The organism is Chitinophaga sp. MM2321, assembly GCF_964033635.1.
Lineage (GTDB): Bacteria > Bacteroidota > Bacteroidia > Chitinophagales > Chitinophagaceae > Chitinophaga.
Genome location: NZ_OZ035533.1, coordinates 4,094,668 through 4,152,338, shown reverse-complemented (window position 1 = coordinate 4,152,338; position 57,671 = coordinate 4,094,668). Strand labels below are relative to the sequence as shown.

Genomic DNA, 57,671 nt, shown 5'->3' with positions numbered 1-57,671 from the left:
CCCGCAGGTGCTGTTGTGATGGAATGGGATGATACGAAGATAGCGGTGCCGGTTAAGTAACATTAATATTTAGGGATTTATTGATTTACGAATTTAGGGATTTGAAATGCAGCGAAGATTTCAAATCCCTAAATTCGTAAATCAATAAATCCCTACATACTTTAACAACGCTATCGTGTAGAAATGAACTCCCTGATGCTGGCGTATACTTTCTCCAGCTGTGCGTCTGTGATACAGTAGGGTGGCAAAATATACAAGGTGTTGCCCAGTGGTCGCAGCATGATCCGTTTCTCCTTAAAAAAATGATGCAGCTGATCCCCCAGCTTGTTCGTATACCCATCTACGTTATCCGTTATAATTTCAAAGGCTAAGACAGTTCCCAGCAGCCTCGGGTTCTTGATGATCGTTGCTTGTTGCAGCTCCGGCAGGAACTGCTGATGACGTGTGTGTATGCGTGTCCGTTGTTGTGCGCAGGCGGGATCGGTGAAGAGGTCCATACTGGCCAGGGCAACGCTGCAGGCGAGAGGATTGGCTGTAAAAGAGTGGCCATGGAACAGGGTTTTGAGTTTGTCGGTAGACAGGAAGGCTTCGTAGATCTGATGGGTGCAGGTAGTGATGCCCAGCGCCATACTGCCGCCCGTAAGACCTTTAGAGAGGCATATCATATCCGGTTGGGTGCTGACATATTCCATCGCAAAATTCTTCCCTGTTCTGCCAAAGCCTGTCATCACTTCATCTGCAATCAGCAGGATATTTTCCGATACACAATATTGCAACAGTTCATCAAATGCCGTGGCATCATACATCACCATGCCGCCGGCGCCTTGCAGCAGGGGCTCAAAAATAAAGGCCGCTATCTGTGCTGGCTGTTGCGCCGCTATATCTGCTATAATTTGTGAGATATTTTCCGGGGAAGGCAGATCGAGGAAATGCACTTCAAACAGGAAGTCATCGAATACACGGGTGAAAACACTTCTGCCGCTCACGCTCATCGCACCGAAGGTATCGCCGTGATAAGCGTTTTTAAAGGCCAGTATTTTGCGTTTGGGCTGCCCTTTGTTATCCCAGTACTGTAAGGCCATTTTTAGCGCCACCTCTACGGCTGTAGAGCCATTGTCGGAATAAAAAACGCGGCGTTGCTGTGTGGGCAGGATTTCCAGCAGCCGTTCTGCGAGGTTTACTGCCGGCGGATGCGTATAGCCGGCAAAGATGCAATGCTGTAGTTGCAGCGCCTGCGCAGCCAGCTGCTGCGCAATATGTGGATGTGCATGCCCGTGAATATTTACCCACCAGCTGGAGGTGGCATCTATATATTCCTGACCGTCTTCATCATATAAACAAGCGCCTTCACCACGCACAATGGCGATAGGTGCAGGAGCAGTCTGCATCTGTGTATACGGATGCCAGATCACGCTGAGGTCCCTGGAAGAGAGGGAGGTGTTTTTTAGCATGCAGCAAATGTAATCCGTAATTTTTTTACTTCTTCATTCCACCGTTTTTAAACAGTGAATATGCCGTCTGGTAGGTGGCAATACTGCGTTGCAGCAAGGCGCTGTCCATCGGAACAGGGTGTTGTTCATTCTTTAGCTGGTTCCACGAAAAGCACTGTGCCTTTTGCTGGGGGCTGAGAATGAGTAGCTTGCCGGGTTCGAGATAGGCCAGTTTCTGATAGGTGCTCACCAGGGTACGGGGCTGATAGGTGGAGTCCAGCACATTTTTGCCAAAGAAGTTACTGTCGTACGACCAATGCAATAGCCCCAGCAATGTGGGGTAGATGTCTATCTGTGAGCACATGACAGGGATTTCCTGTGCAGTAGCGCCGGGAACATTATAGAAGATGCAGGGGATGTGGTATTTGCTGACTTCTATTTCATTTTTACCGGCGCTGCTGGCGCAATGGTCTGCTACGAAAATAATAACGGTATTGCTGAACCAGGGTTTGTTGCGGATCTTTTGCAACAGCTGGCCGATGGCGTAGTCGGTATATTTTACGGCGCCTTCACGGCTGGTACCGGAAGGGATATCTATTTTGCCGCCGGGATAGGTATATGGGCGGTGATTGGAGGTGGTCATGATGAAATCGTAAAAAGGCTTGCCGGCCGCATACTTTTCATCTGCACTTTTGATGGCCGCATCATAGATGTCTTCGTCACAAACACCCCAGGCATTCTCGAAACGAACGGCGCTGTCGGGGATATTGGTACGAATGCCCGCGATACGGTCGTTTACCAGGCGGTGACGCAGGCGATCGGTAATATCGTAGCCATTGTTGCCGAAGAACATGTTCATATTATCGAAATAGCCATCGCCGCCATAGAAGAAAGTGGGCTGGTAGCCTTCTTTCCGGAATATAGTGGCTGCGGAGAAGAGGTTTTCATTCCCTTTCCGCCGTACAATGCTCTGACCGGGTGTAGGCGGAACCGCCAGGGTGAGGGCTTCCATACCTCTTACGGTGCGTGTGCCGGTGGCGTACATGTTGGTAAACAGGATACCTTCTTTGGCGATACTGTCCAGTACCGGTGTGATGTGTTCTGTATTGCCGAAGCGCGTCATGAAGTCGGCGCTGAAGCTTTCAATGGTCACCATGATCACGTTGGGCATAACCGGTGTAGCCGTATCCGTTATATGCCGGTAAATGCTGTTATCATTTTCCAGGTACTTTGCATCCGGCGACTGTAGCAATCCGCGCACCTGTGTAAAGGCGGTTGGTTCATCTTCCAGCAAATAATATTTATCGTATGCCAGTTCATTATTCAGGTAAGCGGAAACAAAAGCATAGATACCGGCTTTGGATAGTTCCTGCTGATAGCGGTTCTTGCTTTTATCTGCCCAGGCATTATTTATAAAAAAGATATGAACAAGTGTTGCCGCCAGCAAGCCGCCAAAAATAAGGAGCCGCTTGCCAAAAGGCGTGCGGGACTGGAAGCTGCGGCGGAAAGTACCCCGCCGGATAAGTAGCCAGGTGAGGAAAGCGGTAGCCAGCAATACGCCGCCAATCAGCAATGGCAGGGGATACGACTGGTTGATATTACTGATCACCTCGTAGGTATAGATGAGGTAATCTACCGCGATGAAGTCGAAACGCCCTGCATATTCTCCCCAGAAAGTAAATTCTGCAAAGAAGGAAAAGATGACAAGCATGGTTGCCAGGAAATAACCGGTATAGGTAAAGGCGCGGTTCACCATCGTGTTATTCAGCCGTTGTGGCAGGAGCAACAGGTAGAGCGCATAAGCGATCGTAAAGAAAAGTGCGACGCCGGTATCAAATACCAACCCTTTTGCAAAAATGGAAAGAATGCCGGTCATGGTGAGGCCGGATTGCGGGTAAGACCATATCAGCAAAGCCGATCTTACAAGAAAGGATAGGACGAGGAATAAGAATATAAAGCCGAACAGTACGGCATACCGGTTTTTAGCTGATTTCATCGGGCATAAAGAGTTGAGGCCGCAAAGGTAGATAGATATTTATGATTTACGAATTTATGGATTTTGAGATTTTCGGATTTAATAACTGACGGTGAACGTATGATGCCCCTGGTCATACTTGTAGTGGATAGATAACTGGTAAGAATCGGCTATTTTTTTGACGATGGCCAGGCCCAGGCCATTGGAGCCGGAGTATCCCGGGTTGTGTTTTTTAAAACGCTGAAAGAGACTGCCCGCAGGTATTTCAGGGAGCTGGCTGCTGTTAGTGATACTAAAAAAAGTACCGGATAAACTGATCTGGATCTGACCTTCGACCGTATTATATTTGATGGCATTGCCCAACAGGTTGCTCACGAGAATGTCTGCCAGTGCGGGATGTAGCGGCCATGGGGCGGGTGCTGTCATGGTTGTTTCAATGGTGAGCTGTTTTTCTTTAGCCAGTTCTTCAAATAGTAGCAGGTATTTTTCTACTACGGCCACGAGGTCGGGTTGCCCGGTAACGGGGTATTGCTGGTTTTCGATCTTGGCCAGCAGCAGCAGGTTATGATTGAGGCGTGACAGGCGCTGGAGCTCATCATAACTCTGCAGGATATTTTTCATTTGTTCTTCTGTCAATGTTTCATCCTGCAACAGTAGTTCCAGTTTACTCTGAACAATAGCCAGCGGCGTCTGCATTTCATGGGCGGCATCTTCTGTCAGCTCTTTCATATTGGTATAGTCCTGGTGGATGCGGGCGGCCATGTGGTTGAGTGCTGTGTGCAGCTGGTTGAATTCGTGGGTAGGGGTAGGTTTGAGTGATAATACCTCCATTTTATTCAGCTGTAGCTGTTTGATTTTTTCCAGAGAAAGATAGAACGGCTTCCATATTTTTTTACTGATAAACCAGTTGGAAAGTAAAGCAAAAAGTAATAATCCGCCGAAGGCGAAAAGCATTACATGTACTATATTTTTTACAAGATCATCTTTTTCTATCAGCGATTTCCGTAATACCAGTTGATAGTTTTTATCATGGAAGCTGATCACCTGTGAAAGCTCGCGGAAAGGGGCTTTCATATCTTCTGTTTCCTGGTACAGGTTGACACCCCGGAGCTGATGCTTTTGCTGCAAGGGTTGGTCTGTGGGTGACAGTTGAAATTCCTGTGTGTTGATGCTTAATATGGGGTTATTAACGCTGGCAGTGTCGAGGTAGCGGAGCCAGTGCAATTTGTCGTTTACAAGCTCCTCATCTGTTTCGTGTTTAATTTCTTTATTGAATTTATAGAAGAGGTAAAATGCGCCGATGGTGAACACCGGCAGCATGATCAGTAAGAAATAGAGGGTGGTTTTGGTGAGTAATTTCATGATGATAATTTTATCCAAACCGGTATCCTGTTCCGTATACTGTTTTGATATAATCTTCGCCGCCTGCTTCAATGAGTTTTTTGCGGAGATTTTTAATGTGTGTATAAATGAAATCGTATGATCCGGCCTGGTCGTAGGCATCTCCCCAGAGGTGGCCTGCCAGCGCGGCTTTGGTAACCACCCGGTGCTGATTGGCAATAAAGTACAGCAGCAACTGGTATTCCTTACCGGTTAGCGTAACAGACTTATCATGTACCAGCACTGTCTTCGACGCCGGCATAACCGTAATTTCGAAGAAGGTGATAGTGGTATCGCCATCAAAGTTTTTGCGCCGGAGAATAGCGTTGATCCGGGCATTTAGTTCAGAGAGATGGAAAGGTTTGGTGAGATAATCATCTGCGCCCAGCTCCAATCCGTAAAGTTTATCTTCCAGTGAATCTTTGGCGGAGATAATAATGATACCGGCTTTGGATTTGAGTATTTTCAGTTCTTTCACCACATCCAATCCGCTTCCCATGGGCAGGCCGATGTCTGCTACAATACAGTCATACCCGAAGTCGTTGACTTTATCTATGGCCTGGTTAAAATCGGCGGCTGTTTCACAGATAAGTCCCTGGTGTTCGAGATATTCCCGGATACTAGCCCGCAGCGCGGGTTCATCTTCTATGATCAGCACTTTCATTGGTTAAAAGTAGGGATAAATACTAAAGAAAATCTGTAGCTGATGTAAACATGCTTTACGGGCTGTTCTTCCTTTACCGGAAAGGGAAAACCAAAGTCATCTTTTTATCGTTTATAGAAGTGTAGTATTTCTTTTTTACCTGATGCGCTCAGGATATGATTACAGGTATAATATAACAGCGATAGGCCCCCCAGGACATAATTTACGGTAGATCTCTACAGCAATTGCCGGGCAGGAATGGATAAGGAACAGGGGCGATAAATTTTCTACATGAATAAAGAAACACAGGAACTATTCCAATTGATGGACCAGGTGCCCAATGCGCGACGGGTTGCCATAAAATACCGGCGGTTGATCCGCAAAGGTAAACTGGATCCCTCGCAAAATGTGGAGGACGGTGGGGCCGGGTGGCTTGAAATGGAAGATCACATCAATCGCGCAGATTGCGTCAAAACATATAGCTACTGGACATTAGGGATTATACTGACCATCGTGCTGATTGCTTTGGGTGTGCTGTTTTTTATAGCAACAGCCGCTAAATAACCCCCGGGTTAACACCCAGGGGTATGATACGTCGTTGGGTATCTTATTAACGTACCGGCTTCGTTGCATTCAAATTGCTTTCACCATGAAACCATTTAGCTGCCTGCCCGGTAAGCCATAGATAATAATCGGAGTCCAGCTCATTTTCAATACCCACAAATTTATGGTCGCCATTTACCGGAAGATTGGCTTCTTTCGCACATTTATAAATGGCCGTTCCTTCATCAATTTCATCGAACATTGCTACGTACAATGTTTGTGCGCCCGCCTGTTTTGCACCGGCCACCTGTTTCCATAAGAAGTCACCTTTGAGCCGTGGGATAGCGTTGTAGTCTGCTTTTCCATCTTGCAGATTTCCCCAGCTGAAACCAGGAAATACCAGCGGTACATAATCCACTTTATTACTCTTGCACCACTGTATATCGGCAGCCAGTCCGATGGCTACATTGTTGTAGCTATCCATGTTATAACGGCCCACTGCCCAGGGCATAATGATATCCGATTTTTTGACGAGGGTATGCAGGAGGGTGGAGTTCTCCGTATCATTGTTGAGGGTACGCCAGTAATAAGGCACGCCCAGCATAACAGATACACGGTTGTTAGCGCCTTTCAGTTTTCCCACCAGCTTGTCCACATCTGCAATGGTATATTTCCTGTTGTCGTTGAAACCAACGCCCCATATGGATAACAGCGGTTTACCGTTATGCCTTACATAAGTTGGATGTTGCTTGTTATCAAAGAGAGAGAACAACGATTGCAGTTCATTCCAGTCCTGTTCCAGGTAGGCTACATCATCACTGCTACAGCCGCTGAGGTCATACATGATACAGATAGCGCGGTTGTATTTTTTTGCCGCCTTCAATGCATTTTCCAGCACTTTATTAAAATGTCTTTTGCCGGAAGGGTTGGTGTTTTTTATTTCACCAACAAACCGTTGCATGAATACACCATCAATACCATAATCTTTCATCCATTTAAAGTGAAGGTCTACGGTTTCTTCATCGTAGGGACTATAGAGAAAAGCATCCGAACCATCCGCAAATTTGAAGGGTGATTTATATTGCTTTGTATATTCGGTCATGTCGGGCCAGAAATCCACCGCGGCGCATCCGGGAAAGAAACCACCACAGCGGCCGTTCCGGTAATGATACCAGCCACGTTGCGAGTCATCGCCGTCGGCAGCAAACCAGCCCTGGTAGCCAGCCATAACGAGTTTGTTATAAGAAGTGTACTGGCAACCGGTTTCATCATACACGGTGTCTTTTACGGCCACCGGCGGCCCCGGCGGCGGTGCATCTGTACCCGTTTTTTTACTGGAACAACATACACTGATGAAGAAAAAGGATAATAACAGTGACAGGCTTATCTGCTTCATGGAAATGATTTTTGTTTAAAGAAGGATAAACGTTGATGATGGAATATTCTCCGCCATCAACGTTTATCCGTTTGGGTTATATATCCAATACCACTGCTTTTGCATAATTCGGTTTGGCTTCTCCTACATCAATAAGGGCGCCTACGCGGAAGTAGTATTTGTTGCCCGGTTTGAGGGAGGAAGTGTGTGATGGCAGATCTATTTCCAGTGTGTATACCTGGTTGGGATCTGACACGGCGTTGAGCTGCTGTTCTGTTGCTTCCTGCCGCATGGGTTCACCAACACGGGAGTCCTGGTGGGCGTATAAACCTATTTTTTTGACGTTGTTAGGAACGTTTTGTTCCAGCTTGAAAGTGGCCACCACTTTGGCCCCGTTCCTGGTGATGCTCACATCTTTCAGGCGGATGTAGGGCGTTACGGTAAAGTCGAGCTTTGTTTGTCCTTTGATGTCCACATCCTGCGGCGTGGTAGCAATGAAATTGCCCCTCACCGGATTGACGGTGTACGTGTTGGCAAAAAGGAGGCTGTTATCGTAAGTACCATCCGTTTTAACGGTGAGGTATTGCGGTGTCACAGGATCGTAGCCATGTTCAATGATCTCGATAGTGGTGCCACGGATGATATCCTGTTCTACGAGTTCATTGGTTTTGACATCGACAAAATTACCGCTTAATCCGGCGGTAGGCCCGTCGTAATTATCTTTTTTGCAGGAAGTCATTGCCAGTGCTGCTGCAAAGAGTATATAGCTGAATTTATTTTTCATCACTAACATTTTTAATGGGTTCAATACTGTGGATTTTGTACCAGGCCGTTCGCACCGATGCCGGGGATAGGGCGGTAGTAAGCTTTTGGTTCAAATGTTTTAGGATTGGAATTGGGCACATTTACGCGTACGAAAATATATTTTTTGGCGGGCAGTGCTCTCAGGTCCTGTAGCGGCATTAAGGAATGCAGCATCCTGTTGTTAAAGGCAGTATGATATTCCCTTCTGCGGATGAGGTCCCAGAAACGTTTGTTTTCGAAGGCCAGTTCCACTCTTCTTTCGCGTTGTACATTGGCTGCTGTTAAAGGAATGTCGGTGGTATGTCCTGCGCGTCTGCGGATATCGTTCAGGGCTTTGGCAGCAGCCGCTGCGTTGCCTTTACCGCTTTCCACTACAGCTTCTGCGTAGTTCAGCAATACTTCCGCATAGCGGAATTCTATAAAGTCGGTGGTACTCTGGTTCCATCCTGCAACAACCGGTGCGTTCTGATTCATGAATTTTTTAAAGGAGAAGCCGGTGCGGGTGTTGTTGCCGCCGTAGGTATCGAAGCCGGAGTATTGGGTGGTGCTGGGGGCGCCGTATGTGTAATAGGTGGTGCCGCTGATGGTGATTTCATCCTTCACGCGGATCACTGCCTGTCCATCCGGTTTTACATATCCCGCCTGTATGATGATGGGAATATTTTTCCAGTTGGTGGATGGTAATACGGTTGTACCCCATAGTCGCGCATCTTTACCTTTGAAGATATCGTTGGGTGAATCGAAGCGGATATAATCTTTCGTAGGGCTGTAACCGTTATAGTCAGTTACGTTGCCATCTACGGTGGTCACGATAGGCGCACTGTATCCTGGATTATCATACCTTTCATAGGCATCTGCAAAGTCCAGTGTGGGATTCATCCTGCCTGGATGCGGCCAGCCATTGGCCACCTGGGCGGGCTGATACCAGATATCGTAGTTGTGGCCCTGGTAATTGCCGGGTAAGGTAAAGCCTTTGATCATGATGGCTTCTTCCTTTGCAATATTCGGGTCCTGGAAAAGCTGCCGGTAATTTTCTGCTGCTTCTTCCGGGTTGGCGGGATTTGGTTTGTACAGCGAGTAACCACCCTGAGTGATCAGTGCCTCGGAAGCCGCGATAGAGAGCTGATAGTAGCCATCTGCTGCGGAAGGATCCAGACCCACCAGTTTCTGTGTTACCGCATCACCTGATAAGGGAGCAGCAGGGCCGAATTTGGCAATAGAAGCTGCGTGTAGTGCTGCACGTGATTTCAGGGCGTAAGCGGTCCATTTGGAAGCACGGCGGCCTTTGTCGGCCCCCAGGTTACTGATAGCAATATCACAGAGTTCCATCACATAGTCCCATGTTTCTTTTTCAGTGCTCCTGGGTACTTTCAGTGATTCTACATCACTGCTGTATTTCTGGGTGCCTTTGATCAGCGATACACCGCCATATCTTTTTGCCAGCCCGAAATAGGCGAATGCTTTGATGAAAGCACTTTCACCGGTGAGGGCATTTTTTTCTTCCTCCGAAATCTGTAACGTGGGGATCACATCTGTTAACAGGTTAACATCCCTGATCAGTTTATAACCGGCTTCCCACCACCTGAAATCGTTATCACCTATAAAGTCGCCGAATTCAGTGTGCACCGCTTCGTCGGTTTGCATGGCTGGTGCAAAACCACCGTTGTTGGGGTCCTGCCCGTTATAGTTGAAACCATTGTCATTGGGACCGGTCCTGAAGAATGCAAAATCTTCTACCGGCAGCTGGTAATACAGGTTTGCCATGTATAATTTGGTGCCTTCGGGATCGCCAAAGAGATCTTCCGCCCTGATCTTATCGGTAGGCTTCAGGTCCAGCACCCTGTTACAGCCGAAGAGCATCATGCCTGTAACAAGAAATAGTATACTGCATTTATATAGCTTCATAACTGTGTCTTTTTAGAAGTTAAGGTTCACACCAAAATTGTATGTCTTTGTAAGCGGATAGTTAAACCCTGCATTGAACAAGCCTTCCAGCCTTTCCGGATCAAATGGTTTAACAAACGAATTGGCAACGGTGAAAACATTGTAGGCATTGGCAAATACCCTTATCTTCTGTATGCCTGCCGCTTTATACAATTTCGGGTTGAAGGTGTAGCCCAGTTCTACGCTTTTTAACCGCACATAGGAAGCATCTTTTCTCCATACGGAGCTTTCTGCATACATCTTTCCAACATCACCATTGAACCGGGAAGCGGGCCATTTGCCTGCAATCCATTCACTTGCCGGATCGTAAGGATCTTCCTTGTGCCATCTGTCGAAGAAGTAAGCGGGTGTATTGCCCCTGAATGCCAGTACCTCCGCATATACTTCGCTGAAGCGCACGGTGTACATAGCGGAGCCCTGGAACAGCATGTTGAGGTCGAATCCTTTATAGGCAGCGTTTAAAGTAAGACCATAATACATGTGGGGATTTTTGGAAGATGGATTCTGATTGTCGTTGGTACCTACGCCACCGGTGAAGATAGGCAGCAGGTCCCGGTCGTCGATCACGCCATCGTTATTCACATCCTTGTATTTAAAATCACCTGGTAGTTCGCGGATATTGGCCTGATCACCATTCTGAATCGGGTAGTTGGCTATTTCATCTGCGTTCTGGAACTGGCCTAAGTAAGTATATCCCCATACCACATCATTGTAGCGGTTGGCCGATCCATTGCGCCATTTATCATAGCTGTTGGTGAAGGGGCCTCTTTCTACGTAGCGGTTCATGGTACGTGAGTAGTTGAAGTTAGCGGAGACGCCGTATTGGAAGTCGTGTTTACGGTTGTTGTAGGAGATGGTAAAGTCAAATCCCTGTACCCGGTCGCTGTTCAGGTTTTCTTCCGGCAGCGTGCCCCCGAAAGTATTTGGCAGCGATACGTTGCGTCTTGCCAGCAAACCGCTTCTGTCTCTGCGGTATACATCGAATTCAAGATTGAATTGATTGTTCCACAGGCCGACATCTATACCGATGTCTGTTACTTTTGATGTAAACCAGGTAAGTTGTTCGTTTACTATGGCGGGTGAAGCGGCGCCGTTGATGAGGGTACCGTTTTCAAATTCATAGCTGCCACCTCCACTGGTAGAGTATCCCGCAATGTATTGAAAGGGATTACCGGCATCTTCACCTACCAGCCCGTAAGATGCGCGCAGCTTGAGGTTGGAGATCGCTTTTACTTTTTGTTTGATGAAATTCTCTTCTGAAATTCTCCATCCGCCGGAAACAACCGGGAAGAAGCCCCATCTTTTATTGGGGTTATAGCGGTAAGAACCATCCTGTCTGAATGCAAATTCCACCAGGTATTTGCTGTTGTAGTCGTAGTTAAACCTGCCTACATAAGAGAGACTGGCGGTTTGTTGTTCGCTGCCGTCGTTTTCCTGTTTGGCTTTACCGGCTGCATTGATCTGGTCACTGGTGTAGAAGTCATAATACCTTTTGAGGAAAGCGTTGCGGTTCCAGTATTGTTGTTGTTCTACTACCAATACGCCGCCTACATTATGTTTCCCTGCAATCTGCCTGTTATAGTTCACTTGTCCCTGCAGGGTAACGCGGTTATTGTTACCATAGTTGTTGGTAATAGCGGCAGCGCCTTTTCTTTGCGGTTGCTTGATGTACTGGTCATCTACATAAGTATACAGGTTATATCCTTTGGACACATTTTTTGCGGAATAGCTGTTCATATCATACGATCCCATGGCGCGGAGGGAAAGCCCCGGTACGGCAGGTATGGTATAAGTCAGTGCAATAGCTGACTGGAAGTTGCGGTTGATACTTTCATCATATCCGGTAATGCTTTTATCGGACAGTGTCAGCGGGTTTTGATTGGAAGGCGTTACCACGGCAGGATACAACGGGTTGTTGTTGGCATACGGTTTTTCAGTAGGCAACGTAACACGTGTTCCTTTGAAGATGTTGAAGAAGTTTTCGCCGGGCTGATCTCTTTTATCATATCTGCCGGCGAGGAATACTTCTGCTTTCAGATTTTTAGAAAGTTCTGTGGTGAGATTTGAGCGAATGTTGTATTTGCGGAAGCCCATGTCGCCTGATTTAAGCAGACCGGCTTCTGATACATAGCCCAGGCTTACAAAGTATTGTGTTTTTTCTGTACCACCGGAAGCAGACAGGTTATGCTGCTGCTGCATGGCCGATTTTTTCATGGCTTCATCGTACCAGTCGGTACTTTCATAACCGGGCACGCCATCGATATATTTCTGCATTTCTTCCCTGGTGAGAAAGGGACTACCGCCGCCCAGTACAGCCGCGTCGTTGCGCATCTGTATCCATTGTGCTGCGTTGGCCATTTGAGGTACGTCTGTTGGTTTCATAAAACCGACTACGCCGTTGTAGCTGAACGCAGTTTTACCGGCGGTGCCTTTCTTGGTCGTGACGATGATAACGCCATTGGCTGCACGAAGACCGTAAATAGCCGCCGATGCATCTTTCAGGAATGATACGCTTTCGATATCATCTGCATTCAGTCGCTGGAATTCTGAGGAACCGTCGCGGGCAATACCATCAATAACGAAGAGGGGGGTACCGAAGCCGCGGATGTTGATCATGTTGTCGAAAGTACCGGGTTCACCGCCCAGCTGGCGGATCTGCAAGCCGGCCACCTTGCCTTGCAGTTTTTGTGCGAGGCTGACGTTGGTGGTGGTCTGGATCTCTTTAGCGGTAATGTTTGTTACGGCGCCGGTAAGGGTTTCTTTTCTTTTGGTACCATAACCTACTACTACCACACTGCCCAGCAGTTCTTCGTTGGCAGTCATTTTTACGTTGATCGTTGTTCTGCCGTTAATAGGTTCCGTGGCGTCTTTCATGCCAACGAAAGAAAAAGAGATTTCAGTAGCACCGGCTGGTGCATTGAAGGTGTATACACCCTGGGCGTTGGTGGTTACACCTGCTCTTTTACCGGTGTTGTCATGCACGAATACGCTTACACCATAGAGCGGGGAACCATCTTTCGCGTCTGTTACTCTCCCGCTGATCGTTTTCTGTTGGGCATTAACGAAGAGAGGGAAGACGCAGGCCAGCATCAGTAGCCGAAAGATCTTCTTCATAAAATGTGGATCATTCATACGTGAAAAATTGACTTTGGTTAATAAAAAAATAGGTCCGGATAATGTGGAATATGGTTGCAAGAAAGGAGAGGGGTACTAATAAAACGGCTAACGAATGCATTAACGGCGAAATTAATTCGCATTAATTTTACAATTGACTGATTATCAAATGTTTTATAATGACCGCTATTCGTGGATAGAAAGATAAAAATGTCTATTTTGTGGAGTATATAGTTTTGTAGTCAACCATGGGGAAGTATTTATTCTGTATATTTTTTATTCTTTTTACCAGCTATAATAGTTTTTGTCAATCACACGGTTTACGGTTTTCCAGTCATGAGGTAGTGCCCGAAAAGAGGACTTCTCTCAATCTCACCCCTACTGAACCCGTTTGCCTGCATGATGGCACAGAGATCTCTTTTGACCTGATCTTTACCCCTCATCTCGAAACCTATTTCGGGTATATTATGCGGTTGATCACCACAGATCATCAGAATATTGACCTGGTATACAACCAGCGGTCGGGTTATTTCAATTTTGTTATCGGGGAAACATTTTCGGGTGTTTTTAAAGTAGATACCACTAAATTATTCGGAGAATGGAATCAGTTCAGGATCAAATTTGATGAAGGACAGCACGAGGTCAGCTTTTATCTCAATAACCAGTTCATCTGTAAAGGGAAAGCAAAGATCAGCAAAGGCACCTGCTGCAAGATCTATTTCGGCACCAACAGTTATGAAGGATTCCAGACGCTGGATATTCCCCCCATGAGCATCCGTGATATCCGCATCAAAGCCGGCGGCAAGCTGCAATATTATTATCCGTTGTCTGAAAGCCAGGGAACGGAGAGCCAGGATCAGATCGGGAAGAGAACCGCCAAAGTAAAGAACCCGGTGTGGATCAAGCCGCGGCATCAGAACTGGGAGCATGTACGGTCGCTCTCTATTGCAGGGACGCCCAGCGTGGCTTTCGACAAAAGCAGGGAGATATTATATATTACTGCGGCTGATTCATTGTATGCGTTGTCATTTAGTGATTTGCAGTTGAAAGGCACCGCTTTATCGAAGGGGCATCACATCCTGCCGGCAGGCAATCAATCTGTTTATGATGGCGGCGCCCATCAGCTCCGCAACTTTTATATTGATGAACAAAAAGTAAGTACCTATGATGCCGCTGCGCGTAAATGGGATGTAAATTTTTCATCTGTAGAGCTGACAGAATGGTGGCATGCCAATAAGTTCATCTCTCCGGCAGATTCATCTTTATATATATTCGGCGGATATGGACAACTGCGTTATAAGGACACCGTGCAACGGTACCATTTTCCTACGGGAAAGTGGGAGATCGTTACCACCACCGGCGATAAATTTATGCCGCGTTATATGGCAGCATTGGGTACCAACGCGGCGGCTGATACGGCTTACATCATAGGTGGTTACGGCAGCAGCACCGGCAACCAGGCCATCAACCCGAGATTCAGTTATGAGTTGCTGGCGTTTAGTGTGAAAGACAAATCATTCAAACATATTTATCATTTGCAGGAGCCTGTGCGGCAGTTTTGTTTTGCCAACAGCCTGATTACGGTGCCGGGGACGGATGATTTTTATGCGTTGATTTATCCGACAGATAAATTTAATTCTGCGTTGCAGCTGATCAAAGGATCGCTGCATTCGCCGGTATATCAGCTTACGGGGGATTCTATTCCCTATTCCTTCCACGACATCAAATCCTTTGCAGATCTGTATTATTGTCCGGTCAGCAGAAAGCTGGTGGCGACCACACAGTTTTGTTCAAAGGATAGCATTACAAGTTTGCAGGTATATACCATCGACTTTCCTCCAAATGAGCTGGTACTTACCGCTGTGGCAGTGCCATACAACGGACGGTTCTGGGGGTATCTGCTCCTGGCAGTGTGCCTTGTCGGAGTGGTGATATTGGTAGTCAGGTATCGCCGTAGGCCCGTTTCCGTAGTACCCGTGGAAGTGGCGGCAGCAACCGTGGAGCATGACCTTCCGTATGACCTGGAAGATCACCGGGAGCTGTCTGCGATATTCCTTTTCGGCCCTTTTGAAGTATTTGATAAAGACGGAAATGATATCACAAAATTGTTTACACCCTTATTAAAAGAGTTGTTCCTGGTATTGCTTATCTTTTCATTGAAAGATGGTAAGGGAATCCCGTCCGAACAATTATATGAAATATTATGGGGAGATAAATCCCTGAAAGACGCGCGTAATAATTTTTCAGTAAACGTAGTAAAACTGAAAGCTATTTTACAGAAGGTGGGTGATGTACATATCGGCAGGGAATCCGGCAGGTGGAAACTGGAGGTATTGCATGATACGATCCGCATAGATTACCAGCAATACCTGGCATTGACGCCGGATACAGATAAGGCAGCGGTTACCGCGTTGCTCAGTATTATCAGGCGTGGCGCGTTCCTGGGCACTGTACAGTATGAGTGGCTGGACGATATCAAATCTGATATAGCCGGTCCCGTTATAGACCAGTTGCTGAAGTATATGTCGGCTGCCGATCTGGGTCGTGATCCGGAGTTTATTATCCGGCTGGCCAACTGTATTTTCTTTTTCGATAAATTGAATGAAGAAGCCCTGATGTATAAAAGCAGGTGCCTGATCCTGTTGCGTAAACACGGACTGGCCAAAGATGCCTACCTTAAATTTGCGAAAGAATATAAGGAAAGCTACGGACAGGATTTTGAACGCAGCTTCCAGGAGATGACCTGATTTTTATTTGTGGGTGATGACATTACCTGCAGCATCCATTTCCAGGAAAGGGTTATAAGCAATCTCCCACAGGTTATCTTCCACGTCGGCAATATAGCCGGTGTAGCCACCCCAGAAAACTTTTTCGGCGGGCTTTACTATTTTCACACCATTCGCTTTGAAAGCAGCGAAGAGATCATCCACTTCTTTTTCGGAGCGGAGATTATAGGCTAATGTGAATCCTTTATAGGAATGCTCCTCATGTTTTACCCCTGCATCTTTCGCCAGTTCTACACTGGAGAAGAGGCCCAGGATAAAGCCATTGAGTTTGAAAAATACGATCGCTTCTTCCTCTTTCAGGGGTGTCCAGCCAAATTTTTCTACATAAAATGTTTTCATCTGTTGGAGGTTCCGTACACCCAGTGTAAGGAAGGAGAGTCTTTGATCGGGTGTTTGCATATGTGTGTGTTTGAGACGACAAAGATAAGCAACCATACGACTGATTACTTTAATCAATAACGTTTGTGGTCAAGTAAGGAATGCTTTTTGACGTAAGAAAGGAAATCTTATGCAAAATGGAAAATATAAACGTAAGAAAGGCGGTGCCAGCCGATTTAGAGATCCTGTTGGGGTTTGAGCAAGGTGTCATTGAAGCAGAAAGACCGTTTGATACCACCTTGAAAGAGGGGCTTATTCATTATTATGACATTGCTGCGATGATGACAGCCGATCATGTGGAGCTGGTGGTAGCAGAGACCGGATCGGAAATTATCGGATCGGGATATGCGCGGATTGAGGCCGCAAAGCCTTATGTGAAGCATGCAACGTATGCCTACCTGGGGTTTATGTATGTAAGGCCGGATTACCGGGGAAAGGGGGTAAATGGAAAGATTGTAGCGGCATTAAAGGAGTGGTCTTACCTGCAGGGGATCACCGAAATGCGGTTGGATGTCTATAGCGATAATGAAACGGCCCTGCGGGCATACCGGAAGATGGGGTTTGTGCCCAACCTGGTGGAGATGAAGATGGATTTAAATGATGATCCTTCTTTCCTGGTGTAGGTTTTCCTGGCAATATTGGCCGTTATTGCATTTGACAGCTGTCTGGAAATCGGTTGCGGAACAGGAAAGAATACGGAGTGGCTTATCGGGAGGACAAAGCAGGTGGCAGCAAGCAGAATATTTTGAGGAAGATAATAAGCGGATATTCCGGGGATACTGACTGTTTTGCTGAAGAAGCCCTAGCAGCGTGCATTTTGCGTAAGAAAAAGCTCTTTCCCCCGGAGGCAGTTCATCTCACAAATGTAATTTTATACTGAATAACTTTTGAATAACACATCTGAAGCATTTTAATCTGTTAACTCCCCTTGTTTTTTTTAAATTCGCACCTTCTGATCATTCAGAATGACCAAAACAGTTACATCCGGTATGAAACAGGTGTGCAATAGCAGCACATCATTTATAACAAACCTCAGCAATATATCATGCTAAACCTAAGTGAAGATTTCGAGATCGTATCCGCGGAGCAAGCCCATATGACAATCAGGAAATTGGATAAAGATGCGCTTCAGGGAAAACAGTTTGACTACATTATCTCGCAGGAGAAAAAAGTGAAAATGGATAAACGGATCGTCATTATGAAAACTACCATCGACATCCGGCCAAAAGGGATTAATTTCTCGCTGGCTTCATCTGGTGACTATATCATTTACAAGTTAACCAACTTCGACAAAGTGATCACCACTATCCGGCCCAAATGTCATCAGATTGAGCGTAAAATCAGTATCGCTATCGGCAGGAATGCCATCTCCATTTGCGCCGGGCAACTGGCAAGAAATTTATCAGATTTTGATCTTCTCTTTATTATTAAACCGCTATTTGAAGAGAATCCTAATGTTATCTATGAACGGGAATCTGTTTCCGGCTGGAAAAAGCCCGACCTGTAATTAGATAGGAAGATGAATATTGATGAGACACTGCGGATTTTACCGCTATGCCCCGGGTTACCAATATGCGGTCCCTCCGGGACCGGCGTTTTGTTGCCCATAGCGAAGCATTCATTTCATGATTGCATGCTGCCTTTAGTAACACATTACTTTTTGTTGGGATGAGCTGATGGTTTATATTTGATATAGACAAATCCGCTGGCTTTCATTTCTGTTATGCAATCATTATACACTCCGTTCATATAGCCCGCGCAGGTCCCGCTTGAAATGAGGGCGGGTAGTCTTTGGATTTTCATCTTCTTCATCTTTATAAAAAATGTTATGGAAGCAAAAGAAATTAAGCTGATCCCGTATCTTAATTTTAATGGTAATTGTGAAGAGGCATTAAACTTTTACAGCGGTATTTTAAATGGTACGGTAGAAATACAATCACGTTATGATAACCCGGCCATGCATGCACCGGATGAATATAAGGACAAGATCCTGCATGGCAGATTGCATTTTCCCGGTGGCGTTATTTATGCCAGTGATGTACTTCCCGGTAAGGAGGCGCACAAAAGCAGCGGTGATGTAGCTCTTTCTCTCGACTTCCCGGATACAAAAACAGCAGAGCGGGCTTTCCATATGCTGGCTGCACATGGACAGGTGCATATTCCATTTAAGAAACAGTTCTGGGGTGACTGGCATGGCAACCTGACGGATCATTTTGGTATCCGTTGGATGTTGAATTGCACCGGTGCGTGAGCGCAGACTATTTCACACCATTTTCCGGATTCCAGGACCCTTGTTGTTTGCGGATATACAGCATCTGCCCGATGTGATAGGCATTGTGTGCAGAGATGTGTGCAATAATTGTATACCAGGGAGCTAAAGTTTGTTCGTCGGATTGTTCAATTACTTTTTCCAATTCCGTTAATACGGTATCTATTTTTTTTACGGTCGCATCCCAGCTTGCCTGGTCCACTGCTGAAAACGTTTCATTATTGTCACCGCTGAAAGGTTGTTCCGGCTTCCCGTTAAATTTATCCAACTGCCGCTGATTCCAGAAAATCAGGTGTTGTACCAGTTGCCCGATAGAGTGATTACCGCTACTGTCTTTCCAGTTGGCTTGTGCAGGTGTGAGTCCTTCCACTGCAATGTTTACGGGTACAAACCAGTCTTTTACATTGTGGGTGCTTTTTAATTGCGCCAGTAAGATCGATTTTAAAGTGGGGGTAGGAGTGGCGCTGTCCTGGCCGTATGTGTGGGTGGTAAATAAGATGAAGAGTGCAAAAAGTATCTTTTTCATAATATTTTTATTAAAAAAAATGAAAAGAGATGAATATAGCAGTCTATCGATTTAATAACAGGGCTAGCGGTTTTTTTGTTTGTAAGCGAGCAGTCTTAAAGCATTTAATACTACCACGAGTGTAGAACCTTCATGTGCTACAACAGCGGGACCAATAGAAGCAAGTCCTGTAATGGTTAAGGGGATGAGCAACGCCACCATGCCGAGGCTGATCCAGAGGTTCTGTTTAATAATGCGTCTGGCCTCCCTGCTTAATCCGATGGCAAAGGGGAGGAGTTGGAGTTTGTCGCCCATCAGTGCGATGTCGGCGGTTTCCAGGGCTACATCGGAGCCGGCGGCTCCCATGGCGATGCCAACAGTGCTGTTGGCCATTGCGGGGGCATCGTTTACACCATCACCCACCATGGCAACTTTGTGTTCCTCTTTTCCTAATTTTCTGATGGCGGCTACTTTTTCTTCCGGTAGCAGGCTGCCCCAGGCTTCGCTCATCCCAATTTCTTTTGCCACTGCGTCAGCTACCTGCTGGTTGTCTCCTGTCAGCATGATCATGCGGCGGATACCCAGTTCCTTCAGTGCTGTCAGCGCCGCTTTGGCTTCTTCGCGGGGTGTATCCATTACGGCTATGATACCGGCATATTTGTTTCCGGCTCTTATGATCATGGTGGTATTGCCGCCGGCTTCCAGTTCCCGGACTTTTGTGGTTAGTGCAGGTGGAGGAGGGGTATCACCCAGGGATTCGAATAAAACGAGGTTGCCAACGTATATGGATTCCTGTTGGAGGGTGGCTTTAATTCCTTTGCCCAGTACTGCCTCCAGGTTTTCAGCTGCGGGGATATCCACATTTCCCAGTCGTTGTTTGCCATCCCGCACAATTGCTTTAGCCAGCGGGTGATCGCTGAGGGCTTCTACGGCTACGGCCATTTTCAGCAGATCGTTTTCACTGACGTCGTTCATGGGTACTACATGTGTCAGCCTGGGTTTCCCTTCTGTGAGAGTACCGGTTTTATCAAAGGCGATGGCGGTGAGCATGCCCAGGTCTTCCAGGGGGCGGCCACCTTTTATCAGTACACCCATTTTTGCAGCACAGGCTACGCCACTCAGTACGGCGCTGGGTGTAGAAATGGCCAGCGCACAAGGACTGGCGGCTACCAGTACTGCCATAGCGCGGTAAAAGCTTTTGCTGAATGGTTCGTCAATTACCAGGAATGCACCACATAATAATATAACGAGTATGAGTACGGCAGGAACAAAGTACCGCTGAAACCTGTCGGTAAATTGTTGGGTCGGTGACTTTTGTGTTTGTGCTTCGTTGACCATTTTCACCAGTCGTGATATGGTGGAGTCGCTGGCTATGCGGCTCACCATTACTTCGAGAGAGCCGTTGCCATTGATGGAGCCGGAGAACACTTTGTATTTTGCTTCCAGCTGATCGGCTTTTTTCAGGTCTATATCGGGGTTTTCTACGGGCTGCTTGTCAACCGGTACGCTCTCTCCTGTGATGGGCGCCTGGTTTACGCTGCTGTTTCCCTGTATTACAATACCGTCTGCAGCGATTTTTGTGTTGGGTCTGACAACAATAAGATCACCTGCTTTCAGCTGTTCTATTTTAACTTCAACCGTTGCGCCGTCGCGTTTTAGCAAGGCTGTTTTGGGGGCGAGGTCGGCCAGTGCGGATATTGATTTCCGGGCTTTTTCCATGGCATAGTGTTCCAGTGCATGTCCCAGGCTGAAGAGGAAGAGCAGCAAGGCGCCTTCCTGCCACTTGCCGAGGATACCTGCGCCGATAGCGGCTACCAGCATGAGGAAGTCGATTTCAAACCCGCCTTTTGCGATGGTTTGCAGGGCTTCTCTGGCGGTGAAAAATCCACCAAAACAACAGGCAGCGATGGAGAAGGATGTTGGTATCCAGGAGGAAATGCCGGTAATAAAAGATAGTCCGAAACCGATGCCCAGTAAGGAACCACAGATCAGGCTGAAATACAATTCTGTATTCTTTCCGAAGATCATCATTTGCGTGTGTGCGTGTCCGTGGGATTCCGTTGAATGATGATCATGCTCCCCATGGGTGTGTGCGTGGGTAGCGTTGTTGGATACAGGTGCTACTGTTGGAGTTACTTCCAGGTCTACACTATCTTTCATCGGGTCTTATTTTAATAAATGCCGGATATAGTTGTTAACAGCATTTTCAGTCAGGGCTATGATTTGTAAATTAAAGAATCTTCATTACCTGCCCACATCTATTTTTACACCAGTGTTGCAAATTTTTTGTGCCATCCCTCCTAATTATTTACCATTTAAAAAAATATTTTAAGAATGTAGCGCGTTTTATTAAAAAAAATTTATTTTGTGCTATTAGCGTGACTATGGAGAAGTTGCTTTACCGCATACAATTTCTTGATGACCAACTGGCTTTTAAAGCATTTTATCAGCAACAGGTATTCCGGTTATATCAGTTTGCCTTTACCTTTCTAAAGCATAGGCAGCAGGCTGAAGAGATCGTGAATGACGTATTTGTGAAGCTTTGGCAAAAGCGGCATATGCTGGATAAAGTGGCTAATATAAAAGTGTACCTGTACGTGGCCGTAAAGAATGCGGCGCTCAATCAGTTGCGCACTGCCACCGTTTTTTGTGAAACTGATCTTGATAACTTGCATGTCCAGCATTTTCAATTATCGCCCAATACAGCAGACCTTTTGTTGACACATGAGCTGGAATCGGCCATTGCCAAAGCTGTTCAGCAGCTTCCACCTAAATGTAAACTGATATTTAAATTGGTAAAACAGGATGGTCTTTCTTATAAAGAGGTAGCCAATATCCTGGGGATCTCTCCTAAAACGGTAGATGCACAGTTAACCATTGCGCTTAAAAAGCTGGCGCAACTGCTGGAACCTTTCCTGCAACACGCTACTGCCTGAGTTCTTAAATTTTTTTTCTATCTCTTTAGGGAATCGTGTCAAATTCTGTGTCCTTAGAGGCAGGTACTATCATTTATTAGATGAAATCAGAAAGAATTGTGGAACTGATAGCGCGGAAAACAGGACAGGCAGCGAGTGCGGAGGAATTAGCCGAGCTGGAAATGCTGCTTACTGAAAATCCGGAATATCGTTTCATGGAAGAAGTTTTCAATTCCATTGAAAGCAGCCCGCAGTTGACGTCTTTACGGCCAACAGAACAGGAGATCATGAATAGTGGCTGGCAACAGCTGGAACTCCGGCTGCATACAATACAGGAAGCACCGGTGAACAAAAAAAAATATTTGTGGGCTGCTGCTGTGGCATTACTGTTGGCAACTGCCGGCGGAACATGGTTATGGCGCAGCGGCGGAACAAAGCCGATGGTTGCCGCTGCAACGCATTCCATCCATTCGCCACTGGGGCATACCATTCATACTGTATTGCCCGATGGCACAAAAGTATGGCTCAATGCCGGCAGCAGACTGACATACAGCGACCGCTTCAGTGATAGCGCGCGGGATGTAACGGTAACGGGGGAAGTATTTTTTGATGTGGTAAAGGATGACACAAAACCCTTTGTCGTACACACCAACGATCTGTCTATACAGGTATTGGGCACTTCCTTTAACGTAAAAGCATATGGTGATGACAGAAAAGCTGAAGTTACCGTGATAGGCGGAAAAGTGCAGGTGGTGATGAGTAAAAGCCCCGAAAAGAAAGTAGTGTTGCTGCCACATGAGAAGTTGGTGCTGTCGCTGGAAAAAGTAAATATCACCCAACCCACGACCGCCATACAACATGCCACTTTCCAGGTGCAGGGGTTGACAGACAGCAAGGATTCCAGCCTGGTAGTGGAAACAGCCTGGCGGGATCAGAAACTGGCTTTTATGAATGAAACATTTATTGAAGTAGCGAAGAAGATGGAAAGACTATATGATGTAAAGATTCACTTTGAAGACGAAGCACTGCAACAGGAAGTACTGAGTGGTGTATTTGAAAAGGAAGATATTGATAAGGCGCTGCAATTGCTGCAAATGACCACAGGCTTCCATTACAGCATGACAGCAACAGATATTTATCTGTCAAAATAACTTAATAGCATACATTTTATCAACACAAAAAAAATTACCTGTAATGAAAATACTGTTATTCACTTGTATCACCTGACTAATCATAAAGATGGGATAAGCACCATCTGCTAAAAAAAAGGGAAGAGCTATACTCTTCCCAAAAAGGCTTATGCGTTCAAACGGGGGTAAGCAGCCTGAGAAACTTCACTTACACCCTTCTTACAAACCTTTCTAAAACAAATCTATGAAAAAAAGAAGATTTGGAGGTGCTTCCTATACGCTCCGCCAGACGTTCAAACTACTGCTCATTATGAAGTTATGTTTTGTTGTGGTGTTGTCATCTTGTCTGCATGCTTCAGCAACGGCCTTTTCACAGGAAAAATTCACCCTTTCCTTTGTGAAAACGGACGCAGATAAGATCTTTGAAAAGATCCAGAAGGAGAGTGACTACCGCTTCTTTTACAATTATACTTATATCAGGAAACTGGGTAAGATAGATTTGAAGGTAAAAGATGCGCCGTTGGTAGAAGTGATGAACCGGGTGTTGGATAGCACATTGTCGTACCGGATCGTAGACAACAACCTGGTAGTGATCTCTCCCAAAGGCGAAACACAGGTAGCTGACAAAGTAAGCGGCCGCGTGGTAGATGCCAACGGAACCCCGCTGATCGGTGTATCCGTAAAAGTAAAAGGCGGTAGCCAGGGATCCGTAACGGACGCCAGTGGTAACTTCTCGGTACAGGCGCCCGCAGGTGCAGTACTGGTATTTACCTATATGGGTTTCCAATCACAGGAAGCAACTGCCAATGGTAAAGATCCCCTGCACATTACTTTGCAGGAATCTACCAGTGGCCTGAATGAAGTGGTGGTGATTGGTTATGGTACACAGAAGAAAAAAGATATTACCGGCGCTATCAGCTCCGTGAGTGGTAAAGACCTGCGTAATGTGCCTGTGCGTAATGCGGCAGAAGCATTGCAGGGAAAAGCAAGTGGCGTGATGGTGGCGCAAAGCAGCGGTAGCCCCGGATCTTCTCCGGTAGTGCGTATCCGTGGTATCGGTTCTATCAGTGGTAGCAACTCTCCCCTGTATATTGTGGATGGTTTGCCGCAAACAGATATCGGCTGGCTCAATCCCAATGATATTGATGCGATGGACATCCTGAAAGATGCTTCTACCGCAGCGATCTATGGTTCAAGGGCTTCCAACGGCGTAGTGATCATCACTACCCGCAAAGGCAGCAAAACGGATCAGAAAATGCACGTTACCTTTGATAGTTATACAGGCGTACAATCTGCCTGGAAACGTCCGCACATGCTCAATGCAGAAGAGTTTATCCAGTATAAACTGAGAGCAGCCAGTGCTGCGGGTACTGCGGCTCCAACAAGCCTGGATACACCGGAAAAAGTAGCACAGGTGATGAAGTTTGTACAGGATAATTCGGGTCCTAATGGAACCGACTGGTGGAATGAGATCATGCAGCAGAACGCGCCTATGCAGAGTTATAATGTAGGGGTGAGCGGCGCCAGTAAAAACATGACCTATGCTTCCAGTGTAGGATACATGAATCAGAAAGGTATTGTGAAAGGATCAGACTACGAGCGCGTTTCCTGGCGTACCAATGTGGGCGCGGATCTGAGCCCGCGTGTGAAACTGTCTACCAACCTGGGCGTTATTTATGAAAGCCGTCGTAATGTAGATGAGAACAATCCTTTTACCGGTACTATTTTCAGTGCAATGGCCGCTGATCCTATTACACCGGTATACCGTAATAATCTCAAAAGTCTGCCGGGCTTTTTCGGCAGTATCATGGATAATTATGAGTCCGACAATCCTTTCTCGCAGTATGCTGGTATTCTTTATACCAACAAACTCAATCCGGTAGCACAGATAAACAGGATGCAACAGAGTGTATGGGAAGGCATTGCTATCAAAGGTGGCGCCAGCCTGGATGTGAAGATCATTGATCCGCTTACCTTCCGTAGTAACTTCGGACTGGATCTGGGTCGTGGCATCTCTAAAGGCTTTTCTCCTGCCTACAACCTGAATCCATTTGATTACAGTACTTATAATACCGCCAGTAACAATTCTTCCTGGAGCAATTATTTTGTATGGGAGAATACGCTGACGTTTGATAAAACTTACGGAAAGCACCATGTAACTGGTTTGGCCGGTGTTTCAGCAGAGCTGACCAAGGGCTTAAACTATGGCGCCTCCAAACAGGGTATTGTGAACAATGATGAGGACATGCGTATTATCGATGCGGCCACTTTGAATCCTGGTGCATCCGGTTACACGTATTCCAGTGCGATGCAATCCTTCTTCGGACGTATCAACTACGTATATGCTGACCGTTATATCCTGGCTGCGAATATTCGCCGCGATGGTACTTCCGCTTTCGGAGACGGCCAACGTTGGGGTACTTTCCCTTCCGTATCCGGCGCATGGCGCTTTACCGAGGAAAACTTTTTACGCGATGCAGGTCTGGACTGGCTGAGCAGCGGTAAACTCCGTGCGAGCTATGGTTCTATTGGTAACCAGTACGTAGGTGGCGGCAGTGGCTTGTATTTATCTACTTATGGAAATACCTATCAACGGTATGTTTTTGGCAGTACCAGTACCGGATTCCTCGGTGCTGAACGCAAAACCATGGCCAACCCTTCTTTGCAGTGGGAAACATCCAAACAAGTGGATCTGGCAATAGATCTGCAATTGTTTGATAATAAACTCGATGTCACTGTTGATTATTTTAACAAACGTGTGAACAATATGCTGGTGGTGATGCCACTGCCAACAACCATGGGTTATCCGTCCAATCCTTACTGGACGAATGCCGGTACCATGATGAATAAAGGCTGGGAAGTGTCGGTAGGTTACAGCAATAACCTGGGTGATTTCTCTTACAATGTTCGCGGTAATATTTCCACCTTTAAAAATGAAGTGTTGAGCATGGGTGGTGGTGAGCCGATCTATACAACCGCGCACCTGGGTGAAACGATCAGTAAAACAGAAGTAGGCATGCCGGTAGGTTATTATTATGGCTGGCTGACAGATGGTATTTTCCAGACACAGGCAGAAGTAGATAAAAGCCCGCAGGCCGGAAAGTCAACACCAGGTGATATCCGTTTCCGCGATATTAATAGTTTAGATGCAGATGGTAATGTAGTGGCTGGTCCTGATGGTAAACTGGATGCGGCAGACCGCACCATCATCGGTAACCCATGGCCTGATTTCATTTATGGTATTAATATCGGTCTTAATTACAAACGTTTTGACCTGAGCATGTTCTGGCAGGGCTCCCAGGGCAATGATGTGATGAACATCCTGCGCTATGATACCGAAGCCGGTACCGGCTGGTATAATGCACCAAAAGGTTTCCTGGATAAAGCCTGGAATGGCCCCGGTTCTACCAATCAATATTATAAGATCTCTGCAAATGCAGCATTGAATAACAGCGTTTCTGATTATTTCGTGGAAGATGGTTCTTACCTGCGTCTTAAAAATATACAGGTAGGTTACAATTTCCCTGAAAAATGGCTGGAAAGAGCACGGATACCACAGTTACGGTTATACGTAGGTGCACAAAACCTGCTCACTATCACCAAATACAGTGGTCTGGATCCTGAAATGGGTAATAGTGATCCGAGGCTGATGGGTATTGATCAGGGATATTTCCCGCAGGCCCGCACTTTTATGGTTGGGCTGAACGCTAAATTCTAACTTTTAACACTGGCAGAAATGAAAAAGATCGTATATACATTACCGTTATTAGCTGCGCTGGTACTCTTCTCCTGTTCGAAGGATTACCTGAACAGACCACCGTTGGGATTGCAGACAGATGATAATTTTTATAAGTCACCGGGTGCAGGCATGAAAACTGTGGTGAACTGTTACCTGGGTTTTTATGACTTCTGGGGCTACCAGGCTGCATTGGCAGAACTGGGCAATATGGCTACCGATGAAACAGATAAAGGTGGTTCTGATGGCAATGACCGTCCGTTTGTGACGGACCTGGGATTTGGCAGAACACTATCCAGCAACGAAACACTGAGTGGCTTCTGGGCAGCCTGCTATAAAGGAATAGGCAATTGCAACGTGGCATTGGAACGTTTACCCGATGCACCGCTCCTGGATGAAAAAAGCAACCCGTTAGATGACAATACCAAGAACCGTTATCTTGCAGAAGTACGTTTCCTGCGTGCCTACTATTACCTGGATCTCGTGCGGATTTTTGGTGGTGTGCCATTGGTAACAAAAACACTGACAGTAGAAGACCGTAACAAGATTGTACGCGCTACCTCTCCTGAAGTATTGCAATTTATTACCAGTGAACTGGAAGCTGCTGCCAATGATCCGGCGCTGCCTTCTGCTACGCAACTGCCGGCCGGAGAACTGGGCCGTGTAACCAGGGAAGCCGCCTGGGCGGTGCTTGCCAAAGCATACCTGTTCTTTGGAGAAGATGACAAGAGCCTGTATACTAAAGCTAAAGATGCCGCTAAAAAAGTAATCGATTCAAAGGCTTTCTCTTTGGAACCCGAATACCAGCAGCTGTTCCTGAAGGATGGTTATAAAAGCAAAGAGTCTGTATTTCCGCTTATCTTCGGAGATGACCCTGCTGCTTTCATCTATGGTTCTACACAAAATGTTTATTGCTCACCACGCAGCGCAGGCGGTTGGGGTTTTGACTGCCCTACAAAATCGCTCGTAGATGAGTTTGAACCGGGCGATCCACGTTTGCTTTTCACCGTACTGGATCAGGGCGATATCTTCCCGAAAGCAGTAGGACAGGATCTGCTTGATTTCTCCGGCTATGTAAATACCGGACATCATAACAGGAAAGTGTTCTTACCGGAAAGCCGTCGTGGACAAGGTTGGGGCAATGATGCATGGACCTTATACCTGGTGCGTTATGCCGATGTATTGCTGATGTATGCAGAAGCAGTACTGGAAAGCGGTGGTAACAAACAGGAAGTGGCCGACTATATCAACGAAGTACGCACCCGTGCACAGAACTCTTCACATATTGACCAGGAGGCAACCAAACGTGTACGCGTAATCGCAGCAACACCACTGGTACCGGTGAAAGCATCTGATGACCTGCGTGCAGCCGTAAGGCATGAACGCCGCACAGAGCTGGGTGGTGAATATGGCCGCCTGTTTGACCTGTTGCGCTGGAACAATTATGTGTCAACAATGAAAGCCTATTCTGCCAAACCATATTCCAATGGTAAAGGTAACAGCTTTGTACCGCCGGCTTCCGGCAACAAGTATCTGTTCCCTATTCCACAATCGGAAATTGACAGAAGTGGTGGTTCTATTAAGCAGAACCCAGGATACTAACAGTAATTGATAATTACGCGTTAGACCACTGATTAAACCGATTTATATGATTAGCCTGATTAGCGAAGATTGAAATGATAATATCATATTTTTCATTCGCTTTAATCTCCCCCCATCGGGGTAATTATATAAATTGATTTAATCAGTGGTCTATTTTTGTTCAGAATAAATTATAACAATGAGAAGATTTTGCTTACTAATTTCGCTGGCGTTGCTTTGCGCTTGTGCCGGCAAACGTTCCGTCACACGGATCCTCTGTTATACCAAAGATGCAGAAAGTGCATGGGTAAAACAGTTGCAGGAAACAGGTAAAGAAAGAGGGTGGGAGATTGTATTAACAGGTGATAACCAGTATTTCCAGGAAGATTCCCTGAAAAGTTTCAGTGCGGTATGTCTTCCTTTTTCGTTGACCGATTCACTTAGCTACCGTAATATTCCTGCATTGAAACGTTATGCAGAATCGGGCGGCGGCGGTATTCTCGCTATCAAAGATGGCGACCACCACCAGCAGGGATGGCCTTGGCTGAAAGAATGGGTGGAATTGCCTGTAGGCAAAGAACTGCAGCAGGACGGAGGCAGATTGTTCATCTTACCGCCTACTGCCGGAACTGCTGACATGGCACCGGCACTTGGTTACCTGGTAGGCAATAACGGTTATCCGGATTACAGCAAATCACTTATGCTGGCGCCACCGGATACTAACAGTTACACCTATACGGTGTTAGATCATGGCCTGGACGAACCCATGGAAATGTGCATCTTACCGGAAGGCAATGTACTCTATGTGGAACGCAAGGGTGCGGTAAAACTCTATGATGCGCGGCAGCGGCAAACGAAGGTCGTTGGCCGCTTTGATGTTTTTAGCGGTATTGAAGACGGATTGCTCGGCGTAGCCCTGGATCCGGATTACAAAAAAAATAACTGGATCTATTTTTATTATGCGCCTGCCGGCGAGAAGTGGTTTAATAAACTGGTTCGCCTGGAACTGCGTGGTGATACACTGGACAAAGCCTCTGAAAAGGTGGTGATGGAAGTGCCTACACAACGCCGCTATTGCTGCCACTCTGCTGGTTACCTGTCTTTCGGTCCCGGTGGCCTGTTGTACCTGTCTATCGGCGACAATACCAATGCAGAAGAAACAGAAGGCTATACACCGGTGGATGAAAGGCCAGGACGCGGTTTATCCGATGATCAGGGCAGTTCAGCCAACAGCAATGATCTGCGTGGATCGATCCTCCGGATAAAACCCGAAGCTAATGGTACTTACTCTATTCCTGATGGTAACCTCTTCCCGAAAGATGGTTCCCAGGGTCGTCCTGAAATTTATGTAATGGGCTGTCGTAATCCCTATCGTTTTAGTGTGGATATGAAAAACGCATTTGTGTATTGGGGAGATGTAGGACCGGATACCAAAGTACCTTCTGCAGAAGGAAATACATTGAGCTATGACGAAATCAACCAGGCACGCAAACCAGGGTTTTTCGGCTGGCCTTATTTTAACGGTAACAACGAAGCATATCCTTTGTGGGATTATGCCAACAAGAAAGAACGTCCACGGCTTGATCCGAAACATCCTATTAATAATTCTCCCAACAATACCGGTATAAAGGAACTGCCGCCTGCGCAGCCAGCGATGATCTGGTACGGCGATGCTGCCTCCAAGATTTTCCCGATGGTGGGTAAAGGTGGTGAAACGGCCATGGCCGGTCCTGTATATTACAGTGACCTGTACAAAGATGCGCCGTATAAATTATCTGAATATTACAATGGGAAGTTGTTTATTTATGATTGGATACGCCACTGGATTATGGCGGTAACGATGGATTCCGCAGGTAACTATCTGCGTATGGAACCATTTATCGAACATATTGATTACGCAGCACCGGTAGATATGCAATTCGCGCCGGACGGCAGTATTTATATGCTGGAATACGGAACGAACTGGTTTGCTAAAAATTCAGATGCGAAACTGGTACGGATTACTTATTCAGAAGGTAACCGCAAGCCGGTTCCCAGTATCCAGGCCAGTAAGCTTTATGGTGCGGCGCCTTTGCCGGTGGAGCTTTCCGCAGCCGGTTCTATAGACTACGATAAAGGAGATAAACTGTCGTACAAATGGCAGGTAGAAGATAAAAAGCTGGAAGGTGAAAAAGTAAACTATACTTTTTCCAAACCGGGCGTTTATAAAGTGAACCTAACGGTAACGGATAATCGTGGAGGTGAAAGCACCACTGCACTCGACATCAAGGTGGGTAATACTCCGCCGGATGTAAAGGTGACTACCACGGCCAATAAGAGCTTTTACTGGGATAACTCCCTGCTCGATTATAAAGTAGTGGTGACTGATCCGGAAGATGGTGCCATAGACAGCAGCAAAGTAGCGGTGTCATTTGACTACCTGCCAATGGGTAAGGACCTGGCGCTGGTGCTGGGTAACAATGGTGGCGGCGGCAGCATGCAGTATGCAAAAGGGCATCAGCTCTTCTGGTCGCTGGATTGTAAAGCCTGTCACACGGAGAAAACAACTTCCGTAGGGCCCAGCCTTATTGAGGTGGCGAAGCACTATCCCAATAATGAAACGACTATCGGTAAACTGGCCGCTAAGATCATTGCAGGTGGTAGTGGTAACTGGGGTGGACGTACGATGTCAGCACATCCGGATATGAAACAGGATGATGCGAAAGAGATAGCCCGGTATATTATGTCGCTGGCTGACGTGTCCGGCTCCTTGCCTATGCAGGGTGTACAGCCGCTGAAAGCGCATATTGGCAAGGGTAACCTGGGTGGCTATCTGCTGATGGCTACTTATACAGATAAAGGCGCCAATAATATTGAAGCACTGACCGGTCGCGATTACGTGATGTTACGTAACCCGATGGTACAGGTGGAAGATGCGGATGAAGGTAATGTGAGACTGGGTACTATCACAACAGAAGGAATGAGTTATGGATACGTACAGAACAACGGTTTTATACGGTTCAATCATTTCTACCTCGATGGTGTGAAGAGCATAAAGTATAATCTCCAGTTGAATGGTATCGGTGGTGTGATAGAAATGCGCCTGGATAAACCGGATGGACAACTGGTAAGTAAAGCCACTATTCCGGCAAAAGCAGCCGGAGATGCCAAACCAGGATGGAAGGAGTTGACAACGCCCATAGAGGCTGTTAGTGGACAACACGACCTGTATTTTGTATTTAAAAGTGTAGATGGGAAAGACGGGTACCTGTTTAATATCGACTGGTTATATTTTTCAAACAATAATTAATTACATGCTACCATCCGTCAGATTGCGTTTATCAGTACTCATGTTACTGGAGTACTTTACCTGGGGGGCCTGGTATGTAACAATGGGTACCTATCTCCTTACTGTTTTAAAGGCTGATGCCATACAGGTAGGGGCGGCTTATGCCAATCTGTCTATAGCAGCTATTATCTCTCCCTTTTTTGTAGGATTGATCGCCGACCGGTTTTTTGCGGCGCAGAAAGTGTTGGGCGTGTTGCATATAGCGGGAGCGGTTACACTGTATGCCCTCAGCCAGGTACAAGGCTTTAGTGGTTTCTGGTGGCTTATCCTGTTGTATACGCTCCTGTACATGCCGACTATGTCGCTGGCCAATTCGATCTCTTTTCGTCAGATGAAAGATACGGGCAGGGAATTTCCGGCAGTACGTGTATTCGGTACCGTAGGATGGATACTGGCAGGGTTGCTGATTGGTTATATCAATATTGAAACAACAGCCGGTACTTTTCGTATAGCCGCCGCCAGTTCATTACTGCTGGGCGTATTCAGTTTCTTTTTACCGGATACACCACCTGTCAGAAAACCCGTGAAGCTGGCTGATATATTGGGATTGGATGCACTGGTGTTGTTTAAGGACCGCGCCTATACAATCTTTTTTATCACGGCTATCGCTATCTGTATACCGCTGGCATTTTACTACAGCTTTACCAATCCCTTCCTCAATGATGCGGGGATGACCTATGCTGCCAGTAAAATGACGCTGGGACAGATTTCCGAGTTCCTGTTCATGTTGCTGATGCCGTTGCTTTTCATTCGCCTGGGTGTGAAAAAGATGTTGCTGCTGGGCATGTTGTGCTGGGTAGTACGTTATGTGTTCTTTGCCTTTGGTGATAGTGGTGAGCATATCTGGATGTTGTATGCAGGGATCATTTTGCATGGTATCTGTTATGATTTCTTTTTTGTAACAGGACAGATCTATACAGACAGAAAGGCCGGCGCCGCGGTGAAGAGTGCCGCACAGGGACTGATCACTTTTGCAACCTATGGTGTGGGCATGCTGATAGGATCTTATGTATCCGGTCTGGTAGCAGGCCGTTACAGCAGTACTATCGCAGGTGTACAGCACTATGAGTGGCGTAGCATCTGGCTGGTACCCGGAGGTATCACGCTGGTGTTTATGATACTCTTTATTTTTTTATTTAAAGATAACAGCAAGCAATAAAAAATATTCATGGAACAGTCAGCATACAATCGTCGCAGATTTATTAGAACAGCAGCAATAACGGGTATCGGGCTTGGCCTTGCAGGCCGGGCCAGTGCCCTTTTTTCAGGCAAGCAAGCCGGTGTTGGACGGCGGGTAGGTATTATCGGGCTGGATACTTCACACAGTGTGGAGTTTACCAAAATGTTGAACGCTAAGGATGCAGATCCGGCTTATCATGGTTTCCGGGTAACGGCAGCTTATGCGCAGGGTAGCAAAGACATCGCATCCAGCCTGGAAGTGGTGCCGGGCAACCTCGCCAAAGTAAAGGAATTCGGTGTGGAAATCGTTGACTCTATTGCCGCTTTACTGGAAAAGGTAGATGTGGTGTTGTTGGAATCCAACGATGGCAGGGTACACCTGGAACAGGCGATGCCGGTATTAAAGACAGGCAAGCGTGTATTTATCGACAAACCCATTGCCGCTTCCCTGGCTGATACAAAAGCCCTTTTTAAAGCAGCAGAAAAATACAAGGCGCCGATGTTCTCCTCTTCCGGGTTGCGGTTTATCGACAGCATCCAGGATGTTGTGAAAGGTAAAATAGGTAAGGTAATGGGCGCTGATGTATATACGCCTTCGCCTACGGAAAAAACGCATCCGGACCTTTTCTGGTATGGTATCCATGGTGTGGAAATGTTGTTTACACTGATGGGCACCGGTTGCATTCGGGTAACACGTACCACTTCAGAAACGATGGACCAGGTAACAGGTGTATGGGAAGATGGACGTATCGGTACATTGCGTGGCGTTATAAAAGGTCCCTATGGCTTTGGCGGACATGCATTCGGTGAGAAAGGCATTGCACCGATCGGAGATTTCACCTCCTATCACCCGCTGGTATTACAGATCACTTCCTTCTTTGAAACGGGTATCCCACCGGTAAGACCGGAAGAAACACTGGAGATCGTAGCATTTATGGAAGCTGCTGATGAAAGCAAACGTAAGAAAGGAGCACCTGTGAAGATGGAAAGATAATATTCCGGATGACCGGAGTACGGAGTTGCAGATAGATCTACGCGAAGATGAATTGCTGTAGATCTATCTGTAACTCCGTATTTTTTTTGTTTGTTTCCTGCCGGTGATCAACTGATCACCTTACCCATGAAAGGATCACTCATGCTTTCCTTTCCTGTTTCTACCCTACCTGCATATCTTTTTTCAAAATCTTCAAAGCCTTTGATCTTTATGCTGAAGTCGTACCAGCCATGACTTTCGCGGAGGGGGAGTACCAGGCTGCCGGTGCTTCCTTTCGCCAGTGTTTTGGCCAGGTTATTCTTTTTGTAGGCATTATCTTTTATCACAACATCCCACGATTTTTGCGGGTCAAGATTGGCGACGGTCACCACGATATTACCGGTTGGCTTTTTCGTTTTATGATCACGCTCGTAAGTGCAATGGATCTCTACGGCAGGATCATTACTGTTGCCGGTAAATTCGCGGTAGAACCCATTGGGTGCATGCAGGCGGAGATGATATTTTTTGTTTTCAAATGCATCAACGGGCCAGCCATAGGAGAGACTATCTCCTGCTGAAACAGCGAAAGACCAGTTCCGGGAAATATCTGCTGCGCCGTTTTCGTTTGTAAAGTTACCCGGTGCAACGACTGTAAATGGTGAGCCTTTGGCTTTCTTGCCGAAGAGGGTATTACCGGCAGACATTTTAATTTCTACCTGTTTGCTGGCAGCATTCCATACCGCATCTGCATACAGTTCGTAAGGCAGTGCAGGGGAAGGCCGTACTCCTTTTTCCTGGAATGCCAGGCCGGCATCAGGTTTTGCAATGATGTCAGCAATCTCGGTATCAGAAAATTTCTTATAACCGGAAGGGGGCTGTTTGAATTTTGCATTATAGATGTTCTCTACAAATTTGTCCCTGTTAAGGAAAGGAAGCCGTTCCAGTTTGGTACCGTTAAAAGGACTAAAGGCAGCGGTGAGGTCACCACTGATGGTGCGTCTCCACTGGCTGATATTTTCCAGCCTGATATTTTTATTGAACTTCTGGTTTACAAATGTTTCCAGGAATTGTAAAGTAGAGGTGTGATCAAATAACTGTGAACATACTTTACCACCACGGCTCCAGGGAGATGCAATGAGCATCGGCACCCGGAAACCCAGTCCTATCGGTGCTTCACGGGCCTGTTTGGGTGGTACGCCCTGTTTCAGTTCATTTTCCAGCCGTACATGTTCCACTTCTGTATCAATACCGGCGGAGCATTTTCCTGTTTCCGGTTTGGCTGCATCCGGAATAGAGAAAGGAGGTACGTGATCAAAATAGCCGTCATTCTCATCGTAAGTAACAATGAAAATAGTTTTCTTCCATACTTCCGGATTTTTAGTAAGGATGTCCAGGATTTCAGATACATACCAGGCGCCATACCAGGGTGCGCTGGGGTGATCCGAAAAGTTTTGCGGCCCTGCCAGCCAGGAAACGGTGGGCAGGTTGCCTTCATTCGTATCTTTCCGGAACTGGTATAATACATCTCCTGAAGGAACGGTCATTTCACGGGCTTCTCCGCCATCGGTAAAGTTAACGTTGCTGATGGACCTGAAACCTGGATCGCCGGAGTTGATTACAAATGCGTGATAGTAAAGACCTTTTTCTTTATCAGATAATTTATCAAAGCTTTCTTTATTCCACTTCACGAGTTCTGCGGTAGCATTATCCAATACTTCCTGCTTCTTGATAATATCTGCTTTGATTTTTCCGGAAGCCTCTTCAGAAGAAGGGGTAGCTTCCTGTAGTTTATTGATTTCATCGGGGAGTGTTTCTACCTGTTTCAACAGGTTCTCTACATACCGGGATGAAAATTTAACATTATAAGCAGCAAAAAATTCCAGGAGGTTACAGCCGAAGTTTGCCAGCCAAGATCTTTCTTCTCCTTTAAACCCGCCACCACAGCTGAGGTCATTCTGATAGAATTTCCACTTTACTTTATTTTCTTCCAGTAATTCCGGGAAAGTGGTCCAGGGTAATTTGCCGTAGCTGTAATTTTCATTCCTGATATGTGCTTTAGGAAGACCGTCTACATCATGGGTGATCTTTCCTGTCCAGAAGAAAGAGCGGTTAGGTGTGGTACTGGTCATGGCAGAACAGAAATTCTGATCACAAACCGTAAACGCATCTGCCATAGCATAGTTAAACGGAAGATCTTCACGGGTATAATAGCCCAGGGTCAGCGGCATGGCCGCATAAGCCTTATTGCCTGGTCTTTTGGCGATCAGCCATTTATCGTATTTACCTGCATTATAAGCATCTACCTGGCTGGGACGCGAATGCGGCAGGTCGCCCATCCAGGTGCTCTTTGTATCTCTTATATTAAGGCGGAAAGGTGCGTAGGTTTCGCCTTCCGCATTTGTCTGGAACCATACCGGCTTCTTATCCGGTAAAGCTACTGCACGAGGATCATTAAAGCCACGAACACCTTGCAGGGTACCAAAACTGTGGTCAAAAGAACGGTTTTCCTGCATCAGGATCACGATATGTTCTGCATCCAGCCAGGTGCTTCCCATTCGCGGATCAATTGCAAGGGCACGTTGTATGGAAGTGGGGATGATTGTGGAAAAACCGGCAGCACCGGATAGTAATAATGATTTTTTGAGAAAATCTCTTCTTGAATCCATAATAGAGACATTTTAGTGGAAACAATATAGTAAAAGAATTTTCTTTTTTTTATCTTGTCGCCATTGTCCTTTCTATATCGCGCTATGAAATCAACTGTTGTCTTTGCAAAGCTGGTACGGTGGCCCAACCTGGTGTTTATATTGCTCACTCAGGCGCTATTTTATTTTTGTGTTATCAATCGTTTGCTGCCGGATTATATGTCGGTTACTCATCTGACATTTATTACCATTTCATATGTGTTGATTGCTGCTGCCGGGTATATTATCAATGATTATTTTGATTTACGGATTGACCTCATCAATAAACCGGAGCGGGTATTTATTACCAACGGTATCAGTAAATACTGGGCTATTGGCTGGTATGCCCTGCTGAATATCGTGGCTATCGGGCTAAGCACATTTGTGGATATGGATGCAGCAGGAAAGACGATTGTTGGCAGTACTGTTACCTGTATTGTGTTGCTTTTCTTTTATTCTGCTATCTTCAAAAAGAAATTTCTCATCGGAAATATAGTAGTAGCGGGGGTTACAGCCTGGTCTATTATTGTGCTTACCTGTATGCAAGCGGGTTGGTCCTGGCTGCATGATGACGGCAATAACACGCAAATGATCGGGTGGCTGGCTATTCTTTACACGGGGTTCGCATTTATCATCTCTCTTATCAGGGAAATAATAAAAGATATGGAAGATGTGGTGGGAGATGAAAAATTCAGGTGCCGCACCATGCCTATAGTATGGGGAATTACCGGTGCGCGGTTGTTTGTTATCACACTACTGGGTGTACTGGTGTTGGTGTTATTTGCCACTACTGTTGTGCTGCTGCGGGAGCAACGCTGGTTAATGGGACTGTATTGTGGGGGCATGATCATCACGCCGCTGGTGGCGGTGGCCGTAAAATTAGGAAAGGCAGCAACGACGTCCGACTACCACCGGTTAAGCACTTACATTAAACTGGTGATGCTATCCGGCATTGCTTCCATGCTCTTTTTTATCGTTTAAAATTTTGCATCCCGGTATACCTGGCGGACACACCGCCACAGATTCGCAGGGTTTTCCATATCTACGATCAGCCGTTTACGTGGTACGATGCGCAGGTCCGGCAGTTTTTCCTGATTGCCCTGTAGCTGCATGAGGCGTTTGATGCCCAGTTGTCCGAGTGAACACATACCCATCATGGAAATCATAAATTGCTGCTTTGCGGCCACCGGAAAGGGTAGCTGGTGGATCTCCGCTTTCAGTTGCGCGACCAGTTGTCTGAAAAAATCATTAAACGTATATGCGTTAGTGATACTGTTGGGAAGTGTTATAAGCCCTTGTTGCAGGTCTTTATGAATATCATAGATATCATTCGTCAGCTGTATCATGGTGCCTATCTGGTACCAGCAGTTCCGCTCTGCCTCACCTGCTTCATGGTCCAGGTAAAAATGACAGAGCAATACTGCAAACCCACCTTTATCAAATGTGATGCGGTGCAGGGTATCCTGGCTGATAGCCGGATCAAATTGTTGTGCCGAAGCTATTTGTGCATCATACAGCTGTTGTGTGACTTGCCGGTATGCATTTTTATCGGATACATAATCTGCCAGCGCGCCATGTGCATACAGGAAGATTTTTTCCTGGATGGTGCTTGCCTGCCAGGTTTCCGGTTCAAAGGAGATCCGGTATAACTCATCTTTTGTTAGTTGCTGTTCATCTGAAAAATCATCAAAGAGTACGCTGCAGATGAAGTAAAGCAGCATTCTTTCCCTTTCCTGCCGGTTCGTGTAGCGGGATTGTAGGGAAGTGAAAGCGTCGCACATCATCGGGTTGTAAACGGCGTAGCGGTGTGTGATTTTTTTAAAGGTGAAGTCATCCAGCTGTCCGTTGTAGCTATTCTCCAGCGACCGGATGAAAGCGGTTGCCCAGATAATTTCTTTTTTTCTGGAAGATAGGATATGGGCAGTCTGCTGTATAATGCTGTAAGCAAAACGGAATAAATACATAGATGACGAAAAAAATAGGAAGCGGTTAAATTACTAATTTATCATCATAGAAAGTATATAAACAAAAAATACGGATATAAGTCCCATAAAGATGGTGCCGATGGAATATACCCGCAGCATATCTTTTATTTCCAGTCCGGAGAACTTTGATATCACCCAGAAATAGGCATCATTGGTATGGGAGATCATCATAGAACCCGCTCCCATAGCCAGTACACAGATGATCCTGCCGGTATCGCTATCGAGGCCCAGTGCAGGTAGCAAAGGTTGTATGATAGATGCTGCGGTGATGATAGCCACCGTGGAAGATCCCTGGGCTGTTTTTAAAACGGTGGTGACAAGAAAAGGTAAGAACAGGCCGAGACTGGCTATGGCTGTACTCTGCGCGAGATGACTGCCGATATCTGCTTTTGCGAGGATAGCACCAAAGGCGCCACCACCGCCTATAATAACGAGGATGCCCGCTGCTTTTTCCGCGCCGTCCTGGAGGATCTTACCAAGACCGGCACGATCCCAGTTCCGCTTTCCCAGTAATGCCAGTGCAATTCCGACGCTGAGGGCTACTTCAGGAATACCCAATGTAGCGATGAGCCGCACCAGGAAATTATCGTTTACGGTTTCCAGCGCCATGAAAGAATGCAGGGCGATCAGGAGAATAGGTACCGCTATGGGAAGTACAGAAAGTAATACAGAAGGAAGTTGTTGTCCGGGTGTTATTTCTTCTTCCTCCCTGATAACCGGTGCAGGGAGTTTATTTCCGGCATATACCGCCCATACATAACCGCATAACGCGGCAGGTATCGCCACGAGGAGTCCGTACAACATTACTTTGCCCATGTCTGCATGAATGGTACCGGTGGCAGCTGTAACGCCCGGATGCGGCGGCATGAGACAATGGATGGCATAGAGCCCGGAAGCGAGCGAGGATGCCATGATCACCATTGATACGCCCGAACGCTTTGCCAGCGCCTTATTGAGCCCGCTTAATACAATGTAACCGGAATCACAGAAAATAGGTAATCCCACCAGGTAGCCGGTAATATTCATGGCCAGCGGAGAGCGGCCTGCTCCGATTTTTTTGAGTACAAAACCAGCCAGCACAGCGGTGCTTCCTGTGTGTTCCAGCAGCAATCCCAGCGTAGTACCTAAAATAATCAATAACCCCAGCGAACCTACGATATGCCCGAAACCATTTTTGGTAATGGTAATAATTTCCGCCACCGGAAGCCGCAGTACTAATCCTACCAGCAGGCTGGCCATCAGCAACGCAAAAAAGGCATGCACCTTATACCTGGCTGTGAGCAATACTATCAGGGCAATTCCAGCCAGCAACCCTGTAATACTCTGTAATAAAGGAATGACCAAAGACCAAGATTTACAGGATTAAAAAATAACCAGGATAACCAGGAATTAAAAAAAGATTAACCTGATTGAACTGGTAAATATAAAAGAAGTATAACAATTATTCTTCTCAATATATCTTCCTGTTCAATCCCGTTAATCTTTTTTTAATTTCTGGTAATCCTGGTCTGGTCTTTATTTCTTGTTGAAAACAATATAGTTGCCTGTTCTCAGCTCGTAATTATCCGGGCGTTGATTCGTGACCGTTACTTTCACATCATGTTTACCCATTGGTAAATCGAGCTTATAGCAGATTTCATCTCTACGGGTAAGGTAACTGGTGGGGAGTTTAATGTGCTGGATGATTTTACCATCCACCTGTACAGTGGCTTCAATTGCATCATCCGGTGCATCTCCTTTCTTTGCAGCATAACCGGAAAGGACAAACCCTGTTCCTTCAAAGGAAAAGCTGATCTCCTGTCCATTGACATGTAAATCCTTTTTTGCAACAGGATACATACCGGGGAAGCTTTCTTCAAATTTCACCGCTTGCGGTACCTGCGTTTTGATTACAACATCATTTTCGTTGATGGTGCCACCATTCCTTTTTATATTTTCCAGTGCATGGCGGTAGCCGATATCATATACTTTATTCAGGGAGATCGTAGTGTATTTGAAATCCATGTCTTCTGCACCGTTAAGTCCGGCCTTCCACTTTTCGGGAATTTTGTCGTATCCCAGCATCGTGCCTAAGATACCGGCTGCTGTAGATGGATTACAGTCGGCATCCTGACCCGCGCGGGTGGATATTTCCAGCGTTTTTTCATAATCGCCGTTACCGTATAATAATCCCAGGATAACATAAGCGGAATTGATAGTAGCATCGATATTTAAGGGAACGAAAACGCCACCCGGACAAGCAATATCTGATGACCATTTTTTCTGCAATTCAAACCAGGTGCGGTGCCAGTCGTTAGGGAACTGTTGATGCCATTTGATCACATCCGACATGCACTGGTAGTATTTGCTTTTTGCAGGAATGGTTTTCAACGCTTCCTTCACGATATATTTAATATCATTACTGGTGAATGCCAGCGTATACATAGCGCCTACATATACACCACCATACCAGCCATCGCCGTAGTTCATGATATGGCCTATTTTATCGCTGATAGCGGATGCGGTATTCGGCATACCGGGGCTCATGAGTCCGGCGTAGTCGGCTTCAATCTGGTAGTCGATATCGTCTGCATGGATATTTTGCAGCCAGTGGCCGGATGCCGGTGCTTTAATGCCGTTGAGGATATTATACCTGGCTGCCTGGTTGGCATGCCACAGTGTATAGCCTGCATTGGCAAATGCGTTGGCGAAGGAGTCTATGGGTGCGTCCAGTCCAAACCGCTCGAATATATCCACAAAAGTCAGATCCATATAGAGGTCATCATATAACCCCGGGTTGTTTGCCATTACGTGTTTCACATAGCCTTCATGCCATTCCAGCGGCTGGTAATCCTGGATAAAAGTGCCATTGTACTGGAATTCATAAGGGCCGCCGAAAGTTACGCCGATGGTTTGTCCGGCCCAGCCGCCTTTGATTTTATCCTGTAAGGCTGTTTTGCTGATCCGGTGCGTGGTATTCTTCTGTTGGGCAGTAGCCTGCATAACAACGGAGAGGAATACACAGGAGAGGATGCTTAAAATTTTCATGTCAGTTATTTTTTGAAGATAGTATGTTTTGTTTGTTGGTAAGTTGATGATCTTTTATTGCTACAGAGATGGTATAACGTGTATGCTTATACGGAATGCGCATCAGGCCCCTGAAATAATAATAGAACAGATACCTGCGATAAAAAAGAGGAACATACCAGCGAGGAGCCATCCCACACTGGCAGGAGCGCCTTTGAACTCTTTCCATACAAATACGCCCCAGATGGCAGCTATCAGGGTAGCGCCCTGACCCAGGCCATAGGAGATAGCAGGACCGGCTTTACCGGCAGCAATGAGATTGAGCAGGTTGCCCAGCCCCCAGATGACACCACCCAGCAAGCCTATTGCGTGGAGGGAGAAGCGGCCTTTGAACCAGTCGGCATACTTCAATGGAGGGCCTTCCAGTGGCTTTTTCATCATGATGGTATTGAGCAGGATGTTGCTGACGAGAATGCCGGCAGCGAATACCACGACGGCGGTATAAGGCGTCATCTTGCCCGCTTCCGGCTCAATGAAGTTCTGGAGATCCATCGCACCGGCGATGAAACGATAAAAGAAAGACATCAATAATCCTGCGAAGAGTGCGAGCAGGATTCCTTTGGTACTGGTGCGTGTATTACCGGCGGCCTTTTTGCGATAAGCCACCGCATTGAGGATGATAGCTAGTGTTACCATCAATACGCCGGCAGACAACCATAGTGGGTCACCTTTTTGCACCAGGAAATAATTCAGTACAGTACCCAGCACCAGTGCGAGTCCTATACCGATAGGAAATGCTACCGACATACCCGCGATGGCAATAGCTGCGGTGAGCAGGATATTGGCCAGGTTAAAGACCACGCCGCCGGCAAAAGCACTGAGGATATTACTGGTGTCTGCCTGTGCGAGGTCGGCCAGGAAACTGCGCCCGGTAGCACCATAGCTGCCCAGTGTAAAAGCGGCAGCCAGGGAGAAAAGAAAGATGCCAATGACATAATCCCAATAGAAAAGTTCATAGCGCCATTTTCCGGCGGCCAGCTTTTGCGTATTGGCCCATGAGCCCCAGCATAACATGGTAACGACAGTGAAACAGATAGCAAGTGGATAAGATTCGACTGTAAACATGTGTAAAGCTTTTTTATAGGTAAAGACTTTCCGTTAGGAAACGATTTCATGCAGATAGGGAATCGATGACTGCGCACCGGCTTTGGTAACGGATATGGCGGCGGCTTTGCACGCAAATACCACTGCGTCGTGTAGTGATTGTTGTTGTGATAAAGCAACGGCTATGGCGCCGTTAAAAGTATCGCCGGCGCCGGTGGAATCAACGGCTGTTACCTCTGGTGCGGCGACCATGCCGGTAAACGTATCACTGGATACATAGGCGCCTTTGCTGCCCAGTGTGATCACTACCTGTTGTACGCCACGCGTTCTTAATATGGCAGCGGCTTTTTCACAATCTGTTACATTGTTGATCAGCAGCCCCGTCAGCATGGAGGCTTCGGTACTGTTGGGCGTGATCAGGTAAAGACCGTTCAGTATCTGTGTGGATAATTTTTGTGCCGGTGCAGGATTCAGGATTACTTTTTTCTTATGGAGGGTGGCTAGTTCCAGTACTTTTTGTACCGTTTCCATAGGGATTTCCAGTTGTACCAGGATGATATCGGAACCGGCAATTACTCCGGTTGCTTTTTCTATCGCTGCCGGGAGGAGAGCAGCATTGGCGCCGGGTGCTACTACAATACAGTTTTCGCCCTGGTCGTCTACCGTAATGAGTGCTATGCCGCTGGGCTGATCTTTGTCAATCAGGATATGGTCTGTATTGATACCATCGTCTTTAAAAGCCTGTAACTGCTTTTGTCCGAAAACATCCTCTCCCAGTGCGGTGATAAAATGTACCTGACCCCCCAGCCTTGCTGTTGCTACAGCCTGGTTGGCGCCTTTGCCACCCGAGTTCATAAAGAAGGTGCCGCCCAGTATAGTTTCTCCCGGCCCGGGGATGCGGGGTGCTTTAATCACCATGTCGGTATTGGACGACCCGATAACGGTAATGGGCCTACGTAGTAAACTTTGCATGCAGTTGCTGATTGATGAACGTGAAATCCTGTTGGTATAATAATTAGTTAAACAAGCGTGAAAATGTTATCCTGGTTTCCCTGTTTTGAACAAACGTTTGTGCAAAACAGTAAAAAAATTATATTTCTCTTACAGAAGCGCGGTGGATGATCCGGGGAGACAGTAATATCTTCTCCTGCTGACGTTTGCCTTCGGGTTCTCCGCTCATCCTTTCCAGCAGTATCCTGATAGCTATCTGCGCAATCTCTGCCACCGGCTGCACCACACTGGTAAGCGCGGGAGCGAGGTAGTCGAGATAAAGTGCGTTATCAAATGTAGCCAGCGACACATCATCCGGAACTGTCATCCCTTCTTCCTTTAATGCTTTTATCGCACCTAATATAATGGTATCACTTAATCCAAAAATGGCAGTAGGCTTTACCTGCTGCTGTAATAATAATTTGGTTTCGAGATAGCCGTTCTCTTCGCTGAAATCCTGACCACCTATATAATATACCGGTAACCCTGCATCTGCGAGTGCAGCAGTATATCCCGCTACTCTCTGCTTGTTGGGCATCACATAATTTACACCCTGGATACAGGCTATTCTTTTATGTCCGCAACTCACCAGGTATTTTGTCAGCTCATAAGCTCCCTGGAAATTATTAGTTGACACAAAAGGGATCGCAGAACTTTCAAAGTAACGATCTATGCAAACCATCGGCATCCCTTTTGTGTACAGCGCATCCAGGTGCGGACAATCATGTCCGGAAGGCATTACCAGCAAACCATCTATGCGCCTGTCTACCAGGAATTCCAGTACTTCCAGCTCCGTTTTTTCATCTTCCCCGCAATCCATCAGGATTACAGAATAACCGTTCTTGCGCAGTTCATGATTTACAATACTGGCAATGTTGGAAAAGAAAGGATTGAACAATGTTGGTACCAGTAATCCTATCGTATTGCTTTTCTTACGCCGCAGGTTGACTGCTGTCAGATTGGGCCTGTAATGTAGTTTACGGGCTATCTTCATAACGGTATCTTCTGTTTCTTTGCTGATCCGGTACTGCCGGGATAAACCATTTAGTACACGGGATACCGTGCTGACCGAAACTTTCGACTCACGTGAAATATCTGTTATTGTTACATTGCCTTTCAGATGCACAAACGTTTGTTCAAACTTAAAATAAAATAATCGTAAATACAAGCATCACTCATTTTATTTAAGAACCTGATAAGATGATGTTGTTATTCAGCCTGTCTTAATTGTTCAGCCCTGTTATAAAAACCTTGTTGCCTGATATTGTTTTCCACTTCATCAATTGCTTTCATCAGGTTATGCTTTGTATCCGTCAAAGCCGTGAGTGCGGCCGTCATCACGTCCCATACAGGCGCTATCCGGTTTACCATTGCCTTACCTTTATCTGTTAACCGGATCAGCCTTTTCCGCTCATCGGATTTATCCTTTTTTGACTGGATCAGTTTCAATTTTTCCAGCTCTTTTAATAAACTGATCGTGGAAGGATGGGAATAGCCTATCTCCGCAGATATTTCCACCACACCCAGGGAGGGTTTATGATGCAGCGTATAGATCACCGGAAACCATTTGGGTTCAAAATCGATGCCGTAGGCCTCGTATATTTTCTTTCCATCTTTCCGGATCTGATCACTTAACCGTTGCAACCGCGTAGAGATAGCGAGAATACCGGATTGGTCAATTACATTTATCATAGCTTATCTGTGCATGTTCAAATGAAAGAACGTATCATCTACCTGCATAACAGGGAAAGAAGCGGGGAGATCAGCTTTAGCGGTTTGCTGAAAGCCGTTGCGTTCATAAAAGCGGATAGCGGCCTTTAAAGTATGTACGGTCCCCAGGTACAGGTCGGTGATGCCAACCGTTTTACAATAAGCGGTCAATGCTTCGAGTAGCAGCTGCGCCACACCGAGCTCTTTACCCCGGTATTCTTTTTTTACAAACATTTTCCGGATAGTACCGCCGTGGTTACCAATGTTGATCAGGCCGATGGTGCCAACAATCTCCCCTTCATGCCGGTAGCCCCAGAATCCGCCACCGGTATGTATATAAGCGTTTTCAATGTCCAGCAGGTCCGGTTGATCGGCTAACGTTACGGGCACATTGTTTTCTATCTGCTGGATAGGCAGGATCAGGTTGATGATCTGTTCGCTGTCTGCATTAGAGAGTTGCGTTATGGCATGGTTCTTTTGCATGGTATGAATGATTATATTGCAAAACTACGTAGTTGACTACATATTTGAAAATAAATTTTTGATTTTGAGGGACCGATGTTGTTAACGGCCATAAAATATGGTCTTCGCTACGGTTGCTCCCGGAGGGGGTTTACCGCTATGCCCTGGGTTTTAACCATACCGTGAGGACACATTGTCTTTAACCCCGGGCCTGGGCGGTAAACCTTCGCAAGAAGTTGTAGCCGTTACCTTCGTATATTTGAACCTGTTAACACCTAAGAAAAGATGAACAGCAAGATAAATATATTGGCTATATCAGGGAGCACCAGAACACAATCTTCCAATCTTAACCTGATCAAGGCGTTTGCTGATCAGGCTTCGGATGTTTTTACCGTACACATTTTTGAAGGACTGTCAGACATTCCGCACTTTAATCCGGACCTGGACAATGAAAACCCGCCTGAACAGGTAGCAGCCTTCCGCAGACAGCTGAACGCCGCCGATGGAATACTGATCTGTACACCGGAGTATGCTATTGGCGTGCCGGGCACCCTGAAAAATGCCATCGACTGGACCGTTTCCTCCATGGAGTTTTCAAAGAAGCCGGTAGCTCTCATCACTGCATCTACCTCCGGCATGAAAGGGCATCAATCTCTTTTGGGAACGCTCCTGATCATTGAAGCTAAAATGACCGCAGCTACACAGCTTGTTATTTCAGGGATTAAAACAAAGGTGAATAACGACTGTAAAATAACGGATACGAATACACTAAATAGTGTTCAGCAACTGATTCAATCCCTGGCGGCATTGGTAAAAGATGAGCCGGTAAGATTATTGCCGGCGCCTACCTTATTCTAACAAAAGCGCCCCCGCATACATTTTACAGATAGGTAGCGCCAGGCGGCGGCTATGGATAAAATTGAAGCGACGGAGGGAGGAGCCAACCAACAGGAGATAGCCGCCAAAACTGCGGAGATGGCAAAATTCAAGGCGCTGTATAAGAATCCATTATTTGTAATATTGATCACTTATTCAGAAATTCTTCCGGTGGGCTTGATAATTTCCCTGATCAGCGCCCTAATCCTGAAAAAGAGGGCGCCACGGCAATTGGCAACGGATATTCATTAAAGCATAACTTAATGCAGAAAATAAAGTTCTGATCCTTAACTTGGGAGTTGAACTGATTTTTTGTGATACTATAGAAAGGAGGCATTATTGTTATAATATTGTTCCTGTAACCTAACCTTTGAATACTCGTAATGAGAATTGTTTTATTCCTTTGTCTTTTCCTTATACAATATATAAGACTGTTCGCTGATCCTGGAAAAGAAGACTCCCTCTTTTCTATCGAAGAACTTAATGACCAGAATGGACTGCCACAAAATAGCGTAAAGTTTATTGCCCCGGATGTAAACGGATTTATATGGCTGGCTACAGAAGGTGGCCTGGTAAGGTTTGACGGCAGACAATGCCGGACTTTCAACAGCAGCAACCTCGCCGTTTCAGGTGATCGTGTATCCTCGATACTTCCTGGTATTACAGGCAGCAGCCTGGTTATAAGTATTGGCCGAAAGAAGGACGCATTACTGGTGAATGAGGGGAAAGCCACGGTTGCACCAACCTCTTATAAAGGCTATGAATACCTTTATAATAGGGACGCTTCAGAAACATATGCCATATACAGTTCCCCGGATGGGTATCTGGAACGCGGAATGACCAAGGAGCATATTGTTGCACTGAAGGAAGATGCTTGTTTCAGGATAACGAAAGATACGATACGGTTTGAAAAGCTGGGTGTTGAACAATATCGCATGATCTACTCCGGATTGAAGCCGGAAAAACTGTTTGTACTGGATGGTCATCTCTGTTATCTCAGCGAAAAAGGATTGTTTGAGGTGTTTGATCGGGATAAGATTTACACCGCCCGCTTAATGGGCGCTTTAACAGATATACCTCTCTCCGGTTCATTTGGGAAAGCAATGAAGCTTTACTGGAATTTTGCAGCCCAACAGGTTTTTATTTACTTCAATAATGTTTGTTACAGGTTGAAGCTGACAGACGAGGGTCATTTACATTCCAGACCTGTACTGAACAATTTTGATTTACAGGAAAAGGATATCGTAACGATTTACCAGGATGAAAAAAATGAACGGGTATTCCTCGGTAGTATTACAAAAGGATTGTTTATAAGTACACGGAAGAAGTTCCGGGTATTGATTCCTGGGGGAAAGCGGACCAGCGTATTTTATGCTCAGGCACCTTTCGGAAATAAGGGTATCGTATCAGGAGGTACCTTATTCGACAGTCTGTTTAAAACGAAAAAACTGCCTGTATTTAATGAATTCAACGACGCCTATAGTATACTGAGGGATCATAAGAACACCTATTGGTACAAGAACGGGAGGATGCTTTATCACCTCAATAGCGATCTTACAAAAATCCTTTGGGTACATGAACTGGAAGATGCTATTAACCAATTATACCTGGATGAGGATGGCCGCTTGTGGATAGGTGGGGAGCGCAAGGGTTTGTATGTATTGGAAACAACAGCAGCAACACCCAAACCGCGACTTTTTACCGATGCCATCAGGGATGCTTCTTACCTGCTGCGGGAAAACAGTACTACGTTATGGGTGGGAACGGGAAATGGTTTATACAGGATGCACGCATCGGGGCGGGTGGACACCATTCCGGATTTTAACGGGAAATATATCCGTAGTCTGCTGATCCCTAAAACAGGTGAAGTATGGATCACCGTAGATGGACAGGGTGTTTTTATATACAAAAATAACCGGGTGATCACTATTCCGTTGGACCCCCAGCAATACCTGTTGTCTGCCCACTGTATCGTGCCGGACGGGCAGGGATATTTATGGATTACCACCAATAAAGGCTTGCTGCAAACAAGTTATCGTGATCTTACAGCATATGCGGAAGGAGAGAAGCGGGAGATCTATTATTTATACTACCGGAAGGAGAAAGGATTCAATACCAATGAATTTAATGGAGGATGTGAGCCTTGTGCACTAAAATTGCAGAATGGCGATATTTCGTTGCCCTCCATGGACGGACTGGTGTATTTTACCCCTGCGCAGATCAATGCAGAGTTACCCGACAAAAAAATTTTTGTAGATAATATAAAAGTGGATGCAAAGGAAATAACCGTAGCTGATGCGGTTAAATTACCCAACAACTTCCATCACTTTAGTATGCAGATCAGTTCACCTTATTTTGGGGATACCCGGAATTTGCAATGCTACTATTTACTGAAATCTGCAAATGATGATCACGGTGTATGGCTACCCGTTAGTAATGAACAGGTGATTGAATTCTCCTCGTTACCTTATGGCGAATACCAGTTGTTTATCCGGAAAATAAGTGGGTTTGGAAAGCAGAATATTACGGAGCGGGTGTTCAGTATTGAGGTAATGAGAGCCTATTATGAAACTATCTGGTTCCGGGTATTGGTGGCGGGGCTGATAGTACTGTTGATATTCATTTATTTCTGGTTTCGTACACACCGGCTGCGTAAAAAGAATCTTGCGTGGGAAGCGCGGGTGTCAGAACGTACCAGTGAATTACATGAGGCATTAGGGCTGATGCGTAAGCAGGCATTTATGCAGCAACGGTTAATAGCAGCGATTTCACATGATATAAAAACACCCCTCAAATACCTGATGCTGGTAACAGCAGATGAACAACAGGAAGAGGAAGAACAAACGGCTGTTTACACAGGGCTGTATCGCATGTTCCACCTGGTGGATAACCTGATCCAATATATGAAATCCCAGTTCAGGAATGATGATTCCAGGCTGGAGATGGTGGATATAGGCCTGTTGCTGGAAGAGAAGGCGGATATTTTCCGGCCTGTTGCACACAGTAAAGGGGTGAGTATTGTAAACCTGACATCAGGGAATATAACTGCGCTTGTAAACGGTCAACTGCTGGCAGTAGTGATCCACAACTTATTGGATAATGCCGTGAAGTATACGTCCAAAGGTTTTGTCCGGATGGAGGTTTCCAGGTTGGGCGACAGTATTTTAATCCGGCTGGCCGATTCCGGTATCGGAATGCCCCTTCCCCTGGTGGAATGGATCAACGGACAGGCAGACGATCAGGTACATCCTGACGAAAGACCCCCTGCCAATAATGGTTTGGGCCTGTTGATTGTAATGGAACTTTTACAACTGATCAATGCAGCGTTGCAGGTAACTGCCAGTGAGGCAAGTGGAACTACTATTTTATTAACGATTTCTCCTGTTAAATAGGAGGGCTATAGATCTCCATTTTCTTCAGCAGGTCTACAATGTTGGTGACCTCCAGCTTATCGAAGATGCGCGTTTTATAAGTGCTCACAGTGGTAATATGCAGCTGAAGCAGGGTGGCGATCCTGGCGATGGGAAAGCCTTTACCTAACAGGTGCAGTACTTCTGTTTCGCGTGGCGAAAGACTGGCGATGGGGTTTCTTTCATTGTTACCAGGCAGGTTGAGCTTATGGAGCATGTTTTCGCGGGTGGTGGCACTCATATATTTCTCCTGTCTCAATGTGGTGATGATCGCTGCTTTGATTTCTTCGTTCCCCGCATTTTTTTCGATATATCCATCCGCACCTGCCTGTAAATAATTGATGGCATAAAGTTGTTCGGCATATGCAGAGAAAATAAGCACCCGTATATCCGGTTGTCTTAATTTAACTGCACTAATCATATGAAGGTTATTGCCACCAGGCAGATTAATATCCAGGATCAGCAGGTCAAACTTTTGTTGTCCGAGGGAGGTGATCGCTTCATCCAGCGTTTCAGCCTCGGTAACAGAGGTAGATACAGGGAGGGATGCTATTATTTTTGCCAGACCTAAACGAATGATGGCGTGGTCATCAGCAATCAGTATTTTTTTCATTATCAGGAATAAATAGGTATGGTTGGGTATTAAAACAAAAGTAGTTATTATTTAAAGGATATTCCGGGTTAGCTGGGAGATGTCCGGTATTTATTTTACGTAGCAGCGGAAACCACTATTGTAGTAATAATACTATTGTCTGTCTTTGGCCACTGTTATAATTTTGGGGCTCTTTAAAAAACACCGGTAGCCTTTTTAGGTAATAGCCTGGGAAATTTGTTACATCTGAAGCATCACGCTTTGTCTGCTTATATAAATTCTCTTTTTATCCCTCTTCCAAATGGGGTTTAACTCCGTTTTGTTTTTTGATGGCAACACCATTTGTTGATAGGTAGTGCCTGTACGCACACCTACGCGATGGTTATTAAAATTATTTAATTCGGTTTTTCAAAGGATATGGTTAAAAAACGGGTTGCCACTCCTGGCAACCCATATTTTTATCACTGGCTTTCTATCACCCGGGAAATATTTTTTAACTGATGGATATGTCTTTGTGTATGGATCACCATAAAATTAATCCATTCCAGCCTGGTGAGATTTCCGAAGCCGGGAAACTCAAAATCCGTGCAGGTTTCAGATAAGTTGAGTGTGCCGGCGGCTTCTTTTGCATCTGCCCATACACGGGTTACATCATTTACAATATCCTGCTTCTTATGAATAGTAGCGGAAGGTTGGATAAATGAAGGAGCTGTCATTTTGATCTCAAAATTCAGGAACAGCTCTTTCAGGGCAGCAATCTTTTCATCGGGCTGCCTGGTGGTGGCCGTTACATTACCATAAAGTGTAGGTGTACACCCGGCTTTAATCAGGTGCTCTGCCACCTGTGCGGCTGTCCAGCTGCCTTCAAAAGGAATAGTATTGAACTTGTCTTCGGGGAAAGCAGCAATGAGCTGCAACAGTTCACCGGAGGTGTTATCCATTGCTGTAAGAAGTTGCGTTTCCATTGATAGCTGTTTTATTGCATGATAAATGAGGTAGCCCTGGTCCTGTAGCAGACTTGTACATTATTTTGCAATAAATAATGTCCTGTAGTTTTGCCGCTTGGCATATGCCAGGAAGAGGATACCCAGGAAAATGAATATGGCGGTTGGCAATCCTTCAGGCGCCAGGAAGGCGTGGAACAATAAAATGTTCAATGAAATAGGAAAGATGACCACGGTAGCCAGCGTTACAAAACGGCCTGAAAGGAAAGCGATCGCACAGATCAGCTCTGTTACCTTTATCAGTGGTAATAGATAGGAGGTGGCTGCAATACCTGCCATGAAAACTTTGACGCTGCCCTGTAGCTCCGGTTGTGGTACGAGATTGAAAAGAACCACTACAGATGCAAACAGGAAGATAAGTCCTACCAGGCTACGAACAATAATTACTGCGATTTTCATTTTTTTGTTTTAAGTTGATAAAATTGAGATGTTATTCGGGTTAGCTACAATACTTCGCATTGATAGCCTTTTTCTCGGAGTAAATTAATTATTATTTCCGGTGAAATGTTTATTCCTTCCACTCTTAAAATTCGGTCACAGTCTTCCAGGTCGAAATTTACCTTAAACAGGGGCAGGTGTGCTGATATGGTGGTCAGCAGCATGTTGGCCTGTTTTTTTTGTTGAACATTTGTTTTAAAAACCTCCACCATTGTTATATCGTATATTTATTTTTCCGGGGAACCTGGCCGTATTTAAAACGGTTATACAAATCTATTATGATTTGTTTGAATGGAAGGGTTGTAAATACGACAACATAAGGGTGAAATTGCGACATTTGTTATCTTAGCCCCTGTTTACCTGTTATCTGAGCCCAATATGCGTCTGAATCAACATCCACAGTAAAAGCTTCAGGTTGGTACGATCAGCCGGTTACAACGCCGTGGAGAAGCCATTTATGAACAACAACAGGTAGCAGATGTACAGCAGCGTGAAAATGATCGCAGCGAGAAACCAAATAAACAAACAAAATGGATCACCTGAAAAAAGGACATTACTTTGGTTCCCATAAAGCCATTTTATCCGGAGCTTTAAAAAGTATTATCAGCTTACCCCTTTAAAATACCGTAGTTTAATAACGGCATGTTAATTTTGTTCTATTTCTGCCGCATAACATATAATACTTTTATGTAAAAGATGCTCCATGATTAAATGTCCATTGATGATAATTGCCTTGCTATTACTGCTCGCTTCCTGTTTTGCGCAAAGTGATATGAAAGATTATGCGGGTGGCTGGAAGGGACAGCTGGCTGACAGTACAGCATTTACGCTGACTGTTCGTATACAGCAGTTGAAAGAGGGACATTTTTCGCTGGCTATCTACCGTGCAAACCGGTTGCTGATACAAAAGATATTTGCGCCTGGTCAGCCGTATTTTATAGTAAAACTGGATTCCCTGACTGCATTCAGGGGAAAGCTCCACCAGAATGGAGAAATAACCGGTTTTATGGAATCAGGTGTATTGCTTTACCACCTGGCATTTAGCAAAACGGGCAAAGGGGTTTTTACTGGTAAATGGAATATATGGATGGTAGACCGTTTAATACCGGCTTCCATTTATCTGAATATCGAAGATGCAAAGGGAGAGCAGTATGCTGCCTATCCTATCTTTGATGATCAGCGTTTTACAGGTACATGGGCGGGTGGCTTCTCGAAAAAAGAGGATTCTCTCTTTTTTCATGATGTTAAAACAGGCGTATCTTTTAAAGGCATGATCAAACATGGTAAGTTATATTTTGATATTTTACTGGCGGATGCCATACTTACCAGTGTTGTTTTTGAGAAGTATGATGGCGCTTTTCCTGTTGTACAGCATTATCCACCTGTATCCGTGCATGATGGCCGGCAGGTTTCCGGTCTTCCGTTAAAAGAAATCAATAGCACGTTCCTGCGCAGGATGGAAGACAGCATAGCGGCCAATAAAATTACCAATACCCATAGTATATTAATAGCCAGCAAGGGAAAACTGGTGTATGAAAAATATTTCTCCGGATTTACACCTTCCATTCCACATGACCTGCGTTCAGCTGCTAAAAGTATTTCATCTGCTATAACCGGTATCGCTATAGATAAGGGATTGATCAGGGACCCACAACAAAAATTGTACGACTTCCTGCCGGAAAAATACCAATACACCAGAAAAAATGATAAGCGCAAGTCGGCGATAACCCTGCATAGCCTGCTCACCATGAGTTCCGGTATCGATGCCATTGATTTTGGTACAGACAGGAATACTGCGGCTGCAGAAAATAATTATCAAAGCACGCCGGACTGGACGAGAACCATTCTTGAAGCCCCTATGATCAATACACCCGCAACGCATGCCTGGTATGGATCAGCCAATGCCTATCTGCTGGGTGTAGTGTTGCGTTCTGTTGTTGCCGAGCCACTGGCGTTCTTTATGGACGACAACTTGTTGGCCCCTCTTGGCATTACTAACTATATCATACAAAATGACGTAACCGGGTATCCATATTTTGGCGGAGGCATGTATCTACAGCCCCGTGATATGTTGAAATTTGGACAACTATATCTTGACAAAGGAAAATGGAAGGGACAAAGAATTATTTCCGAAAGCTGGATCGGGAAGTCCTTTCAAAAATATTTCCTGCTGGAAAACCGGAAAGACAGTATTGAATACGGGTATCTCTGGTGGCATAAAAACTATACTGTTGGGAAAACTAACATTCATGCTGTTGAAGCCCGCGGCGCAGGAGGACAGTACATCTTCGTTATTAACTCACTTGACCTGGTTGTGGTAATTACTTCAGGGAATTACAATAATGGAAGGTTCTGGCAACCGGAAGCAATACTGGAGAAATATATCCTGCCAGCTATCCTGCACTAATAATAATCTGACCAATGCGGAAAAAAAATATCGTGATTTCCTCCCCCAGAAATTCCTGATTTCGAAAACGATTCCCTGAATATTAAAATACTTTTGCATTCAGATTATTACCTATAAGAAATAATGTAAGCATTCCTCGGGAACATCATGTTACCAGAGATAAGCTATTGGTATGGCCATATCTGACGGCCGCTTAATTTAATATTTAAAACGTACAGGATACTGTAGTAAAATAATGTGGGGAAGCCCGCCAGCTATGCTATTGCCCTTACCCACGTTACTTCGTAAAAGTTATTTAATATAATAAGACAATGCACATCAAAAGAGTTTTGCTGACAAGCATTTTATGTTTCCTTACCTTTTTTTCCTTTTCCCAGTCAGGTGAAAATGCCGCTATCAGTGGCCAGTTAAAAGATCAATCAGGAACAGCTATTCCCGGCGCTTCTATAAAGTTACAACATAGCAATGCTTATGCTGTTACTGATAATGAAGGGTTTTATATCATCAGAAAATTGAAGCCGGGAAAGCATGCATTAATAATATCTGCCGTTGGTTTTAAAGGCCAGCAGCAAGCATTTGAACTGAAACCAGGAGAACAGTTGTTGTTGAATATTACCCTGGAAATTGCCATCAGTGAAATTAATACGGTGTCGGTTATAGGACGTTCCACCAGTCAGGAAGTAAACCGGCAGGCTTATAATGTAACGGCCATTGATGCAAAGAAACTGTACAACTCTACACTGGATCTGTCGCATGCATTGGACCGGGTATCAGGTGTACGTGTACGCGAAAGCGGTGGCCTGGGTTCGCAGATGAACTTCTCACTGAATGGCTTTACAGGCAAGCAGGTGAAGTTTTTCCTCGATGGTGTACCCATGGATAATTTTGGTTCTTCCTTCCAGTTAAATAATATCCCGATCAACCTGGCAGAACGGGTAGAAGTGTATAAAGGTGTAGTTCCCATTTGGCTGGGTTCTGATGCACTGGGTGGTGCTATTAATATTGTTACCAGCAACAGCGAACATTCCTATGTAGATGCTTCCTATTCCTTTGGCTCCTTTAATACACACCGGTCTACACTCAACGCAGGATATACCTCCAAATCCGGATTCACCCTGCAATTGAATGCTTTTCAGAATTATTCTGATAATAATTATTGGGTGCGGGTGAATGTAGCTGATATTAATTCAGGAGCATATTATCCACGGCAGCGCGTACGCAGGTTTCATGACACCTATCATAATGAAACCATGATCATCAATGCCGGTATCGTAGGAAAAAAATATGCTGATAAATTATTGTTCGGCATCACATTAGGACAGAATAATGCAGAAATACAGACCGGCGCGCGTATGGTCAGTGTATTCGGCGACTGGCACCGGAAAGGTAATATCGTGATGCCCAGCGTGAGATACCAGGTAAAAGATCTCTTTGTTAAAGGATTGAACTTTAACCTGACAGGGAATTATAACCTGGGACAGGAACAGAATATAGATACGGCATACCGCCGCTATAACTGGTTCCAGCAGTACAAACAATACGAGGGTCTGGGCAGTGAGCGGGAACGTTCCATGTATAAGTACCGTAATAATAATGGGTTGGTAACCGCCAACCTGAGTTATCAGCTCAGCGAAAAACATTCGTTTATACTCAATAATGTTTTTAATACGTTTAGCCGTTCAGGTAAGGATGAATTATATCCGAACGATGAAAAATATGATCAGCCCAAAATAGTCGGGAAGGATATACTGGGCCTGGGTTATAAATTTGATTATAGTGAGAAATGGAATACCTCCGTTTTTGTGAAAAACTATTCACAGCAGAATAAGTATTCACAAAGCTACAATCCAAGCGGAAGCTGGGGCGATGTTGCTTATAAGACACTGAAAACAAAGTTCAGCAATGTGGGCTACGGACTGGCGACTACCTATTTCATCAAAACAAATCTTCAGTTAAAAACGTCTTATGAAAAAAGTTATCGCCTACCCGAAACAGAAGAGTTGTTTGGGGATCTGCTCAACCTGGAAGGGAATATAGACCTAAAGCCTGAAAGCAGCGATAACTTTAATTTTGGACTGAGTTATCAGACGCATATTCAACAGGTGCATCGCTTCAGTTTTGACGGAAACTTTTTGTACCGCTATGCCAAAGACTTTATCCGGCCTATGTTGAATGCCAATCAGACCAAACAGGTAAACGGCAACCTGGCGGATGTAACCAACCTGGGCGTGGATGGAGAGATCCGGTATTCCTTTAAGCAACTGTTTACCACCGGCGTAAACATGACCTATCAAAACTTGCGCAACAATACAAAATATGAAGACGGGCAGAAGAATGTAAGCCCGCTCTACAGGGATCGTATTCCTAATATGCCTTTCCTGTTTGGTAATGCAGATGCTTCCCTCTTTTTTAAGAATGTACTCAAAAAAGGTAATACACTCACACTGGGGTATAATTTATTGTATGTACATGCTTACTATCTCTCGTGGTCCAGTCAGGGAAATGATAAGCTGGATATACCCCGGCAGTTTTGCCAGGATGTAAATGTGGTGTACAGTCTTGCTAACGGGCGATACAATGTGGCTGTGGAATGTAAGAACCTCGTGGATAACAGGCTCTATGACAATTTCACGCTGCAAAAGCCGGGCAGGGCTTTCTACGCGAAGCTCCGCTACTTCATAAGTAAATAATACAGGACTGATTTCTACAATTAAATATTAATAGCAGCAAAGATGAAAAATATAAAACAACTTTTATACCTGGTGTGCAGTGCCATGTTTTTAATGACATCCTGTGATAAGGAAGAGGCATTAAGTGAGAATGGTTTTGATGGGGGAGAATTACAGGGGCTTACCAAATATGTTATCACTGCTACACCGGTGGGTACCACCGGTATTGCAGATTACCTGCTCACGGCTGATGATCTTGATCAGGGTAGTATCACCACGGCGGGCAACGGTATTGAGCAGGATGGCTCTTACCGGTATTATGTTACACACAAAGGAAAATTTTTCA

At 45.7% G+C, this 57,671-nt stretch carries 43 protein-coding genes (2 of these 43 only partly in view); 20 read left to right on the top strand and 23 right to left on the bottom strand.

All coding sequences use genetic code 11. The features are described 5' to 3' along the window. On the top strand, positions 1-60 hold the 3' portion of the coding sequence (locus tag ABQ275_RS16030; RefSeq protein WP_349314161.1) for a DUF2911 domain-containing protein. Its footprint begins 435 nt before the window's first position; the window shows 60 of its 495 coding nt (coding positions 436-495); its start codon lies off the left edge, out of view; its stop codon occupies positions 58-60. A 110-nt stretch (positions 61-170) separates the two neighbouring features. Here the strand turns inward: ABQ275_RS16030 and bioA are convergent, their stop codons facing one another. The 4 genes from bioA to ABQ275_RS16010 all read right to left on the bottom strand — a co-directional run bounded on the left by bioA (position 171) and on the right by ABQ275_RS16010 (position 5,449). Continuing rightward, on the bottom strand, positions 171-1,451 hold the full coding sequence (gene bioA / locus ABQ275_RS16025; protein WP_349314160.1) for an adenosylmethionine--8-amino-7-oxononanoate transaminase: 1,281 nt from the start codon (positions 1,449-1,451) through the stop codon (positions 171-173). A 25-nt stretch (positions 1,452-1,476) separates the two neighbouring features. Next, a complete protein-coding gene (locus ABQ275_RS16020; protein ID WP_349314159.1) occupies positions 1,477-3,426 on the bottom strand; it encodes a sulfatase-like hydrolase/transferase in 1,950 nt (649 codons plus the stop codon). A 78-nt stretch (positions 3,427-3,504) separates the two neighbouring features. Further along, positions 3,505-4,767, bottom strand: coding sequence for a HAMP domain-containing sensor histidine kinase (locus ABQ275_RS16015; RefSeq protein ID WP_349314158.1), 1,263 nt, complete (start codon positions 4,765-4,767; stop codon positions 3,505-3,507). A gap of 10 nt (positions 4,768-4,777) precedes the next feature. After that, positions 4,778-5,449 (bottom strand): response regulator transcription factor, encoded by a 672-nt coding sequence (locus tag ABQ275_RS16010; protein ID WP_349314157.1) that lies wholly within the window; start codon positions 5,447-5,449, stop codon positions 4,778-4,780. A 270-nt stretch (positions 5,450-5,719) separates the two neighbouring features. Between ABQ275_RS16010 and ABQ275_RS16005 the strand changes: the two genes are divergently transcribed. Beyond that, positions 5,720-5,992, top strand: a complete 273-nt coding sequence (locus tag ABQ275_RS16005) for a hypothetical protein (RefSeq protein ID WP_349314156.1) — start codon at positions 5,720-5,722, stop codon at positions 5,990-5,992. Positions 5,993-6,038: 46 nt separating this feature from the next. On the opposite strand, the gene ABQ275_RS16000 is transcribed toward ABQ275_RS16005, so the two are convergent. The 4 genes from ABQ275_RS16000 to ABQ275_RS15985 form a co-directional block, all read right to left on the bottom strand. Beyond that, entirely contained in the window at positions 6,039-7,367 is a 1,329-nt protein-coding gene (locus ABQ275_RS16000) for a glycoside hydrolase family 71/99-like protein (protein WP_349314155.1), read from the bottom strand. A gap of 76 nt (positions 7,368-7,443) precedes the next feature. After that, entirely contained in the window at positions 7,444-8,130 is a 687-nt protein-coding gene (locus ABQ275_RS15995) for a DUF3823 domain-containing protein (protein ID WP_349314154.1), read from the bottom strand. 20 nt (positions 8,131-8,150) lie between these two features. Continuing rightward, a complete protein-coding gene (locus ABQ275_RS15990; protein ID WP_349314153.1) occupies positions 8,151-10,055 on the bottom strand; it encodes a RagB/SusD family nutrient uptake outer membrane protein in 1,905 nt (634 codons plus the stop codon). A gap of 12 nt (positions 10,056-10,067) precedes the next feature. Further along, positions 10,068-13,208, bottom strand: coding sequence for a TonB-dependent receptor (locus ABQ275_RS15985; protein WP_349314152.1), 3,141 nt, complete (start codon positions 13,206-13,208; stop codon positions 10,068-10,070). 344 nt (positions 13,209-13,552) lie between these two features. Between ABQ275_RS15985 and ABQ275_RS15980 the strand changes: the two genes are divergently transcribed. Next, the gene (locus ABQ275_RS15980; protein ID WP_349314151.1) at positions 13,553-15,955 is read left to right on the top strand and encodes a hypothetical protein; all 2,403 of its coding nucleotides are present in this window, start codon (positions 13,553-13,555) and stop codon (positions 15,953-15,955) included. A 3-nt stretch (positions 15,956-15,958) separates the two neighbouring features. Here ABQ275_RS15980 and ABQ275_RS15975 read toward each other — a convergent pair whose 3' ends face one another. Beyond that, positions 15,959-16,393 (bottom strand): VOC family protein, encoded by a 435-nt coding sequence (locus tag ABQ275_RS15975; RefSeq protein ID WP_349314150.1) that lies wholly within the window; start codon positions 16,391-16,393, stop codon positions 15,959-15,961. A 116-nt stretch (positions 16,394-16,509) separates the two neighbouring features. On the opposite strand from ABQ275_RS15975, the gene ABQ275_RS15970 reads away from it, so the two are divergent. The 3 genes from ABQ275_RS15970 (at position 16,510) to ABQ275_RS15960 (ending at position 18,623) form a co-directional block, all read left to right on the top strand. Beyond that, positions 16,510-16,995: a GNAT family N-acetyltransferase gene (locus ABQ275_RS15970; RefSeq protein WP_349314149.1), complete on the top strand. Its 486-nt coding sequence runs from the start codon at positions 16,510-16,512 to the stop codon at positions 16,993-16,995. A 422-nt stretch (positions 16,996-17,417) separates the two neighbouring features. Next, positions 17,418-17,879: a hypothetical protein gene (locus ABQ275_RS15965; RefSeq protein WP_349314148.1), complete on the top strand. Its 462-nt coding sequence runs from the start codon at positions 17,418-17,420 to the stop codon at positions 17,877-17,879. Between the two features lie 321 nt (positions 17,880-18,200). Then, complete coding sequence (locus tag ABQ275_RS15960; RefSeq protein ID WP_349314147.1) at positions 18,201-18,623, top strand: VOC family protein; 423 nt, start codon at positions 18,201-18,203, stop codon at positions 18,621-18,623. A 7-nt stretch (positions 18,624-18,630) separates the two neighbouring features. On the opposite strand, the gene ABQ275_RS15955 is transcribed toward ABQ275_RS15960, so the two are convergent. Further along, positions 18,631-19,167 carry a DinB family protein gene (locus ABQ275_RS15955; protein ID WP_349314146.1) on the bottom strand — a complete coding sequence of 179 codons (537 nt, stop codon included), beginning with the start codon at positions 19,165-19,167 and terminating at the stop codon, positions 18,631-18,633. Positions 19,168-19,230: 63 nt separating this feature from the next. Continuing rightward, complete coding sequence (locus tag ABQ275_RS15950) at positions 19,231-21,306, bottom strand: heavy metal translocating P-type ATPase (protein ID WP_349314145.1); 2,076 nt, start codon at positions 21,304-21,306, stop codon at positions 19,231-19,233. A gap of 224 nt (positions 21,307-21,530) precedes the next feature. On the opposite strand from ABQ275_RS15950, the gene ABQ275_RS15945 reads away from it, so the two are divergent. The 7 genes from ABQ275_RS15945 to ABQ275_RS15915 all read left to right on the top strand — a co-directional run bounded on the left by ABQ275_RS15945 (position 21,531) and on the right by ABQ275_RS15915 (position 34,009). After that, positions 21,531-22,082, top strand: coding sequence for an RNA polymerase sigma-70 factor (locus tag ABQ275_RS15945; protein ID WP_349314144.1), 552 nt, complete (start codon positions 21,531-21,533; stop codon positions 22,080-22,082). Positions 22,083-22,162: 80 nt separating this feature from the next. Beyond that, positions 22,163-23,212 (top strand): FecR domain-containing protein, encoded by a 1,050-nt coding sequence (locus ABQ275_RS15940; RefSeq protein WP_349314143.1) that lies wholly within the window; start codon positions 22,163-22,165, stop codon positions 23,210-23,212. 223 nt (positions 23,213-23,435) lie between these two features. After that, positions 23,436-26,909, top strand: coding sequence for a TonB-dependent receptor (locus ABQ275_RS15935; protein ID WP_349314142.1), 3,474 nt, complete (start codon positions 23,436-23,438; stop codon positions 26,907-26,909). 18 nt (positions 26,910-26,927) lie between these two features. Further along, positions 26,928-28,529 (top strand): RagB/SusD family nutrient uptake outer membrane protein, encoded by a 1,602-nt coding sequence (locus tag ABQ275_RS15930; RefSeq protein WP_349314141.1) that lies wholly within the window; start codon positions 26,928-26,930, stop codon positions 28,527-28,529. Positions 28,530-28,707: 178 nt separating this feature from the next. Next, the gene (locus ABQ275_RS15925) at positions 28,708-31,797 is read left to right on the top strand and encodes a PQQ-dependent sugar dehydrogenase (RefSeq protein WP_349314140.1); all 3,090 of its coding nucleotides are present in this window, start codon (positions 28,708-28,710) and stop codon (positions 31,795-31,797) included. Between the two features lie 4 nt (positions 31,798-31,801). Further along, the gene (locus ABQ275_RS15920; protein ID WP_349314139.1) at positions 31,802-32,995 is read left to right on the top strand and encodes a nucleoside permease; all 1,194 of its coding nucleotides are present in this window, start codon (positions 31,802-31,804) and stop codon (positions 32,993-32,995) included. Between the two features lie 9 nt (positions 32,996-33,004). After that, complete coding sequence (locus ABQ275_RS15915; RefSeq protein ID WP_349314138.1) at positions 33,005-34,009, top strand: Gfo/Idh/MocA family oxidoreductase; 1,005 nt, start codon at positions 33,005-33,007, stop codon at positions 34,007-34,009. A gap of 107 nt (positions 34,010-34,116) precedes the next feature. On the opposite strand, the gene ABQ275_RS15910 is transcribed toward ABQ275_RS15915, so the two are convergent. Further along, positions 34,117-36,654, bottom strand: a complete 2,538-nt coding sequence (locus ABQ275_RS15910; protein WP_349314137.1) for a phosphocholine-specific phospholipase C — start codon at positions 36,652-36,654, stop codon at positions 34,117-34,119. A gap of 84 nt (positions 36,655-36,738) precedes the next feature. Here ABQ275_RS15910 and ABQ275_RS15905 point away from each other — a divergent pair, with 84 nt between their 5' ends. Beyond that, on the top strand, positions 36,739-37,653 hold the full coding sequence (locus ABQ275_RS15905; protein ID WP_349314136.1) for a geranylgeranylglycerol-phosphate geranylgeranyltransferase: 915 nt from the start codon (positions 36,739-36,741) through the stop codon (positions 37,651-37,653). Here the strand turns inward: ABQ275_RS15905 and ABQ275_RS15900 are convergent. From ABQ275_RS15900 to ABQ275_RS15865, 8 genes are all read right to left on the bottom strand, one after another. Beyond that, complete coding sequence (locus ABQ275_RS15900; RefSeq protein ID WP_349314135.1) at positions 37,650-38,636, bottom strand: hypothetical protein; 987 nt, start codon at positions 38,634-38,636, stop codon at positions 37,650-37,652. The two genes, ABQ275_RS15905 and ABQ275_RS15900, sit on opposite strands and share 4 nt — an antisense overlap. Before the next feature lie 33 nt (positions 38,637-38,669). Then, positions 38,670-40,001 carry a GntP family permease gene (locus ABQ275_RS15895; protein ID WP_349314134.1) on the bottom strand — a complete coding sequence of 444 codons (1,332 nt, stop codon included), beginning with the start codon at positions 39,999-40,001 and terminating at the stop codon, positions 38,670-38,672. A 171-nt stretch (positions 40,002-40,172) separates the two neighbouring features. After that, a complete protein-coding gene (locus ABQ275_RS15890) occupies positions 40,173-41,684 on the bottom strand; it encodes an ADP-ribosylglycohydrolase family protein (RefSeq protein WP_349314133.1) in 1,512 nt (503 codons plus the stop codon). A gap of 102 nt (positions 41,685-41,786) precedes the next feature. After that, a complete protein-coding gene (locus tag ABQ275_RS15885; RefSeq protein WP_349314132.1) occupies positions 41,787-42,788 on the bottom strand; it encodes a GRP family sugar transporter in 1,002 nt (333 codons plus the stop codon). 33 nt (positions 42,789-42,821) lie between these two features. Then, the gene (gene rbsK / locus ABQ275_RS15880; RefSeq protein ID WP_349314131.1) at positions 42,822-43,739 is read right to left on the bottom strand and encodes a ribokinase; all 918 of its coding nucleotides are present in this window, start codon (positions 43,737-43,739) and stop codon (positions 42,822-42,824) included. A 118-nt stretch (positions 43,740-43,857) separates the two neighbouring features. Next, positions 43,858-44,925, bottom strand: coding sequence for a LacI family DNA-binding transcriptional regulator (locus ABQ275_RS15875; protein WP_349314130.1), 1,068 nt, complete (start codon positions 44,923-44,925; stop codon positions 43,858-43,860). Between the two features lie 41 nt (positions 44,926-44,966). Then, positions 44,967-45,449 (bottom strand): MarR family winged helix-turn-helix transcriptional regulator, encoded by a 483-nt coding sequence (locus ABQ275_RS15870; protein WP_349314129.1) that lies wholly within the window; start codon positions 45,447-45,449, stop codon positions 44,967-44,969. 3 nt (positions 45,450-45,452) lie between these two features. Continuing rightward, entirely contained in the window at positions 45,453-45,950 is a 498-nt protein-coding gene (locus tag ABQ275_RS15865) for a GNAT family N-acetyltransferase (protein WP_349314128.1), read from the bottom strand. Between the two features lie 264 nt (positions 45,951-46,214). Here ABQ275_RS15865 and ABQ275_RS15860 point away from each other — a divergent pair, with 264 nt between their 5' ends. The 3 genes from ABQ275_RS15860 (at position 46,215) to ABQ275_RS15850 (ending at position 50,197) form a co-directional block, all read left to right on the top strand. Further along, entirely contained in the window at positions 46,215-46,787 is a 573-nt protein-coding gene (locus ABQ275_RS15860; RefSeq protein ID WP_349314127.1) for an NADPH-dependent FMN reductase, read from the top strand. Positions 46,788-46,838: 51 nt separating this feature from the next. Further along, positions 46,839-47,057 (top strand): DUF4199 domain-containing protein, encoded by a 219-nt coding sequence (locus ABQ275_RS15855; protein WP_349314126.1) that lies wholly within the window; start codon positions 46,839-46,841, stop codon positions 47,055-47,057. A 131-nt stretch (positions 47,058-47,188) separates the two neighbouring features. Then, positions 47,189-50,197 (top strand): two-component regulator propeller domain-containing protein, encoded by a 3,009-nt coding sequence (locus tag ABQ275_RS15850; RefSeq protein WP_349314125.1) that lies wholly within the window; start codon positions 47,189-47,191, stop codon positions 50,195-50,197. On the opposite strand, the gene ABQ275_RS15845 is transcribed toward ABQ275_RS15850, so the two are convergent. The 3 genes from ABQ275_RS15845 to ABQ275_RS15835 all read right to left on the bottom strand — a co-directional run bounded on the left by ABQ275_RS15845 (position 50,190) and on the right by ABQ275_RS15835 (position 52,210). Then, the gene (locus ABQ275_RS15845; RefSeq protein ID WP_349314124.1) at positions 50,190-50,828 is read right to left on the bottom strand and encodes a response regulator transcription factor; all 639 of its coding nucleotides are present in this window, start codon (positions 50,826-50,828) and stop codon (positions 50,190-50,192) included. The two genes, ABQ275_RS15850 and ABQ275_RS15845, sit on opposite strands and share 8 nt — an antisense overlap. 440 nt (positions 50,829-51,268) lie before the next feature. Continuing rightward, positions 51,269-51,772, bottom strand: coding sequence for a DinB family protein (locus ABQ275_RS15840; RefSeq protein ID WP_349314123.1), 504 nt, complete (start codon positions 51,770-51,772; stop codon positions 51,269-51,271). Positions 51,773-51,832: 60 nt separating this feature from the next. Beyond that, positions 51,833-52,210 carry a hypothetical protein gene (locus tag ABQ275_RS15835; protein ID WP_349314122.1) on the bottom strand — a complete coding sequence of 126 codons (378 nt, stop codon included), beginning with the start codon at positions 52,208-52,210 and terminating at the stop codon, positions 51,833-51,835. Positions 52,211-52,970: 760 nt separating this feature from the next. On the opposite strand from ABQ275_RS15835, the gene ABQ275_RS15830 reads away from it, so the two are divergent. The 3 genes from ABQ275_RS15830 to ABQ275_RS15820 all read left to right on the top strand — a co-directional run. Continuing rightward, positions 52,971-54,656: a serine hydrolase gene (locus tag ABQ275_RS15830; RefSeq protein ID WP_349314121.1), complete on the top strand. Its 1,686-nt coding sequence runs from the start codon at positions 52,971-52,973 to the stop codon at positions 54,654-54,656. 311 nt (positions 54,657-54,967) lie between these two features. Next, positions 54,968-57,346, top strand: a complete 2,379-nt coding sequence (locus ABQ275_RS15825; protein ID WP_349314120.1) for a TonB-dependent receptor — start codon at positions 54,968-54,970, stop codon at positions 57,344-57,346. 42 nt (positions 57,347-57,388) lie between these two features. Continuing rightward, positions 57,389-57,671 carry the 5' portion of a DUF4374 domain-containing protein gene (locus ABQ275_RS15820; protein WP_349314119.1) on the top strand. 959 nt of this gene lie beyond the right edge of the window, so only the first 283 of its 1,242 coding nucleotides appear in the window; its start codon is at positions 57,389-57,391; its stop codon lies off the right edge, out of view.

Bases quoted from the DNA above. Each gene is read 5' to 3' on its own strand.
- ABQ275_RS16000 (WP_349314155.1), bottom strand. From the start codon at position 7,367: ATGAAGCAGATAAGCCTGTCACTGTTATTATCCTTTTTCTTCATCAGT.
- ABQ275_RS16015 (WP_349314158.1), bottom strand. From the start codon at position 4,767: ATGAAATTACTCACCAAAACCACCCTCTATTTCTTACTGATCATGCTG.
- ABQ275_RS16010 (WP_349314157.1), bottom strand. From the start codon at position 5,449: ATGAAAGTGCTGATCATAGAAGATGAACCCGCGCTGCGGGCTAGTATC.
- ABQ275_RS15975 (WP_349314150.1), bottom strand. From the start codon at position 16,393: ATGCAAACACCCGATCAAAGACTCTCCTTCCTTACACTGGGTGTACGG.
- ABQ275_RS16020 (WP_349314159.1), bottom strand. From the start codon at position 3,426: ATGAAATCAGCTAAAAACCGGTATGCCGTACTGTTCGGCTTTATATTC.
- ABQ275_RS15985 (WP_349314152.1), bottom strand. From the start codon at position 13,208: ATGAAGAAGATCTTTCGGCTACTGATGCTGGCCTGCGTCTTCCCTCTC.
- ABQ275_RS15990 (WP_349314153.1), bottom strand. From the start codon at position 10,055: ATGAAGCTATATAAATGCAGTATACTATTTCTTGTTACAGGCATGATG.
- bioA (WP_349314160.1), bottom strand. From the start codon at position 1,451: ATGCTAAAAAACACCTCCCTCTCTTCCAGGGACCTCAGCGTGATCTGG.
- ABQ275_RS15845 (WP_349314124.1), bottom strand. From the start codon at position 50,828: ATGAAAAAAATACTGATTGCTGATGACCACGCCATCATTCGTTTAGGT.
- ABQ275_RS15945 (WP_349314144.1), top strand. From the start codon at position 21,531: ATGGAGAAGTTGCTTTACCGCATACAATTTCTTGATGACCAACTGGCT.
- ABQ275_RS15915 (WP_349314138.1), top strand. From the start codon at position 33,005: ATGGAACAGTCAGCATACAATCGTCGCAGATTTATTAGAACAGCAGCA.
- ABQ275_RS15950 (WP_349314145.1), bottom strand. From the start codon at position 21,306: ATGAAAGATAGTGTAGACCTGGAAGTAACTCCAACAGTAGCACCTGTA.
- ABQ275_RS15900 (WP_349314135.1), bottom strand. From the start codon at position 38,636: ATGTATTTATTCCGTTTTGCTTACAGCATTATACAGCAGACTGCCCAT.
- ABQ275_RS15960 (WP_349314147.1), top strand. From the start codon at position 18,201: ATGGAAGCAAAAGAAATTAAGCTGATCCCGTATCTTAATTTTAATGGT.
- ABQ275_RS15940 (WP_349314143.1), top strand. From the start codon at position 22,163: ATGAAATCAGAAAGAATTGTGGAACTGATAGCGCGGAAAACAGGACAG.
- ABQ275_RS15870 (WP_349314129.1), bottom strand. From the start codon at position 45,449: ATGATAAATGTAATTGACCAATCCGGTATTCTCGCTATCTCTACGCGG.
- ABQ275_RS15825 (WP_349314120.1), top strand. From the start codon at position 54,968: ATGCACATCAAAAGAGTTTTGCTGACAAGCATTTTATGTTTCCTTACC.
- ABQ275_RS15855 (WP_349314126.1), top strand. From the start codon at position 46,839: ATGGATAAAATTGAAGCGACGGAGGGAGGAGCCAACCAACAGGAGATA.
- ABQ275_RS15840 (WP_349314123.1), bottom strand. From the start codon at position 51,772: ATGGAAACGCAACTTCTTACAGCAATGGATAACACCTCCGGTGAACTG.
- ABQ275_RS15970 (WP_349314149.1), top strand. From the start codon at position 16,510: ATGGAAAATATAAACGTAAGAAAGGCGGTGCCAGCCGATTTAGAGATC.
- ABQ275_RS15955 (WP_349314146.1), bottom strand. From the start codon at position 19,167: ATGAAAAAGATACTTTTTGCACTCTTCATCTTATTTACCACCCACACA.
- ABQ275_RS15930 (WP_349314141.1), top strand. From the start codon at position 26,928: ATGAAAAAGATCGTATATACATTACCGTTATTAGCTGCGCTGGTACTC.
- ABQ275_RS15910 (WP_349314137.1), bottom strand. From the start codon at position 36,654: ATGGATTCAAGAAGAGATTTTCTCAAAAAATCATTATTACTATCCGGT.
- ABQ275_RS15830 (WP_349314121.1), top strand. From the start codon at position 52,971: ATGATAATTGCCTTGCTATTACTGCTCGCTTCCTGTTTTGCGCAAAGT.
- ABQ275_RS15935 (WP_349314142.1), top strand. From the start codon at position 23,436: ATGAAAAAAAGAAGATTTGGAGGTGCTTCCTATACGCTCCGCCAGACG.
- ABQ275_RS16005 (WP_349314156.1), top strand. From the start codon at position 5,720: ATGAATAAAGAAACACAGGAACTATTCCAATTGATGGACCAGGTGCCC.
- ABQ275_RS15920 (WP_349314139.1), top strand. From the start codon at position 31,802: ATGCTACCATCCGTCAGATTGCGTTTATCAGTACTCATGTTACTGGAG.
- ABQ275_RS15835 (WP_349314122.1), bottom strand. From the start codon at position 52,210: ATGAAAATCGCAGTAATTATTGTTCGTAGCCTGGTAGGACTTATCTTC.
- ABQ275_RS15905 (WP_349314136.1), top strand. From the start codon at position 36,739: ATGAAATCAACTGTTGTCTTTGCAAAGCTGGTACGGTGGCCCAACCTG.
- ABQ275_RS15865 (WP_349314128.1), bottom strand. From the start codon at position 45,950: ATGCAAAAGAACCATGCCATAACGCAACTCTCTAATGCAGACAGCGAA.
- ABQ275_RS15885 (WP_349314132.1), bottom strand. From the start codon at position 42,788: ATGTTTACAGTCGAATCTTATCCACTTGCTATCTGTTTCACTGTCGTT.
- ABQ275_RS15925 (WP_349314140.1), top strand. From the start codon at position 28,708: ATGAGAAGATTTTGCTTACTAATTTCGCTGGCGTTGCTTTGCGCTTGT.
- rbsK (WP_349314131.1), bottom strand. From the start codon at position 43,739: ATGCAAAGTTTACTACGTAGGCCCATTACCGTTATCGGGTCGTCCAAT.
- ABQ275_RS15965 (WP_349314148.1), top strand. From the start codon at position 17,418: ATGCTAAACCTAAGTGAAGATTTCGAGATCGTATCCGCGGAGCAAGCC.
- ABQ275_RS15850 (WP_349314125.1), top strand. From the start codon at position 47,189: ATGAGAATTGTTTTATTCCTTTGTCTTTTCCTTATACAATATATAAGA.
- ABQ275_RS15890 (WP_349314133.1), bottom strand. From the start codon at position 41,684: ATGAAAATTTTAAGCATCCTCTCCTGTGTATTCCTCTCCGTTGTTATG.
- ABQ275_RS15860 (WP_349314127.1), top strand. From the start codon at position 46,215: ATGAACAGCAAGATAAATATATTGGCTATATCAGGGAGCACCAGAACA.
- ABQ275_RS15995 (WP_349314154.1), bottom strand. From the start codon at position 8,130: ATGAAAAATAAATTCAGCTATATACTCTTTGCAGCAGCACTGGCAATG.